Origin of the sequence: Vibrio stylophorae (assembly GCF_921293875.1) — a bacterium.
GTDB lineage: Bacteria > Pseudomonadota > Gammaproteobacteria > Enterobacterales > Vibrionaceae > Vibrio_A > Vibrio_A stylophorae.
The window spans coordinates 1,383,375-1,441,045 of record NZ_CAKLDI010000001.1; the positions used below are offsets into that span (position 1 = coordinate 1,383,375).

Genomic DNA, 57,671 nt, shown 5'->3' on the forward strand with positions numbered 1-57,671 from the left:
AATTTACATTGGTGGCGGCGCTGATACCGTGGTCAATGCTTGGTTCGATTGGAATCAAAATGGTCAGTTTGATGCGGGTGAAAATACCCTGTCAGATATGACGCTATCACCTGGCGCCAATACAGTGCTGATTCGTGTACCAGATGATGCCGTTGGTGGGCAAACTTGGGCACGTTTTCGAAGCTTTGACCAAGCGGGATTGCCATCTTACGGCGGGGCGAGCGTGGGTGAAGTTGAGGATCATGCCATTACTGTTGTGGCTTCAGATTTAGATTACAGCTATTACCCCGGTGAAAATAGCTGGGTCACATTGGCCTATGAAGATAATTGGCCCTTGGTTGGCGATTATGATTTTAACGATGTGGTTTTAAATTATCGTGTCGTCACTGTAATGGAAGCAGGCGAAGTGATTCGCGTCGATATTCATGGTCAGCTCACGGGTTATGGCGCCAGTTTTAGTAATGGCTTTGCCGTGCACTTTGAGGGCGTACCAGCAAATGCCGCAGACGTTGATTTAGCCGCTGTGCGCTATAACGGCGAGGTGCAAGTCAACCATTCCACCATTGAAGCGGGGCAAAGCGAGTTGGTGGTGATGATCAGCAATAATCTGCGCCAGCACCTGACTTCGCAAGGCTGCCTCTATGACTTTTTCCGCACATGGCAAAACTGTCAGTCCAATTCGCAATTTGAGTTTGTTGCCAGTATTCCATTTGAAGCCGGAATTGAGGCGCAAAATTTACCAGCGATGCCGCTAAATCCATTTATTTTTGCTACTGAAAATCGCTATCGCGGCAACTTCTTTGGCGTGAATTATCCCGGCCGCGGGTTGGAAATTCATTTAATGAATCAACCTTACACAGATTTAGCGGATGCCAGCTTATTTACGCAAGGCGATGATGCTTCCGTCATCGATGCTCAAAATAGTGCGGCTGCCAATAGCGAGGCGCCAAGTTATCAAAGTTATCTTACGGATACGGGATTACCTTGGGCATTAGAGATCACCCAATCGAATTGGGCGCACCCTGCAGAATATGTTGATTTGGTTTCGGCATATCCCAATTTGGTCGAATTTGTCGAGTCAAACGGCGATCTGAGTCAAAACTGGTTTACGCAGCCCATTAGCCGTCATCTATTTAACTATACGGGAGAAGAGTGATGCGATACCTCAGCTTATTGATAAGTTTACTGCTGTTAGTTGCCTGTGGTGGTGGAGGCGGAGGTGGCTCATCGAGTTCGACAAATCCACCAGCCGCCGCGATAGAAGAAGAGGATGATTCCGTTGAGCTTAGTGCCCTCGATGCGCCTTTAGGGGTTGAGTTAGTGCAATTGACGCCCAGTGAATCAAGCGCTGAGCCAGCACCCGCCAATAAAGACTTTAGTCAGTTGAGCGCGCCAGAAGGGTTTGATTTTAGCCGCAACTATATTTCAGAGCTGCGGGTGGTTGCCAACATCAGGTCGGGTCGAATTAATCTCTATCGTGATTATCAATTGGATGAATCAGGATTGCCCTTACCCAACCCAGATACAAAATTTTTATCGGTGCAGTTTGACGGTGATTGGCAAGGGTCATGGTTGGTTTTTAGTCATATGGAAGGTGTGCTGGTCGAGGTGCTTGACGATCTGAACCCGCTACAAGTAAAACGCCGCGTTTTTTCGCTGCCAGCAGCGCAATTGTACTGGCAGCTGAATGAGTGATGGGTTTAGCGCTCAACCACAATATCGGTCAGAGGAATACAGCAACAGGCCAATGCTTGGCCTTGCGCTATTTCCTCAGGGGTTAATGCCTGTGAATGGCCGTGGTTAACTTTGCCTTCTCGAATGGTGACTTTACACGCACCGCAAAAACCGCTGCGACAACTATGCGCCAACTGCAGGCCTTGTTGTTCAAGTTGAAGCAGCAAGCTGGCTTGGTTATTGCCCATAAATCGAAAGCCATCAAATTGAATGCTGCAATCTTGCTTTGCACCAGTTGGTGTGGATGTTTGGAAAAACTCTTGATGAATTTGGTTTTGCGCCACGCCTTGTCTGAGTAGTAATTGCTGTGCTTTTTCCATAAAGCCATTGGGTCCGCACAGATAAATTTGAAAAGACTTAAGATCGGGCAGGGCGCGAATATGGCCAAGATTGAGTCGTCCTGTTAATCCAGTCCACGGCTGCGTCGGTTTAGACAGCGCCAGTCGTAAATCAAATTGGGGGTGCTGGGCTGCAAGGCTGTGCAAGTGCGAAAGCACTGCAGCATCTGATTCCTGATGGCACAAATAATAGAAAATCACATCGCGATTGTGCATCTCAGCCAGGAGTTGGGTCAGCATTGCCAGCATTGGTGTGATACCACTACCCGCAGACATCAGCAGTACGGGTGATGGCTCGCGTTGTAAGCAAAACTCTCCCTGCGGCGCACTGGCTTGTAAGCGATCCTTAGGTTTCAGCTGGTCAATGAGCCAGTTAGAAACTAAGCCATGATCAACTCGTTTAATCATTAGCTGAAAGCGAATCTCTCCTGATACCTTATTCTGTTGCCACTGGCTCACGCTATAACTGCGCTGATGGGATTGCCCTTGAATGGGTACATTGAGAGATACAAATTGTCCCGCTTGAAACGCTAACGAATGATGTCGTTGACTGCCTTTTCGACTGCTTGTTTCCACCACAAATTCAAACTGATAAAAATGCGGCGCGATGCGTTTTTTATCCGTGCAGCGAATATTCATCGACGGTAGCTGCTTGGGTGTTTCTGGGGCGTCGCTGCGACTTGGGCTGACGGTGAGACTTGGGTTGACGGTACGGCTTGGGTTAATGATGCGATTGGCCGCGCTAAGCGAGATAGGCGTTTTTTTACTGAGCACTTGAATAGGATCGCCCATTGAGATAGTGCCTGTATTTTGCGCCACCAATTTTTGCCCAAAGTAAACTTCGCCTTTGCTATTAGCGCGAAAAGTCGCCAGTGTTTTCATCGGTTCATTGTCTGTTTGAACAAGGGCCGAAATAGGGTCAATTTGAGTCATTGCACAGCGCATAATCGGTGCACGAACATCAAAAATCACCTCACCAATTTGAATTTGTTGCCAGCTATCTTCAGCAAAGGCATCGCAACCTTCGACCACCAAATTGGGACGAAACTGCAACATTTGTTGTGGTAATGGGCTGTGTGTATTCAGTGCGTCGAGCGAAGCTTGGCTAATCAAAGAGATGGGACTTGAGTCGGCTAAATTGATGCTGCGCTTGAGCTTGTCACGATAACGTTGCGACTGCTCGCCGCAATAGAGCAGGCTGACGGGATGATTAAGCAGCTGTGAGAACCATTGATCCAAGCTGGCATGGCAGTGATAGGCAGTGAAGGTGTCATGCCAGATCTGCGCTGTTTTTGCGGTGAGTTGCCATTGTTCGCGCATCATCGAGATGGGCGCTTGGCTTGGCGCACTAATGGTGAGCGTCTGGCCATCGAATTGTACCTGTACACCAATTAAGACTGGAAATTGGCGCGCAGTGATCATCTCACCTTGCACACCCATGAGCATAAAGCGGCGATCATGACAAAGCCCCTCTAATGTAACCTGCGCGTGATTTTGTGAGGTAGCAGCCGCTGATTTTATGGGATAAATAAAGATATCGCTCAATTTTGGAATAAGCATGGCTCATCCTTTCTTTGTTTTTTCTTCGATGATAAACAACGCCTTGCTTTGCGCCAAGACGTTGAGAGCAATTGTTTTCATTGAAGCGGCTATGCGGCTGCGTCCCAACATCAATGTAGCTAACACCTACGTACCGAATATCATTTATGCACCAAGGCCTATGTACCTGGCACCTATGGACCTAGCACTTATACAGGAATGGGAAATAGGCGATCGTAAGCCAAGTTATAGAAATAGGCATATATAAGGTAGAAGACAACCAACCCAATATCCATCACAAAGGCTTGCCAAAGCGAGATATTTAGCCACCATGCCAGCGCTGGAATGGTGAGCCAGAGCAGGCCAAATTCAAAGCCTAGGGCGTGGCATAAACGCTGCTGTTGCGTTTTTTCCGTATGACCTTGGGATTTTTTCAACCATCGGTCAAAACCTAGGTTATATACATAGTTCCATGCGGTGGCGATGATGGCAAAAAATACCCCAAGTACCCCCACATGACCCACGGAAAATCCAAATTGACTGAGAATGCCGACAATAAGCACTAAACCCAATAGCTCAAAACCGACGGCGTGACGAATGCGATCCCAAGTTTGATGCATATAGAACCTCTTTACACATTGAATTGGGTGTAATATATGGCTTTTATTGATAATAAAAAGTTAGATACCATCTAATTTATAGATAGCTGTTTGGCTGTGGCATATTTGGTTCTGGATTGGTTATTGGTTGAGTGAGCGTATTGATGCGATTTTCATTAGAGCAGTTGAAGTCCTTTGTGGTAAGTGCTGAGCAGGGATCCTTTTCTGCTGCCGCTCGGGAGCTTGGCCGCGCGCAATCTGTGGTGAGTACCAATATTGCAAATCTTGAAATGGATTTAAATCTTCAGCTTTTTGATCGCCAAGGGCGTTATCCGAGGTTAACACCAGCTGGTGAATTACTGCTGGTGCGCGCAAGGCGGGTATTACTTGATAGCGATGAGCTGATGTCGCTAGCAGATGCGATTGAGCAAGGCATCGAATCCCACTTATCAATTTATGTCGAGCATATGGTGATGACGCCTTATGTGAGCCATGCACTTGCGCAGTTAAACGCGCAATTTCCACAGCTTTCAGTGACATTGAAATTTGCTGACGCGCAGCATATCTATCAGGCGCTTAATCAAGGCATAGGGCAGCTTGCGTTAGTGCGCCAGCAAGTATTACCGGGCCCAGAGTTTATGATGAGAAATGTCGGTTCAATTCAGTTAAAGATGGTGTGTGGCGTCGCTCATCCCTTAGCTGAACTGACGGATCTTAGTTTGAGCGATTTTGAATCCCACACCCAAATTCTGCTGAGTCAGGGAGATGCGCCAAGTTATGGCCAGTCGCCTTTAACCGAGCGTATTGCGGATCGCGTTTGGCAATGTGACAGCTTAGAGGCCGCAAAAATGCTGGCAGCTGCCAATATTGGTTGGACCATTTTACCGCAATATATGTTGGAAAAAGAGCCGCAGCATCCAAGTCTGATTGCGCTACAAATGGATCGAAGTGACGTGCCTTGGCAACAGCCTGTCGATCTCATTTGGTTACGTCGTCAGCCTTTAGGGCCAGCGGCGATGCAGCTACAGCAGATTTTTTTGCAAGGCGCAGCAATGGATGAATAGCGGTTGGCTTTGCTTGGTTTGCTTAAAGGTGTTTAGGTTAAGCAGTTTTGGAAACGCGCCTGGTCAATGAGTTTTAGGGATAGTCTCTTTTGTTCTATGTAGCTGGATGTTGCGCAGTGAGTCTTACATCGTTTTAAAATAAAGGTGAAAATTTTGACGAAAAAAACATCGTGAGCGCACAGGCCAGTGAAACTGGGCATTGTTTGTTTTTTTAGGCGTCTTTTTTATCTAACTCGGCTCGTTTGTCGCACTATCTGGACTGATGTTTTCAATCTCTATTCTATGATCTAGATCACATAAGCAATTTTGCTGTGGTCAAAACATCGATAAGGGGATGGGCATGTTGGGACTAAAAAAGTTAGTGCAAGCAGGGGTATTTGCGGCAACGGCGTTGGTTGCCAGTACAGGTTTCGCACAGGGTGTGACTGAATTTACCGATCAGCAATTGGTGAAAATTCTAAAAGAGGGTGGTCACGAGCAAACTATTTTGGTGCGAAAAGGGATTGTGGCGGTTCGTCTTCCCAATCGCAGTGCATTTTTAATTAAGAATCGCGGTGTCGCGGGGATTTCAGCTTATTACGCCATGGGCGTTGGCGCGGTACCACTTGATGAAATAAATTTGTGGAATAAAAAGAACCGATTTGCGCGTATCTATCTTGATGCTGATGGCGATCCGGTGATGGAAGCAGATTTGTATAGCTTTGATGGCGCCTTTGATGATGAAGAGGTCATCGATTTTGTGAAATTCTTCTTGATGTACATCAAGCCCTATCATGAGTTCGTCATTGCCAATATTACGCCAGTAGATCCGAAAGGGACGCTTTAGTCTAAAAACAGTGGTTTTTAGAAGGCACAAACAGCCGCACATTTCATTGAAAGAGCTTTTTAACAAAAGCTCTTTTTTTAGCCCGCTTTTCATATGCGTTTTTCACTTGCTTTTTTACCTGAGAAATGGAAATGGGTCGAAAAAGATTCAAACCACTTTGCATTAGAATTTGTCCTTGTTTAAAGAATCAGCACTCTCAAGTGTCTCCCCCCAATAAGTATTTGCTTTGCGCAGCGCATTCATTACTATGTCACGTTATGCCATTTGACTGTATCAACCCTTGATGCCACGCCTTATGGTATCGAGGAAACGAGGACATCATGCAACAACTAGAAGCAATCATTGCCAACGCGACACAAGCGCTAGCTGAGGTGGATAACCTAGCGGCACTTGATGAAATTCGCGTGCAATACTTAGGAAAAAAAGGCGATTTAACGCTGCAACTGCAAAGCTTGGGCAAATTGCCACCAGAAGAGCGCCGTGAAGCAGGTCAGCTTATCAACCAAGCCAAGCAAGAAGTTCAGCAAGCAATTAACGCGCGTCGTGATGCGCTGCAAAAAGCAGAGCTTGAAGCAAAACTTGCCGCAGAAACCATTGATGTGACCCTGCCAGGTCGTCGCATTGAGAATGGTGGTTTGCACCCAGTGACTCGCACCATTGAACGTATCGAAACTTTCTTTGGTGAGCTTGGTTTTGCAGTGAAAAAAGGCCCTGAAATCGAAGATGATTTTCATAACTTCGATGCCTTGAATATCGCGGCCGATCACCCTGCACGTACTGATCACGACACCTTCTTCTTTAATCCTAAGCTGATGTTGCGTACTCACACTTCAGGTGTACAAATTCGTACCATGGAGGCTGAGCAGCCACCACTTCGCTTTATTGCGCCTGGCCGTGTATACCGTAATGACTACGACCAAACACACACGCCAATGTTCCACCAAGTGGAAGGCATGATGGTGGATAAAAACATCAACTTTGCTCAGCTAAAAGGCATTTTGAACGATTTCCTTTGTAACTTCTTTGAAGAAGATTTGGAAATTCGCTTCCGTCCTTCTTACTTCCCATTCACTGAGCCTTCAGCGGAAGTGGACGTAAAAGGTAAAAATGGCAAATGGCTAGAAGTTCTGGGTTGCGGTATGGTGCACCCAAATGTACTTCGCGCAGTAAACATCGACCCTGAAGAGTATCAAGGCTTTGCTTTTGGTATGGGCGTTGAGCGTTTGACTATGCTTCGCTATGGCGTAAATGACTTGCGTGCGTTCTTTGAGAACGACCTACGTTTTCTTAAGCAATTCAAGTAACCATTAGGAGCTAGTAAAAATGAAATTTAGTGAATCCTGGCTTCGTGAGTGGGTTAACCCTGCGGTTACAACTGACGAGCTAACACATCAAATTACCATGGCTGGCTTGGAAGTGGACGATGTCCTTCCTGTTGCTGGTTCATTCACCGGTGTGAAAGTAGGGCATGTGGTTGAGTGTGGCCAACATCCAGACGCCGATAAACTTCGCGTAACTAAAGTTGATGTGGGCGAAGAAGAACTACTTGATATCGTGTGCGGCGCTGCAAACTGCCGTCAGGGCTTAAAAGTTGCGGTTGCAACCGTTGGCGCTGTATTGCCTGGCGATTTCAAAATTAAGAAAGCAAAACTTCGCGGTCAGCCATCTCATGGCATGCTGTGCTCTTTCTCTGAGCTTGGTATTGATGTTGAATCCAATGGCATCATGGAACTTGCTGAGAATGCGGTAGTTGGTACCGATTTCCGTGAATTCTTAGGTCTAAATGATGTCACTATTGACGTTGATTTGACTGCTAACCGTGCAGACTGCTTTAGCATTCGCGGCCTTGCGCGTGAAGTGGGTGTGTTAAACCGTGCTGATGTGACTGAGCCTGCGTCTTCTGCAGTTGCTGTGAGCTTGCAAGATACAGTTGCGATTGACGTGAAAGCACCAGCCGCATGTCCTCGTTATCTTGGCCGCGTGGTGAAAAATGTCAATGTTGCAGCGCAAACACCACTTTGGATGCAAGAAAAATTGCGTCGTTGTGGTATTCGCTCCATTGATCCTGTAGTTGATGTCACCAACTATGTGTTGCTTGAGCAAGGCCAACCAATGCACGCCTTCGATCTTGCGAAGATCAATGGTGGTATTGTAGTACGTATGGCAGAGCAAGGTGAAAAACTGACCCTGCTTGATGGCAGCGAAGCTGAGCTAAACAGTGATACTTTGGTCGTTGCGGACCACAATCAAGCTCTGGCCATCGCCGGTGTCTTCGGTGGTGAAGGCTCAGGCGTGACAGCTGAAACTAAAGATGTCCTACTTGAGTGTGCGTTCTTCGCGCCGGATCATATCCGAGGTCGTGCTCGCAGCTATGGTTTGCATACAGATTCATCGATGCGCTTTGAGCGTGGTGTTGATTTTGCATTGCAACCAAGTGCGATGGAGCGCGCAACTGAGCTATTGATTGCCATTTGCGGTGGTGAAGCAGGCCCTGTGGTTGCTGTTGAGTCAGATGCTGATCTACCAAAAGCAAAAACTGTCGCACTGCGCCGTAGCAAGCTAGACAATCTATTGGGCCATCATATTGCTGATAGCGATGTGGTTGAGATCCTAAACCGTCTTGGTATGCAAGTAGAGACAACCGATGCAGGTTGGACAGCTGTTGCACCATCTTGGCGTTTTGACATTGCCATTGAGCAAGACTTGATTGAAGAAGTGGGCCGTATTTATGGCTACGACAATATTCCAGTGCAAGCGCCTGTTGCTGCACTGACCATGAATCTTCATCAAGAAGCGAATTTACCACTAAAACGCGTTCGCGATCTTTTGGTTGATCGTGGTTTCCATGAAGCGATTACTTATAGCTTCGTTGAACCTGAGCAGCAAAAACTGATTGTGCCTGATGTTGAACCACTGATTTTACCAAACCCAATTTCAGCTGAAATGTCAGCGATGCGTTTGAGCTTGATTCAAGGCTTGTTGAATACTGTTGTTTATAACCAAAAACGCCAACAGCCACGTGTGCGTTTGTTTGAGCAAGGTTTACGCTTTATTCCTGACCAAGCCGCCGAGAACGGCATGCGCCAAGAAGTGATGCTAGCAGGTGTGATTGCGGGTAGTCGCAATGAAGAGCATTGGAATCTTGAAAGCAACAGCGTTGATTTCTTTGATTTGAAAGGTGACCTTGAAGCGATCTTTGAGCTGACTGGTAACGACAATGCTTATACGCTGCAAGCGGCCAGTCACCCAGCACTTCACCCGGGACAATCTGCTGTGATCATGCTTGATGGCGAAGCCGTCGGTGTGATTGGTACCGTTCATCCAGAGCTAGAGCGTAAGTTTGGCTTAAACGGTCGCACCATTGTGTTTGAAATTGAATGGTCAGCGATTGAAAAACGTATGGTGCCAGAAGCAGTACGTCTTTCTAAGTTCCCAGCGAACCGTCGTGATATCGCGATGATTGTGAAAGCTGACGTTGCGGCAGATGAAGTGGTCAAAGCTTGCCTTGATGTTGAGTCAGAACTACTTAAGGGCGCTCGTCTATTTGACGTGTACCAAGGTAAAGGTGTTGCAGAAGGTGATAAGAGTCTAGCGATTGCACTCAGCCTTCAATCTGATGAGCGTACACTGGAAGAAGCTGACATCAGTGCGGTAGTCGAGCTCGTTGTTCAGCACTTGGGCGCGCAATTTGATGCACAACTACGCGATTAATCGCTAGTTTTTGCCAATTAGTGAGTATGAAAAGAGACCGTTCGCGGTCTCTTTTTTTATACCTTCTGCAAACTGAAACAGTACGATGTTGCGAAAAAGAAAAAAACTATGAGTAGTGAAGATTTATTATTCTTATTTTTCATCAAAAAGTAATTTTTTCCATTACATTACAGTGGGTTGCGCAATGATTTTCGATAAGTATAATATTCTTATAAAATTTCATTTCACGATATTATTAACCAATTGTTGTCTATTGGTTGGATAAACCTACTTCTATTGGGTGAATTCTGTCTATATTTTTGATGCAAAAATGTCTATTTTTTCTGTCAAAACTCAATCTATTTCCAAGAAGATTTGTAAAATACCCTATAAAAAGTTGGCGTAAATCAGCAAGTTGGCATAAACTTGTCAGGTATTGGCGAGGGGCTGAGTCTCCCAGAAGACCGGACTTGTCAATCAAAGGCACAGTTTGCGACAGCTCTACAAAAATTTGGTGTAGCATTAACAATGTCGCAACATTATGTATCACATCAACAGCCTTGAGGAAAAAACCTATGGCGCTCACAAAAGCCGATTTGGCTGAGAACCTGTTTGAAAAATTAGGAATAAGCAAGCGGGACGCCAAGGAACTGGTGGAAGTTTTTTTCGAAGAGATTCGCAAAGCTCTTGAGAATGGTGAGCAGATCAAACTATCCGGTTTTGGTAACTTTGATTTGCGTGAGAAGAATGAGCGGCCGGGCCGCAACCCGAAAACGGGTGAAGATATTCCCATTACTGCGCGTCGTGTTGTCACTTTCCGTCCTGGACAGAAATTAAAAGCACGCGTAGAGCAGCTGAAAAGTCGCTAGTTCAGTTTCATCTCCTTTTTCTAGCGAAAAGCCGCAACAGTTAGCTGTTGCGGCTTTTTTATATTTCATTTTCACAGTTTGTGACGACTGGATTGCGCATGCATTTATTCAGGCAAGCTGATAAGCTTTCGCTATGATATTTCGATGATTTCAACGATGACTGTAGTTGAATTAAATAAACAATTTCATTGCCGTTGGCGTACCGCTTTTTATTTCAGCTCGGTTATTTTGCTATTGGTCAGTTGTTTGAGTTTGATGGCCGGAGAGGTTTGGCTCTGGCCTTGGCAACTTGACTCTTCATTTCATTGGCAAATATTAACTGAGCTTCGGTTACCGCGCGTGCTTGCTGCGGTCACTATTGGTGCTTCGCTTGCTGTTGCTGGCGCTGCATTGCAAGTGTTACTGCGTAACCCATTGGCTGAGCCAAGTGTTTTGGGGGTTTCTGGCGGTGCAAGCGTTGCGGTGATTGGTTTAATTTTATTTGCGCCGGTCACCTTGGGTCCGTGGAGCATGGCTTTTTCGGCAATGCTGGGTGCGCTGCTTTTGATGTTGCTGCTGGTGGGCTTATCCGTTTATTTCGCATTATCGACATCTCGTTTATTGCTGATTGGTGTCGCTCTGGGCATTTTGACTGGGGCAGTGATCACCTGGGCATTTTATTTCAGCTCTGATTTGAATTTACGGCAGATGATCTATTGGTTAATGGGGAGTTTAGCGGGAATGAGCTGGGATAAATTGATGCTGGTTTTTTTGTTATTGCCGGCATTGATTTGTCTTTCTATTCTTGGTCCAAAACTGGACTTGTTAATGTTGGGAGAGCAACAAGCTGCGCTGCTAGGATTGAACCACCTTCGCTTGCGCTGGCAGCTGATCCTTCTGGTTTCCGTGTTAGTTGCCGCCAGTGTGGCTATGGCTGGGGTGATCGGCTTTATTGGTTTGGTGATCCCGCATCTATTACGTCTCTGGCTTGGCAGTGAAAATCGCTATTTGTTACCGCTTTGCGCTGTGGTTGGCGGCTGTTTTTTAGTGCTTGCTGATACTTTGGCACGAACCCTGCTGAGTGCCGGTGAGCTGCCTGTGGGGGCGGTGACCACAGCCATCGGGGCGCCGATTTTTATTTGGATGCTGCTGAAAAATTATGCTTAAGCTTGAAAATATCGCGCATACGCAGCGTCTCTTACCTTTATCTTTAGCTATTGCAGCGGGCGAGTCTTGTCACTTGCTGGGCCCTAACGGTAGCGGTAAGTCGACTTTATTGATGTGCATCAGTGGCTTGCTCTCTGGCGAGGGTCGTGTCTATTGGCAAGCGCAAAACTTAGCAAAGTTGAGCTTGGCTTCGCAGGCGCAATACCGCAGTGTGTTATTACAACAGCAGCGGCCAAGCTTTCACCTTCGCGTCTTTCAATATTTGCTTGTGAGTTTAGCGCCGCTGCAACGAACGCTCAGTGCTGAAGTTGAGCAAGTGCTGATGGCCTTAGCAAAACGTCTGGGTATTGATGATAAGCTCTCAAGGCAGCTTGATACCTTATCAGGCGGGGAGTGGCAACGAGTAAGATTGCTTGCCTGTTTTTTGCAGGTTTGGCCAACGCTGAATCCTCAGGCGCGCTTTTTGTTGTTAGATGAACCCATGAACGCGTTGGATTTGACCCATCAGCGGGTTGTTTACCAGTTGATTGCAGAGTTGAAATCCAATGGGTTAGCCATTGTTATCGCCAGTCACGATTTAAGTCAGAGTTATCGTCATGCCGATCAGGTGCTGGTTCTACAGCATGGTGTGAAATGCGCTTATGGTCCGCCGCAGACGGTCTTAACGCCAGCACTGATTGAGCAGGTTTTTGCTATTCAAGCGCAAATCTTAGCGCAAGAGCCGAAACGACTGTTACTTGATGTTTAGAGCTTATTGTTAAATGATTGATGTGCTAGATATAAAAAAACGCGCTAAGGCGCGTTTTTTTATTTTCCAGTGATGATTGCAATACGCAAATTAGTCACGGAAATTTTCATATTGGAAGGCTTGGCCGAGCTCTTCACTATTGCTGCGAACGAAGGCGATCACCTCTTGTAGGTCATCGCGCTTTTTGCCCGTAATACGAAGTTTGTCACCTTGAATTGATGCTTGTACTTTGATCTTGCTGTCTTTGATCATTTTGACCATTTTCTTAGCAAGTTGGCTGTCGATACCTTGTTTAAAGTGCAGCTCTTGTGTCACGCTTTTACCAATATGGTCAAAGTCTTTGACATCTAGGCTGTTGGCGTCAAGTTGGCGGCGTGCCATATTGGCACGTAGCATCTCACGCATTTGGTTGAGCTGAAAATCACTTTCAGCTTTCATTGTGACGATGTTGTCTTTGAGTGCAAAGCTTGCTTCCACACCACGAAAATCAAAGCGCGTTGATAGTTCGCGAGTTGAGTTATCAACAGCGTTACGTGCTTCAACGAGATCGATTTCAGAAATAATGTCAAATGATGGCATTTCAATGTCCTTGTTAGGCAATAGTGCGAAGGCGCTGTTGATTGGCCTTTGCTAATTGATCAATAAGATAAGCTGTATCTTGCCAGTTGAGGCAAGGATCGGTGATCGATTGACCATAGGTCAAGGGCTTATCATCAATATTTTGCTGTCCCTCAATGAGGAAGCTTTCCGCCATGATGCCGGCGATTTGTGGGTTGCCTTGGCGAAGCTGCTTGCAGATGTTTTCGGCAACATCAAGCTGCTGCTTGTGCTGTTTTTGGCAGTTACCATGGCTAAAGTCGACAATGAGTCGCGGATGCAGACCAAAGCTTTGCAGCTGCTGGCATGCGTCATCAATATCTTTGGCAAAATAGTTCGGTGTTTTGCCGCCGCGTAAAATGACATGACCATAAGGGTTGCCACAGGAGCGATAGGCGGTCATTCGGCCATCTTTATCAGCGGAGCAAAATAGATGCGGCACGCGTGTCGCGCGAATCGCATCAATGGCAATTTGAATATTGCCATCGGTGCCATTTTTAAAACCAATTGGGCAGGATAGGGCCGATGCCATCTCGCGATGGACTTGCGATTCCGTGGTGCGCGCGCCAATGGCGCCCCAGCTGATCAGATCTGAAAGATACTGACCGGTTACGGTATCTAGAAATTCAGTAGCGGTTGCCAAGCCCATGGCGTTAATTTTCAGTAGTAGCTGACGCGCGGTATGTAAGCCAAGATTGATATCAAAGCTGCCATCTAGATTTGGATCACTGACCAAACCTTTCCAACCCACCACAGTTCGCGGTTTTTCAAAATAGCTGCGCATTACAATCACCAGTTCGTCCTGATAATTGCGCTGCAGCGCAGCAAGTTGCTCGGCATAGTCAAGCGCCGCTTGGGTGTCATGAATAGAGCAGGGGCCAATAATCACCAATAAGCGGTGATCTTCACCGGTTAAAATGGCTTCAATAGCTTGTCTGCGAGCAACGATGTGCGCCTGGATCGATTCGGTAATAGGCAGTTGCACACTAAGCTCTGCAGGGGTAATCAGCGTTGTAAGTTTTTCGGTGCGAAGCTCATCGGTCGCAAGTGACGACGGTCGCGGTGCGAAGACTGACATATATTGTACTAAGACAAGAAAACACGGGCTAACCATAACCAAAAAAGCGGTCAGAATAAATCGCAAATCACTTTCTTTCTTGGTTTTGGGGCGTTTTTGCAGCGAATTTGGCGTGAGTTGGCACAGCGCGTGCGAAGCGTGATCTTTTTTCGCTTACCTTTTGCACTCTTTTCTGTATGCTAGAACCATTGCAAGGATTAAGCGTAAGTCGCCCAATATGAGCGCAGAGAACAGGAAGTAATGGTGTGAACATGGCAATGATATCGTCACAAATCGGATTTGAATTTCAGCAAGCTAGCCTATTGGATGGCATAGACACATTGACAGATGCTGGTATCGGCTACCTGCCCATTGATCAGCTCGCGCCTTTGGCGCAGTTTCATCCAAGTCTTTGGTATGGCGTCGATAAGACGCTTGAGCCTGCTTTGAAAGAACAGGGGATTTCATGGTCTGCACGCCAATCGTTTTACGTGGCACAACTCACCGATAAATTAATTTCAGTGTCTAAAAAAGCGCAAGGCAAGCCGGTGCGTTTGCTGTTCTCTGGTGAGAGTTCTGCGCAGCTCGCTCAGCTGCAGGGCGCGCCAGTCACAGTTGAAGCCAATCCCGAGATGGGCGTGCGCGGTGTCTCGCGTTTGCAACAAGAAGCGGCGCGAAACTTATTTAATTGGCACTGTGAGGCATTAGTGGCTGCAATGCAGGCGGGCTGTCAGAATTTGGAAATCGTGGTTCCCTATTGTCGCACCTTAAGTGAAGCTGCAAAAATCAATGATATGCTAGCTGAGCAAGGGCTGTGCCGCGGGCGTCATGGACTACGCGTGTGGTTGATGGCCTGTGTCCCCGCCAATGCGATTTTGGCAGAAAAATTCCTTCAGTATTTTGATGGTCTCTATTTAGATCTTGATGCATTGACGCAGCATACCCTTGGTGTGGAGTGTGCTTATGCGTATCAAAATTATCTATTCAATGTGCAAAGCGATCCCATGCTGGTGATGTTGAGCGCCGCAATCAAGCAGGCGCAGATGATGCAAAAACCTGTACTCGCGCGTGGTGCCAGTATCAAAGATGACGGCGCCATGGCGGAGTGGCTCATTGAGCAAGGGGCATCTGCTGTGGTGGTTCCCCCTGAGCAAGTGCAAGCCTTGCTTTTGCAACCAGCGTGATATTTCTCATAGAAAAAAGCGGCATTGCCGCTTTTTTTTCGTATACTGACGACCAATTTTCTTAGTACTGGCAAGCTCCATGATTCACATTGGTCGTTTAAACCAACTCAAAGTCGTCAAATTTGTAGATTTTGGTCTTTACCTTGATGGTCAAGCCCATGGCGAAATTTTGCTTCCAAAACGTTATTGTCCAAACAATGCTCAAGTGGGCGATAAGTTGGAAGTGTTTATCTATTTTGACTCTGAAGATGAGCTGATCGCCACCACAGAGCGTCCGCAGGTGATGGTGGGTGAGTTTGCCAACCTCAAAGTTGTTGGCGTCAATGACGCTGGTGCATTCCTTAATTGGGGTTTGCCAAAGGATCTTTTGTTGCCATTTGGTGAGCAGCGTGGTCGCCCGACAACGGGTCAAAGTATTTTAGTTTACGTTTATACCGATAAAGCATCGGGTCGTATTGTCGCGACCATGAAATTTAACCGTTTCTTAGATAAAACGCCGGCGCACTATAAAGCGGGTGAGCAAGTGGAAGTGATGATTGCAGAGCGCACTGATATGGGCCTCAAAGCCATCATCAATGGCCAGCATTGGGGTTTGCTTCATAAGAGCGAAGAGTTTGGTAAGTTATTTATCGGTAAGACACTAAAAACTTATATCAAACAAGTTCGTCCGGATGGAAAAATTGATCTGTCTTTGCAAGCGCAAGGACAAAAAGCAGTGGACGATCTAGGCGCTAAAATTCTTAAAGAGCTTAAACACCGCGGCGGTTTTATTCCACTCAGTGATAAAAGTAGCCCAGAGGCGATTTTCAATATTTTCCGCACCAGCAAAGGCACCTTTAAGCGCACCATTGGTGGTTTATATAAATCAGGTGATATTGTCATTTTACCTGAAGGGATTCGTTTGAATTCAGAGAAAGACGCATAAGCGCTTTGACTCAACCAATATCGATGATTAAGGCGCTTTGGCGCCTTTTTTGTTGGCGCGCATTGCACAGAAATCCCACTAAATTTGTGAGTTGAGCGCAAAATCGCTGCACGGCTAATCAATCCATTAACTTTTTTGACCCTGACTTTTCATTTTTGAATCAAAGGGAGTATGATGACGCCCTGCATTGCCACGCTATTTAGATTGGTACCTAAATTGTGGACAACGCACTCACGAAAATCATGCCAAATAGTTTGGCCTTTTTTTGATTTATGACATGTGCCACTTGGTGTGTGGCACCACTGGAAAGGATGTATCATGCCTGTAATTACGCTTCCTGACGGCAGTCAACGCCAATTCGATAACCCAGTTTCAACTTATGATGTAGCAGCAAGCATTGGCCCAGGCCTTGCAAAAGCTTGTATTGCTGGTCGTGTTGATGGTCAACGTGTTGATGCCTGTGATCTGATTGAACACGATGCCGCTTTAGAGATCATCACGGCGAAAGATGCCGATGGTCTTGAAATTATTCGTCACTCTTGTGCGCACCTTCTTGGTCATGCGATTAAGCAAATTTTCCCTGAAACCAAGATGGCGATCGGTCCAACCATTGATAATGGTTTCTACTACGACATCGACCTTGATCGTTCTTTGAGCCAAGAAGATTTAGATGCGCTTGAAAAGCGTATGAACGAATTGGCAAAGACCAAATATGCCGTTGTGAAGAAAAATGTGAGCTGGCAAGAAGCGCGTGATACGTTTGAAGCTCGCGGTGAAACTTACAAGATTGAAATTCTTGACGAAAATGTGAGCCGTGATGACCGTCCAGGTCTGTATCACCATGAAGAATATGTCGACATGTGCCGTGGCCCACACGTACCGCACATGGGCTTTTGCCAGAACTTCAAGATTCTAAACGTTGCTGGTGCATACTGGCGTGGTAACAGCGATAACAAGATGTTGCAACGTATCTATGGTACTGCGTTTGGTGATAAAAAAGAGCTGAAAGCGCACTTACAACGTCTTGAAGAAGCTGCAAAACGTGACCATCGCCGTCTTGGTAAGCAACTTGATCTGTACCATATGCAGCAAGAAGCGCCGGGTATGGTGTTCTGGCATCATAATGGTTGGACTATTTTCCGTGAGCTTGAAGTGTTTGTTCGCGACAAGCTACGTCAATTTGACTACCAAGAAGTGAAAGGTCCATTGATGATGGATCGCGTTCTTTGGGAGCGTTCTGGTCACTGGGATAAATATGCTGATTACATGTTTACTACCCAATCAGAAAACCGTGACTACGCGATTAAGCCAATGAACTGCCCAGGTCACGTACAAATCTTTAACCAAGGTTTGAAATCATACCGTGACTTGCCACTTCGTATGGCAGAGTTTGGTAGCTGCCACCGCAACGAACCATCAGGTGCATTGCATGGCTTGATGCGTGTGCGTGGCTTTACACAAGATGATGCACATATCTTCTGTACTGAAGAGCAAATTCTTGAGGAAGTAACCAACTGTATTAAGATGGTTTACGATACCTACAGCACCTTTGGCTTTACAGAAATTGAAGTCAAACTATCGACTCGTCCAGAGCAGCGCGTAGGTAGCGACGAAATGTGGGACAAAGCGGAAGCAGGTCTTGCCCAAGCACTTGAAGCGAATAACTTGAGCTACGAGTTGCAAGAAGGCGAGGGTGCATTCTACGGTCCTAAGATTGAATTTACTTTGCATGATTGCCTCGACCGCGCATGGCAGTGTGGCACCATTCAGCTAGACTTTGCATTGCCTGGCCGTTTGGGTGCGACCTATGTTGGTGAAGATAACGAACGTCACACCCCAGTGATGATTCACCGTGCGATTTTGGGTTCACTTGAGCGTTTCATCGGTATTTTGATTGAAGAGTATGCTGGTCACTTCCCAACCTGGCTTGCGCCAGAACAGGCAGTGGTGATGAATATTACTGATAATCAGGCCGATTATGTTCGTGAAGTTGCAGAAAAATTGCAAAATGCAGGATTTAGAGCAAAAGCGGACTTGAGAAACGAGAAGATTGGCTTTAAAATCCGCGAACATACTTTGAAGCGTGTCCCATACATGTTGGTCTGTGGTGATCAAGAAGCTGCAGCAGGCGAAATCGCCGTACGCACACGCAAAGGTAAAGATTTGGGTAAAATTAAGCTAGATGACTTTATTGCACAGATGCAAAAAGAAGTTAGCAGTCGAATGCTCAATATTTTGGAGGAATAAGGTATTAAAGGCGCAAGAAGAGCCCCAGCGGCAAAACAAAATCAGCACCGTCTAAATGAAGAAATTCGCGGTCTACGCGAAGTCCGTTTGACTGGTCTAGATGGTGAGCAACTTGGTATTGTCTCACTTGAAGAAGCGCTACACGCTGCCGCTGAAGCTGGCGTTGATTTGGTTGAAATTAGTCCAAACGCAGAGCCGCCAGTGTGCCGTGTCATGGATTATGGCAAATTCATCTACGAAAAGAGCAAGGCTGCTAAAGAGCAGAAGAAAAATCAAAAACAGATTCAGGTCAAGGAAATCAAATTCCGTCCTGGCACAGATGTAGGCGACTACCAGGTAAAACTGCGCAACCTGGTTCGCTTCATTGAAGAGGGTAACAAGGTCAAAGTAACGATCCGCTTCCGCGGCCGTGAAATGGCTCACCAGAACATTGGTGTTGACGTTCTAAATCGTCTGAAGGAAGACACTGCCGAAATCGCTTTGGTAGAAAGCTTCCCGACGCGAATTGAAGGTCGCCAAATGATCATGGTACTTGCCCCTAAGAAGAAGTAATTAAGGCATACAAGTAGTAAAAGGCTCGGCCTTTTGGCCGAGCCTTTTATTCGCCCTAATTACATTGGTATATTAACGCAACAATGCGGAGTTATTCATCATGCCTAAGATGAAATCAAACAAAGGTGCTGCTAAGCGTTTCAAGAAAACTGCTGGTGGTATTAAATATAAGCACGCAACCAAACGTCACATCCTGACTAAGCGTACTTCTAAGAATAAACGTCAACTACGTCCGAACTCTGTTCTTCCACAATGTGAAGTAGCATCAGTAGAACGTATGTTGCCATACTTATAATTTATTCTTAGTTATCAACGATTTAGTTTAGGAGACAAACTATGCCTCGCGTAAAACGTGGTGTACAGGCTCGTGCCCGTCATAAAAAAGTTCTGAAACAAGCTAAAGGTTACTACGGTGCACGTTCACGTGTTTATCGTGTTGCCTTCCAAGCAGTTACTAAAGCTGGTCAATACGCATACCGTGACCGTCGTCAGAAGAAACGTCAATTCCGTCAACTATGGATTGCTCGTATCAACGCTGCGGCTCGTCAAAACGGCATGTCTTACAGCCGCTTCATCAACGGTCTTAAGAAAGCATCTATCGAGATCGATCGTAAGATCCTTGCTGATATCGCTGTATTCGACAAAGCAACTTTCACAGTGCTAGTTGAAAAAGCAAAAGCTGCGCTTTAATTCAGAGTCTAGGCTTTTAAAGGAGAGCATTATGCTCTCCTTTTTTGTATCTAAAATTTGGCGGTTTATCACGCCAATTCAATTAAATGAAAGATAGTGTGTTGCACCTATCAAGTTTTTGGGATGGATATCTTGAGTTGGTGAAAATTCTTGTTACATTCTGATCTACGGCGTTATTTCGAATGTAGTACAGGGTTATGACTGAGATTAAACACTCGCTGAAAGGCGTGGTGGCTCAAGGACGAAAATACCGCAATCTACGCGGCAACTGGATGCTAAATCAACATTCGGGTTTGCAAGCGTATCACCGTGCTAGAAGCGATGAATCATTGGCTGCAGCACATCTCGCGCAAGATCTTTATTTTAATCAGGGAAAGAGTATTAATGAGATCGCCAAAGTATTAGGGCGTAGTCGTACTATGACGCGAAACTATATCTTTGAGTATGAGCGAGAAAAAAAATAGCTCGAAACCAGTCCTGTTTCGAGCCTAGGGGAATGGCTCATTGCTGAGCCTTGCGCTAATTTATCCATGTTACAATGAATACCAATACTAAGGATAAAGTTAGCGCAAAGCGCCATAATTGCCAGTCGAATTTGGCGGCTTGTTGCAATTAGCAATCAGAAAATAGATTACCATCGCGCACTAAATCGCGGGGCAAACCATTTTTAATGCGATTCCCCACCCATTTACCTAGCCCAATCACTTGCGATTGATAACACAGAATCACTTCACCTTGTCTTTGTGACAATTCACCCTCAGGGCGAATATCTCGGCCCATATACCAAGATTGTGCATCTTCGGTACTGAGTGCAACGCAGCACGCTTCATTGCCCTTAGCGATGGCAATAATGGCTTCATGTTGCCAGCGATAGCCTTTTTTATGTTGCTCGGCCAATTTGATGCCAATGCGATCAAATCGAATTTCACCAATTAGCGGGGTTAAGGCGCGTGGGAAGAGCCATACTTCGTTGTCGCGCAGCCAAATTTCGCTTTGTGCTGGGATCTCGATATTCAGAGATTGATGAAGCGCTTGGGCGATGGCTTGTTGATCTTTGGTTTTAGCGGCCATAAATGGAAATTTACCCAAGCGTTTTTTAACTTTCGGTGCATCCACGGCATCAAGTTTGCGAATACGCGCAACAAAGAAACCTTCGCTGTCGTAAATCTGCGGCCATACATGAAGGAAGCCTTCTTCTGTTGCACTAGCATCAGCATTGGTAAACAGGTGGTTTAGCGGTTCAAAAGCGACGGCATCGCCAAATGTTTCTTTTAGATGGTGGCAAACGGATTGGTTTTCGGTTTGATTTAAGGTGCAAGTGGAATAGATCATCACACCGCCAGGTTTGAGTGCGTGAAATGCACTTTCAATTAAACCGCGTTGCACTTGTGCGATAGCATCGATACTTTCAGGACTCCAATTTTTCATCGCATCGGGATCTTTACGAATCGTCCCTTCGCCAGAGCAAGGCGCATCAAGCAAAATCGCATCAAAGCTTTCTGGTAGCCAACCACCAAAGACATGGCCATCAAAGTGGGTGAGTGCCACGTTATGGATGCCGCAGCGCTGAATATTTGAAAATAGGCCTTTGATTCGGCTGGCTGAAAACTCATTGGCAACCAGTGCGCCTTGATTGTTCATCGCTGCTGCGAGTTGGGTTGTTTTCGAGCCAGGCGCAGCCGCGACATCGAGCGCCAGATGTGGTACCTCATTGTCCGCAAGCAAGGCTGTAACAGGCAACATGGAGCTGGCTTCTTGAATATAGAATAGGCCAGCAAGGTGCTCTGCGGTATTGCCCAGCGGTGTGGTTTCAGTTTCTGGTCGGGTTAGCCAAAAACCAGTCTCACACCATGGCACAGCTTCAAAATGCCAGCCTTTGGCTTGCATTTGCTGACAGAAATCATTGACGCTGATTTTCAGTGTATTGACGCGAATGCTACGTCGCAAAGGTCGCTGACAAGCATCAACAAATGCATCCATAGATAGATGCGCGGGCATGGAGGATTGGATTTGCGCCAGAAACTCGGCTGGCAATTCAATATTTGCGTGCAAAACAGCGCCTTTTTTGGTGTTCTCAAATTAGCGCGGATTCTAGCACATTCAATAAAAAAGCGGGGCATTGCCCCGCGCTTTTGCTTAAAAACAAAGCTGATATGCTTGATTTAGTGTTTGGGGATCGCCAAATGCCATTTTTGCCAATCCACTGGCGCTTTATCTTCTAGTGCAAAGTGCTGGCCACGCGTGGCTTTATTTTGCAATGGTTGGTTTTCTGGGGTGGCAATGGCAATGCCGCCACGAACCAAGCTATCGAGGCTGCCGGTTTTAATATTGGCGCCTGAAAGACCAAGCTCGACATCAATGCCTGATTGATTCCAAAAACGGCTGTTGCGACGAATTAAATAGGTGTATTGCGGTTCAATCTCCAAGTCAAAGAGCACGCGATCTGCAAGCGCGCCAAGGCGAACGTCGCGCACTTGGCCAATTTCCATGTCACGATAAAGGACTGGCGTGCCCGCGCTGACAGAGCCGCGCTGATTGGCTTCAAGCACGATACGTAGTGCCCCTGGTAAGCTAGGTGGTGTGCTGAGATGAAACTGAGTTACGGTTTTACCATTGCCGGGGATGGCGTCGATATAGCTTGCCAGTAGGGCATCGAGGTTTTCAGTTTTGGTGAGGCCAATTTTGGGCGTCACACTCCAAAAGCGGCTGCCGCTTTGACTAAATTTTTGACTAAATTCAGGATAAAGCATGGCCTCAACGAATACGTTTTGTTTCCCTAGATTTGGATTGATTGCCATGACTTCGCCAATTTGAATCCCTTTATAGCGAATGGCTGTACCAACGCTGAGGTAACTGGCGCTATCTGTCAGTAGGGTGATCATTTTACCTGCGTGCTGCGCAGCTTTTTGCGATGCGAATAGGCGATAATGCTGGCCATCACGATTATTGACATTGCTAAACTGATCAAAGCTAATGCCGCCGGCAACAAGGCTACTTAGAGGCCCTGATTCAATGGATACACCTTGTAAGTTTGCTTCGATATTGATGCCAGATTGACGCCAGAAAACGCTATTGGCTTTGAGCAGATGGCGATAACCATTTTCAATGGCAAGGGTGATGGTGACGCCAGACGCTGAAAGGTCAATATGACGGACATAGCCCACTTCAATATTGCGGTAGAACACAGCGTTATTGATCGCCACGCCAGCCGCGTTATCTGCCGCGAGGATGACGTTTTGATAGCCAGGTTTACCTTGGCTGGCTAATTGCGCCGCTTGTGCGCTTGGGTAAAGGGTGTAACGAGCGCTTTGGCCTTTGGGCGCCGTTTCATTGTAAAAGCTAACTGCAGAGCGAAAAAGTTGATCAGCACTTGGCACATCAATTTGCGCGCCATGCCAACTGATATCAGCTTGAATCCCGCCCTCAATGTAAAAGCGTGTGTTTTTACCAATAAGATGCGCATACTCAGGATCAATCAGGAGATGCGTTTCAATGACGCGATCTTGTCCTTTTTTCAACTGTACTTGGCTGATATGGCCAACGGTGAGACCACGATAAACAACGGTGCTGCTGTCACTGAGCCCATGGGTTTGATGACTCGTTAGCACAATGGCGCGAGTGCCGGGGCGCTGCGCAAGTAGTTCGGCGTGGGAAATCGCCACAAAGGCATCGCTAGGCTCGCCAGCCTGTGGGTGCAAAGAGAGGTAGTTGCCTGACACCACGTTTTTCAAATTGCTGATCTGCTGAAATGAAATTTCGGGGCGCTCAACCACAAACTGACTGTGGTTGGTGAGAAAGTCCTCATAGGTCGGCGCAATGGCGACGCTTGCGACAATTTTTTGCGTCTTTTTGTCCAAGCGAATACGGGTGATTTGGCCCACTTCTAAGCCTTTATAGATCACCGGCGCACCATGTGGGTTGATATTATGGTTGTCTGGTAAGGTGACGGATACGAGAACGCCGCGACCGGCAGTATCTAGGTCTGGGTAGAGGGTAAAGGATTGGCCTTTGTTAACGGGATCACCATCTTTGGGGGAATCAAAGGCAATCGCGCCATGAATAGTGGCGGCAAGACTGTCCATCTGCACATCAATGCCATCAAAGCCTACTTGCGCGCGAATACCGCTGACATTCCAAAAGCGACTATTACTATTTACCAATTTGGCATATTCAGGTTTGATGACTGCGCTAATCAGCACTTTTTTATTGTTTTCACTGAGGGTGTAGTTGGTGACTTCCCCCACCGGAATGCGTTTATAAACAATAGGCGCACCGATGGAAACCGATCCTAAATTGGATGAAATCAAAGTGAAGTTCAGACCGGCTTGCTGGATTAAATCTCGTGGCGGCGCATCTAATGCAGTGAATTGCGTTTTCGGGGTGTCTGTAGGTTTACCTGGATGCATGGCAATATAATTCCCGGAAACTAAGGCATCCAGCCCAGAGATCCCAGCGAGGCTTGCCGAAGGACTGACAATCCAAAACTCCGTCGCCTCACTGAGGTATTTGCTTGCCTGAGGATAAATATCAGCCACCACATAGATGCTGGTTAGGCTATCATCGAGATGGATTTCTCGCACCATACCCACTTCTAAACCTTGAAAGCGAATTGGCGTTCGCCCTGCAACCAAACCATGTGCAGATTTGAAGTGAATTTCAATTTGCTGTCCGGAGTTCATCATTGCTTTATAAACCAGCCAGCCACCGAGAATGAGCGCGACAATGGGCAGAATCCAAAGTGGACTTAATCCGCGTTTTTCGACGCTGGGCTGGTAAATTTCGGGTTGCTGCGCGGGGGTATTATCCATGGTGCAATTCTCCTTGCGCGTGGGATGTGTTGATGATGCGGTTATGCCAGATAAGACGCGGATCAAGAGACTCCGTTGCGAGCATGGTCAAAACCACGACAAAAGCAAAGGCGACAGCCCCTAAACCCGGGGTGAAATCAAGAAGTTGACCACGATCAATTAGTGTCATCATCAGTGAAATAACAAATAAGTCCATCATTGACCATTTACCAATGAGTTGAATAAATCGAAGACATTTAGCCTGGAACAGTGGTGAGGCCAAGGGGTACCAGCGAATACAGATAAGAATAAAGCCAAGACCCAGTATTTTGGCCACAGGAACTACAATACTGGCGATAAAAATAATCAGTCCGATACCAACCATACCTTTACTCATCAGCGTTGAAACCCCTGAAAAAATGGTGTCTTCAAGGCGCTTACCATTGGTGAGTAAAATAGAAATGGGATAGAGATTGGCTGGAAAGATAGCGATGGTCGCGGTTAATAAATAGGCCCAGCAATTTTGTACAGAGCGCTCTGAAGGCAAGTAAAGCTTGCTATGACAGCGTCTACATTCAGCACCTGCAGGTTGCGATAAGCCGCATAGGGTGCAGCTGTGGCTGGTGTGGCAATCGTATTGGGCAGGTTGCCATGCATGCCAGTAGCGACGTAGTTTTAATCGCGCGAGTAGCATCAGTGTGGCGAGCTGTAACAAAATAAAGCAAAGCAGGCCAATGCCGGTAAAAATATCGGCGTAGTCTCTAATTTTAAAGCAGGCGATGGCAAGGCTAATCAAAAAGACATCCAGCATGCACCAGCCGCGAAGGTGTTTGACGAGCCAGCTGCCATAACGCAGCATTTGAAACTGTCGCTTTTTCAGTCCCCAATGCATCATTAAGACGGCAATATAAAGAAGAAGTGGTGCAATGGAGCCACAAAATAAAATTAAACCAGCGACAAAGAAAAATCCGGCATCAAAAAGGGTGAGGGTGCCAGAGATCATGGGCGCCGGGATCATCACGCCAAAGAGTTGAATGGTGATAATCGGTGCAATATGTGCCGGAATAAAGAGGAGTAGGCAGAAAATAGCTAATGGCAGGGCGCTGCCCGGTGGACAGAGTCTCATCTCTAATTTTGCTTCGCAGCGGGGGCAGCGGGCGCGAAATCCTTTACTGACGGGAATTGCGGCAACGGCTAAATCACATTCAGGACAGCGCTGGTACTGATAGCAATTCAATTGACTCAAGTCGACCTCATTATCATCTTGTTTTTATTATTCTAGTCATCTTTTTACTCCTGTTGAACGCTGCCATAAAGGGTTTGGTAGAGCCCATCTTGATTGACCAATTCGTGGTGTGTACCACGCTGTACAATGTGGCCATCTTCAAGTACATAAATATGATCCGCTTGTTTTACTGCAGATAAGCGGTGGGCAACGATCAGGGTGGTTCGATGCTGTAAAAAATCTTGCATAGCACGGTGAAGTGCCGCTTCCGTTGCGGTATCTAATGCCGATGTCGCCTCATCTAAGATGACAAAACCCGGATCAGCAAGTACCAATCTGGCAATGGCAAGGCGCTGACGTTGGCCGCCAGACAGTCGCACCCCTTGTCGGCCGATAGGGGTTTCTAATCCGGCCGTAAGCTGCACTATTACATCATCAAGCTGCGCTATTTTTAGCGCTTGCCAAAGTGCATCTTCAGGATAATCGGCGCCGAGTGTCAGGTTTTGTCTGAGGCTGTCATTAAATAGCACGGGTTGCTGAAGTACTACGGCAACTTTGGAACGCAATAGATCATAACCGATGCGTTCAAAAGGCTCACCGTTATACAAAATTTTCCCAGATTGTGGGTGATAAAGACCTAATAAAAGCTGAATCAATGTTGATTTTCCGCCGCCAGAGGCGCCAACAAGCGCCACTTTTTGACCCGCAGGAATAGTCAAAGAGAGATTATCAATTACCGCGCGCTGCTCAGGGAAATAGCGAAATTGCAGATTTTCAATTCGAACATCAATAGGCTCATTGGGTGAAAACGGGTTGATTTCGCTTTTAGGGCGCGCTTCTTCTTTTAGTTGCATCACATGGTCCAGCCGCTGCAGTGCCGCTTTGGCGCCATACCAAGAAAATTGGATGCCAAGGAGCTCTTGCATGGGACCCAGCATAAACCAGAGATAACCAAAGACAGCAAAGATTTGACCAATGGTGAGATCGCTAAAAATCACCATAAGCATGGAGACTGCGCGAAAAAGTTCAAAGCCGATTAAAAAGCAAAGAAAGCTGATGCGTCCTGCGGCTTCACTTTGCCAAGCATATTGATCGGCGCTGAGGCGAATTTGGTTGGCATCTTGAATCAGTTGATTTAAGTAATCTCGTTCTCGATTGGCTGCGCGTAGTTGGTAGAGACCATCGAGCGTTTCGACAAGGCGCTGCTGGAAAGCCTCAAAGGCTTTGTTTTCAGCTTGTTTGAGGTGTTTGACTCGGCTTCCCATCCATTTAGAGAGGTATACCACAATTGGATTAATGGCCAAGATAAAAAGCCCTAAGCGCCAATCAAGCCAAAGTAGAATCACTGCGGTTCCTAAGATGGTGAGTAGACCAATCACAAAGCGACTTAATGTTTCACCAATGAATTTATCAACGGTTTCAACATCGGTGATTAGATGAGAGCTAATTCCGCCGCTGCCCTCAGTTTCATATTGTTGCAGACTAATGCGACCAAGTTTTTCCAAAAGGTGACGACGTAACTTAAAGGTGATGGTTTTACTGACAAGGGTAAACTGCCTACTTTGAACAATACTTAGAATTTGCCCGATGACTCGCATCAGAACAACGGCGATAAAAGCAAGGGCAATGTATCCTGTGGCAGATTGCCATTCTGAGGGCAAGATTTGATTGAAAAAATGGATCGCTTGGCCAGGCTGTTTGAGTAAGACCTCATCAACCATAATCGGCAAAATTAAAGGAATAGGGACGGTGACCAGGGTGGCTGCAATCGCAATCAAATTAGCAATCATCAATCGATGTTTATATTGCTTGAGGCGCATCCACAGCCAGCGTGGATCAATTGAATAGTTCGCATGGTGGCTTTTCACGGTGTAAATGATTCCTATTCCTGAGGATGCTCTAGTGTATATTGAAAACGTTTGCCTATAGAAGCGTATACGAGATTCAATCTGTGATTGCATGAAGAATCTGGGTGAATTTTACGTGGCATGTGAGTGATGCAGTTTTGCGACAACCTAGCATCATAGTGAATTTATTGATTCAGTTTTGCCTATTTATAAGAGAGTTAACTACAATCAATGGGTTGGTGAATTTTGCGGAAAAATTCCCAAATTGCAGCGCGAAGGTTTGATATGCGCTATAAAAATGAAACGTGCTGGATTCTAAAATGAATCCCCATAAGGAATGAAAGGGGATTTGCTGCCAATAAATGCGGTGGAATCTCGAATTTCGCCCCGATGCTGGTGGTTTTTCATTGAGATACCTCTATAATAGCCGCCACATTCTATTATGTTGTTAAATTGGTACTGCGTGACATTGTCACGTCAAGTCAGGAAGATACATGGAAAACACTGAAAAGCTGAGCAACAGTAAAGCTGTTATCGCTTATATCGCCGAACTTTTTCCCAACTGCTTTAGCCTTGAGGGTGAAGCAAAACCACTTAAAATTGGCATTTTTCAAGATCTAGCAGAACGCCTTGAAAATGATGAGAAGGTCAGCAAGACCCAGTTGCGTGCAGCGCTTCGCCAATATACTTCATCATGGCGTTATCTGCATGGCGTGAAGCTCGGCGCAGTTCGTGTTGACCTTGACGGCAACCCATGTGGTGAACTAGAACAAGAACATATCGATCATGCACAACAAGCACTTGCAGAGAGCAAAGCGAAAGTGCGTGAGCGCCGTAAAGAGCAAGTGGTGAAGCAGAAAGCTGCAACGAAGAAACCACGCGCTGAGCGCCCTGCGAATGCAGAGAAAAAAGCACCAGCAGCTAAGGTGAAAAAAGCGAAAGCTGCACCAAAAGTTGTTGAGACTTCTCGTCCATTGAATGCTGATGAAATTACTGAAGGCCGCGATGTGAAAGTCAATATGGGTAACGGTAACGTTGCAGCCACCATCGTGGAAATTAACAAAGATGGTGTTCGAGTGCGTCTAGCAAATGGATTGGTGATGCTAGTCAAAGCGGAGCACCTCTGCCTATAACGGAGTATACACGACGGATGAAATTTCCATTTCGCGCGTCTTTGATCGCTGCCGGCCTTGCGCTGGCAGCATCAGCCCAGGCGGTTACGCCTTCCTTCTCAGTGTCGGATATTCCAGCACTTTCCCCCGATGACCGTCAGATGACCGCAAGCCAGCGGGCGACTGAGCGTTTTACCCAAAGTCATTACAAACGCTTCCAATTTGATGATGCGTTTTCTGCTCATACCTTTGATCGCTATCTCGAAGTTTTAGATTACAACCGCAATGTGCTAACGCAGGCGGATGTTGATCGTTATAGCAAATATCGTTTTGAGATGGACGATATGCTGGCTGATGGTGAAGTGAAGCCTGCATTTGATATTTTTAATGAGGTGATGCGCAAGCGTTATCAACGTTATCAATATGCATTGTCTTTATTGGATACTCCTATGACGTTTACGAACGATGATGAAATGGTCATCGATCGTTCAAAGATGGCATGGCCAAAAGACGAAGTTGAATTGAATGCTATTTGGTATAACCGCGTTAAATTTGACGCATTGAATCTTGCTATGGCGGGTAAGAAGTGGCCTGAAATCAAAGAAATTTTGACTAAGCGCTATAACAATGCCATTCGCATGTTGACGCAAACCAATAGCGATGACGCATTCCAACTTTTGATGAACGCTTTTGCGCGTGAAATCGATCCCCATACCAGTTATTTGTCACCAATTTCAGCAGAGCAATTCCAAACGGAAATGAGTCTTGAGCTTGAAGGGATTGGTGCTGTGCTGCAAATGAAAGATGACTATACCGTCATTGTTTCATTAGTGGCTGGTGGTCCAGCGGCAAAATCTAAAAAGCTGAAAAAGGGCGATCGTATCGTTGCGGTTGCACAGGAAGGTGAAGCCCCAGTTGATGTGATTGGTTGGCGATTAGATGAGATTGTTTCCTTAATTAAAGGGCCAAAGGGCACCAAGGTTACATTGAACATTCAACCTGAAGATGCCAGCGCTGAAGGGTATAAGTTGACGCTTGTGCGTGACAAGATTCGTCTTGAAGATAAGGCAGTGAAAACTGAATATTTGGAGATGGATCAAGGCACTGTTGCTGTTTTGGTGATCCCAAGTTTCTATGACGGCCTCACCAAAGATGTGAAAAAGCAGCTACGCGCGATTGAAGCCAAAGGGGTGAAAGGTGTCGTCGTTGATTTGCGCAATAATGGTGGTGGTTTATTAACCGAAGCAGTGTCACTGAGTGGCCTCTTTATTAGCTATGGTCCTGTTGTTCAAGTTCGCGATAGTTATGGCCGTATTCGCGCAAAAGCTGATATTGATAAGCGAATTCAATATGCGGGTCCTCTGACTGTCTTGATTAACCGCTATAGTGCATCCGCATCAGAAATTTTTGCAGCGGCGATGCAAGACTATGGTCGCGGTTTAATTGTTGGTGAGCAGTCCTTTGGTAAAGGCACGGTTCAGCAGCACGCAGCGCTTGATGAAAAATTTGATCGCTTTGAAAAGTCAGTGGGTTATATCCAGATGACCATTCAAAAGTTTTATCGCGTGAATGGTGGCAGTACGCAGCATTTGGGTGTGGTTCCTGATATTTCATTCCCAGCCGCGATGGATCCGAATGAAACAGGCGAGAGCATGGAAGATAATGCGTTGCCTTGGGATAGCATTAAGAAAGCGCGTTACACCGCAGGGCCTGGTTTTGAAGCCTTATTACCTCAGTTAAAAGCCAAGCATCAAGCACGGATGAAAGATGATCGTGAATGGGGCTTTATCTTTGATGATATTGAAACCTATCAAAAAGAGAAAGACATCAACACCATTTCACTGAATCAGTCGAAGCGTGAAGCGGAGCAAAGTGCCAATAAGGTTGAGCGATTGGCTCGCATCAATGAGCGTCAAAAAGCGGAACATAAAAAGCCGTTCAAGACTTTGGATGATGTGCCAGATGATTACGATGTGCCTGATCCATATTTGGATGAAGCAGCAGAAATCACCCTTGATCTTGCAGCGAAAGATGCCGCTTCAACAAATTAAGCAATTAAACTTTGTCTTGATAAACGCTCCTTTCGGAGCGTTTTTTTATGGGCAAAAATCAGTGTCTGTACTGTATGTGATACAGCGTTCATTTGACCTCGGCTATGCTTTGCACATCGAAGTTTTGCCATATCGATATTTTTCGACAATGATGGCAGAGAGATTGGTAAAATATTGCGGTACTGTCGATCGCAAAAGGAGTTGGAATGTCACCACTAATATCGGTTACAGCATTATCACAAATGCTGGACCAGCATGATTTGGTGCTCTTAGATGCCAGTGTAGTCAATGTTGTTGGGACTGAGCCCAAGGTATATGAAACACCGCAACGCTTACCTAAAGCACGATGGATGAATTTAGATCAGGATTTTATTGATCCAACAAGCGCACTCGCAAACACAGTGCCAACAGCTGCGCAATTTGCACAATGTGCGCGACGTTTAGGGGTGAACCAAGACAGTCATGTTGTGGTTTATGACAATCAAGGGATCTATTCAGCCGCACGTGCTTGGTGGTTGTTTCATGTGATGGGACATACCAAGGTGCAGGTTTTGGATGGTGGTTTACCTGCTTGGCTTGATGCGCAATATTCGACTGTGGTCGTTGATGAGCCTTGGCAACAAGCCGCAATGCATGGCGCTTATGGTGTTGGCGATCTGCCTATTTCCTTAAATCCAAGCCTGCAAGTGGATAGTCAAATGGTGCTAAAAGCACTGAATGATCCGCAGCAAACCGTGATCGATGTGCGTGCAAAAGCGCGATTTGACGGCCATGCACCTGAGCCGCGTCCAGGCATGCGCAGTGGCCATATGCCTGGAGCCATTAATTTACCTTTTACTGAGCTATTAAATGCCAACGGCTTTTTACCGCTTCCGATGCTGAATCAAAAATTCGCCTCTTTTGAGTTGGCCGCCCAGCAGCCGCTGATTTTTTCTTGTGGCTCCGGGATCACGGCTTGTATTGGTATTTTAGCGGCAACACTTTGTGGATTTGAGCAGTGCCGTTTATATGACGGCTCTTGGAGTGAATGGGGCGGCAGTGCTGATTTACCCGTGGCAGTGACGCCTCAATTATAATGCCTTCTTATTGATTCAACTGATTGAGGCATGGGTGCGAATTTGTGACATTGTCACCAATTCGCATCTCTCACCGTTTGTATCTCAATCTAGATGATAAAAATTAGCGCAAAATTGGTTGAATTATAAGCTAACCTAATGGCAGCACTCATGTTTTCGAAACACTGATGCTAGCATCTTAGAAAAAACTGGGATAACGTAATCCATACTTTCTGTTCTATTTCGGTGCACTCGCACCACGATAAGGAAATATCATGTCTGCTTCTGCGAAGGTTGAACAACCGCAAGCAAAATTCCGTCTGGATTATCAAGCGCCAGACTTCACCATTACCGACGTTGATTTAGAGTTTGATTTGGATGACCAACATACTTTGGTTCAAGCCACATCAAAGGTAAAACGAGTTTCAAGCCAGCAAGATGCCGCTTTGTGCCTGGCTGGTGAGTCACTTAAACTCTTGAGTGTGTCGGTCAATGGTGAACTCTGGTCTGACTATCAGCATGATGAGCATGAATTGAGATTGTTCCATCTGCCTGATGAATTTGAGCTTTGCATTCAAACTGAAATTAATCCAAGTGCCAATACTGCACTTGAAGGCTTGTATAAATCAGGAGATGCTTTTTGTACGCAATGTGAAGCGGAAGGTTTCCGTCGCATTACCTATTTTCTTGACCGTCCAGATGTATTAGCACGTTATCAAACTCGCGTGATTGCAGATGCCAAGCAATACCCATTTTTGCTGAGCAACGGCAATAAAATTGATGAGGGTGTGTTAACGGATGGTCGTCATTGGGTGCAATGGCAAGATCCACATCCAAAGCCAAGCTATCTTTTTGCCTTGGTTGCAGGTGACTTTGATGTGCTTCGCGATCAATTTACCACCATGAATGGTCGCCAAGTGGCTTTGGAGATCTTTGTTGATAAAGGCAATTTAGATCGCGCGCCGCATGCCATGGCATCACTGCAAAATGCCATGAAGTGGGATGAAGAACGTTTTGGCCTTGAATATGATCTTGATATCTACATGATTGTCGCTGTCGATTTCTTCAATATGGGCGCCATGGAGAATAAAGGCTTGAATGTCTTTAACTCAAAATTTGTTCTCGCAAATCCACAAACGGCAACCGATGATGATTACCTCGGTGTTGAAGCAGTCATTGGCCATGAATATTTTCATAACTGGACGGGGAATCGCATTACCTGCCGTGATTGGTTCCAGTTAAGTTTAAAAGAGGGGCTCACTGTTTTCCGCGATCAAGAGTTCTCATCCGATCTAGGCGATCGCACAGTTAATCGTATTAACAATGTACGGATTATTCGTGGCCCTCAGTTTGCTGAAGATGCCAGCCCAATGTCGCATCCAATTCGTCCTGATCAAGTGATTGAGATGAATAATTTCTACACCTTGACGGTTTATGAGAAAGGCAGCGAAGTCATTCGCATGATGCATACTTTGTTGGGTGAAGAAAAATTCCAAGCGGGGATGCGACTTTACGTCGAGCGTCATGATGGCACTGCAGCAACCTGTGATGATTTTGTCGCAGCGATGAGCGATGCATCAGGTGTTGACCTGACACAATTTAAGCTGTGGTATAGTCAGTCGGGGACGCCGAACTTGATGGTTACCAGCAGCTATGATGCGCAGCAACAACAATTTAATCTGACGGTGACTCAGCAAACCAAACCAACGGCCGATCAAAGTGAAAAAGTTGCGCTGCATATTCCACTTCGCATCGCGCTTTACGATCAAAAAACGGGTGCGCCTGTAGCGTTGATGAGTCAGGGTCAATCGGTTGATCCTGTGCTGAATGTAACTCAGGAAACACAGTCGTTCCAATTTGATTGCACATCACCTGTGATTGTTTCACTGCTTGATGATTTTTCTGCGCCAGTCACCTTAAGCTATGACTATAGCGATGATGATTTGGCGATGTTGATGCGTCATGCAACCAGCCCTTATGCGCGATGGGATGCAAGCCAGCAGCTTTTAGCCAAACATGTGCGCCGTTTGGTGGCAGATTATCAAGCGGGTGTTGAGCTCTCTTTGCCATACACTGTGGGTCAAAGCTTCCTTCATATTATTGAAGATGAAAGTTTAGCGCCGGCACTCATCGCAGAAGTGATGACATTGCCTTCAGAAAATGAGATCGCGGGTTGGTTTGATGTCATTGATGTGGATGCCATTGCGCATGTGCGTCGATTTATTCGCGCATGCTTTGCTCAGCATTGGGAAACGACGCTACAAGCGCTTTACCATGATTTGCAACCGGCTGCGGATGATTTTAGCCATCAAGCGATTGGCGAGCGGTGTTTGAAAAATAACGCCTTAGCTTATCTGGCGCTATTACCTGCTAATTCCAAATGGGTGGAAGTTCATTTTGAGCAAGCCGGCAATATGACAGATACCATGGCCGCAATGACCGCCGCCAATTCAGCGATGTTGTCGTGCCGAGAGCAATTGATGCAAAGTTTTAGCGATCGCTGGCAGCAAGATGGCTTGGTCATGGATAAATGGTTCATGTTGCAGGGTACGAACCCAGCGCAAAACTGTTTAGCTAATGTGGAAGCGGTGAAATCACATCCTGCATTTGATATGAAAAACCCAAACCGTGTTCGCAGCTTGATAGGCTCATTTGTAAATAATAATCCGGTTTATTTCCATGCGTTAGATGGCTCAGGTTACCAGTTCTTAGTAGAAGCTTTGATTCAGCTAAATACTGCAAACCCACAGGTGGCATCACGCCTGATTGATCCACTTTTGAAATATCGCCGTTATGATGAGCCTCGCCAAGTACTGATGCGCCAAGCATTAGAGCAGTTGGCAGGGCTCGATAATCTAGCGAAAGACCTGTTTGAGAAAATCAATAAAGCACTGGATGTATAAACAGTGTTTTGTGGTTCAAAATAAAAAGAGGCAGCAATGCCTCTTTTTTTGTTTGTTTTATCAGCAAAATGCTGTGTTTGAGTCACGCTGAGGTTAGTACTGCGATGTCAAATGCTTAATGTCGTGCTTTCTAGTTAAAAACCATAACTGTATGTATGTACAGTTATGGTTTTTATCGACTGACTTGATTGACCAGTCAATAAAGTCAGTCGTTTGCTACTTTTGCTTGCGACTTTACAATTTTCACTTTCACGGCAGAATAGGGACTTGTCGAATAGATTTTTTATCATGATGCAGATACACCAGTTTTCAATTTCCATCTCTTATCATGCTTATTTGCAGCACTACAATGGCATGGCTGTGAATGTGATGGTCTTGACCGAAGCGGGCTTGCGCCTGCAATTGCCAGCTGCAAAGCTACGCCAGTTTGTGACGCATCAAGGGATCCAAGGTCGTTTTCGCGTGTGTGTCGATGGTCAGCGATTGGTGGAAATCTCACGTATTTGATTGGCGAACTTGATGGATAAACCGTATCAAGATCCAGCAACTGACTCATTGAAGCCGCCCTCAAATTGAACGAATGTCTTTGCGCTCAAATATACAAAACATATAAATGACTGGATTTTGCGCATAACGTTCATATCCCTCATACACTAGAAGTAATCGTGTAAGCAAAGAGGGCGCTGGCGTGAAGCAATCTGTAACTCATCATTCAGTCACCATCAATAAATTACACTCACTGATCGACACGCATCTATCTTTAACCGAAGCAAAGTTACTGCATCAATTTTGCGGCCCTTTGCTCGCATCCGCATCAGAAAATGACCTGTTACAACGTCACGAGTTAAGCCTCTATGGCGCGCTGTTAAACCTGTGGCATCGACTCAATCAAACCGCGCCGAATCAAAGTCAGATTCAAGTCTATCACCCCAGTCTGAAAGTAGATGGTTGGCAGTCAGCATTGACTGTGATTCAGCTGATTGTGCCTGATCGTCCATTTTTGGTGGACTCTATTTTTATGGCATTGGCAGAGCAAGATCTCAGCATCGAGATGGTGCTTTATGGGCCGCAAAAAGTGCAGCAATCTGAAAAGGGGAAAGTAACAGCAATTGGCAAAGGCGTACAACGAAGCTTTTTCCATATTGAGATTGAGCCACTGAATGCGAAAGCACGCCATGCATTAGCAGAAAAGCTAGCGCAAGTGTTAAGGGAAGTCGCATTGGTGGTTGATGATTGGCAGCCTATGCAACAAAAATTGAAAGATGTCATTGATTTACAAGGTGAGCGTTTGGATAGCCGCAGTCAAAAATTTCTTGCATGGCTTGTGGCACATAATTTTACTTTTTTGGGTTATCGCTACTTTGAGCTCAAACCTATTGCTGGCGATCATCAAATCGTGCCTAATCTTGATAGCGCTTTGGGGATTTTTAGGTTGCATCAAAGTGAGCAACATCCTTTGTCTGAATTACCCATGGCGGCGCAATATTTGGCAAAAAATGAGACCCAATTAATTTTGACCAAAAGTAGCCAGCGAGCGAGTGTTCATCGGCCCGCCTACATGGATTACATCGGACTCAAGGTATTTAGCCCTAAAGGAAAAGTGATTGGTGAGCATCGATTTTTAGGTCTTTATGCACAATCGCTTTATAACCAAAGTGTGTTGCGGGTGCCGCTTTTAGGCGAGAAGGTGCGCGCACTTTTATTGCAAAGTGGTTTTGCTAAAAATAGCCACGACTGGAAATCACTACTGAATTTTTTTGAAACTTATCCACGTGATGAACTGTTTCAAGCCAATGATGAAGAGCTGCTTAGCACGGGGCTTGGGGTCATTCGAATGCGCGATCGCGAAATGCTTCGGCTTTTTGTTCGTCGTGATCCTTTTGCTCGTTTTCTGTCGTGTATGGTGTATGTCAGTCGTGACCGCTATAGCACAGCGCTGCGAAGAAAAACCCAAGCCTTGTTACAGCAAACTTTTGCTAGTCCGCAAGAGGTGGAGTTTCAAACCTTTTTCTCAGAAAGTCGATTTGCCCGCACGCAATATATTGTTCATCTTGATCAGGGTTTGGGGCCCATTGATATCCATCTCTTAGAGCAAAATATGCGGGCATTGGCGACAAGCTGGCAAGACAGACTCAATGGCGTGCTCATTGAGCAGTTTGGTTTACGCCAAGGTAAAGCCCTGGCAAAACGTTATCAAGACAGTTGGCATGAAGGTTACAGGCAAACACATTTGGCCAGTGCTGCGGTCACTGATATTGAATATCTTGAGCGTTTAACGCCCGATCAACCTCTAGCGATGTTGTTATACCGGCCTCCAGAGGATGCGGGAGACAGCTCGGCGATTCGTTTGAAGTTATATCAATATGCCAATGCTATCGCTTTATCGGAAGTGGTACCCATGCTTGAAAATATGGGGCTGCAAATTCTGAGTGAATCTCCATCGCCTGTCCATGTGGATGGGCAAATCCATTGGATCCTCGATTTTAAAATGTGGCATCGCCATGGCGCGATCAATTTAGCGGAGGTCAGAGAACGATTTGAATCAGCGTTCACTGGGGTATGGTTTGGGCAATATGAGAATGACGGATTTAATCAGCTAATTTTGCAATCGGGATTTGATGCCAAGCAGGTCTCTTTGCTGCGTGCGTTGGCAAAATATTTAAAACAAATTGGTTTTCCACTGAGTCAGCAGGCGATTGAGCAATGCTTGATTCAATATAGTGAAACCACACAGCAGCTGGTGGCATTTTTTGAAGCACGTTTTTCTTTGCAGCTCACCGCCACAAAAAGAGAGAAGCAACAAAATCAGATTCGCCAACAAATTGAACGCGCGCTTAAGGCGGTGATTAGTCTGGATGATGATCGCATTCTGCGTCAGTACCTGAGCGTGATGCAATCCATGTTACGCTGTAACTACTATCAGTCAATTGAACAGCAAAGTGGTCGGAAAAGAGAGATGCAGGAGAAAGCATGGCTGAGTTTTAAATTGAACAGTCATGCTATTGAAGGCATTCCAAAACCAATACCAGCCTTTGAGATTTTTGTTTATGCGCCATGGGTCGAAGGGATTCATTTACGCGGCGGTGCGATTGCAAGGGGCGGTTTGCGATGGTCCGATCGTCTTGAAGATTTTCGCACAGAAATATTGGGCCTTGTAAAAGCGCAGCAAGTTAAAAATAGCGTGATTGTTCCTGTGGGTGCCAAGGGCGGTTTTGTCTGCAAACAACTGGCGCAACTTGAACGTAGTCAGTGGGCCGGCGAAGGTCAGCGATGTTACCAAACCTTTATTCGAGGTTTGCTCGATTTGACGGATAACATCGTGGATCAAGTCATTGTGCCACCACCACAAGTTTATTGTTATGACGCGCCTGATCCATATTTGGTTGTTGCTGCAGATAAGGGGACGGCGACTTTTTCTGATTTAGCTAATCAGACCGCAGCTGAATATAGTTTTTGGTTAAAAGATGCCTTTGCCTCGGGCGGCTCGCAGGGTTATGACCATAAAGTGATGGGTATTACCGCGCGCGGTGCCTGGGAGTCGGTCAAACGTCATTTTCGAGAAATGGGTATTGATAGCCAGCAAGATTATTTTGAATGTATTGGTATTGGCGATATGGCGGGTGATGTTTTTGGTAATGGCATGTTGCTTTCACCATCCATGGGTTTGGTCGCCGCCTTTAACCATCAACATATTTTTATCGATCCCACACCGAATGTAAAAGCGGCTTACCAAGAGCGCTGCCGGCTCTTTCAATTGCCGCGATCATCTTGGCTAGATTATGACGCCAAGTTAATTTCACCAGGCGGCGGTATATTTGAGCGAAGTGCTAAGTCCATTGCTTTATCCGCACAAATGAAAGCGCGGTTTGGCATTGACCGTGAACGGTTAACACCCAATGAGCTGATTCAATTTTTATTGCGTTCACCTGTTGATTTACTCTGGAATGGTGGGATTGGTACATATGTCAAAGCAAAGGAACAATCGCATCTTGAGGTTGGCGATCGCGCTAATGATACTTTGCGCATTAATGGACATGAGCTTGGTGCAAAAGTTGTCGGTGAAGGCGGAAATCTTGGGTTTACGCAAGCGGGGCGTATTGAATATGCCTTGGCTGGGGGACGAATTAATACTGATTTTGTTGATAATGTGGGCGGTGTTGATTGCTCAGACCATGAAGTGAATATCAAAATATTGCTGGAGATGTTATTAGCACAGGGGGACCTCACGCAAAAGCAGCGTAATGCACAATTAAAATCCATGACAGATGATGTGACAAAAGCAGTCTTAGCGAATGCCTACGAGCAAAGTGAGTCTATTTCTGTCACTCAATGTTTACCTCAATTACTCAAAGAGCAGCTGCGCTTTTTAGACCATCTTGAAAAACATCATCAATTCGATCGCCATCTTGAATCCATGCCCAGTGATGAGCTATTGATAGAGCGGGCCGCGAATGGTCAAGGACTGACTCGGCCAGAGCTGGCGATTTTGACGGCACAAGCAAAAATGGTATTAAAGGCAGCGCTGCTTGCATTGGATGTTCATTGGCAGGGTAAGGTATTTGATGATTTGTTGATTCAATATTTTCCGCCATTACTGCAAGAAAATAACAACCCGCAGTTATCGCAGCATCGGCTTTGCCAAGAGATCATTGCGACAGCACTGGCCAATCAAATCGTCAATGATATGGGACCCAGTTTTGTTAGCCGACTGCAAGATGAAACGGGCGCGAGTCTCATGGATATATTAAGTGCTTATCAAATCGCACGTCATGTATTGAACTTAGATCAGTGGCAGCAGCAGGTTCGTGAGCTAGACAATCAGATAGAGGCGAGGGCGCAATATGATATTTTGCTTCAGCTGCGCCGTTGGTTGCGCCGAGCAACACGCTGGTTACTACGTCATCCACACAATATGTCCTTGGATGAGGGCTCTGTATTTTATGCCGATTATGGTCAGCAGTTATTTGTGTATTTAAACAGTGACAGTGTCACTATATGTGGCGATCTGTTTTCACCAGCTAAGATGGCAGATAACAAAATAGAGATGAAAAAAGAGGTGGTTGATAAATATCATGCGTTAGTGAGTGGGTTATCATTATTACCGATGCGACTGCGAGTATTTGATATGGCGCAGATCAGTCAACACAGCAATACACCATTAACGCAAGTAGCGGCGTTATATCACCAACTGGATGAGCGATTGGAACTGACTTGGTTTGAGCAGCTCATCGATTTACAGGTGGTAGAAAACCATTGGCAAGCTTTGGCAAGAGCCACGCTTAGAGAAGATTTAGCGATGCAGCAGCGGATCATGGTGGAGCGGGTTATTGAACAAGGCTGTAGCACGCAAGTTGAGCGGTGGTTGGCTGCTCAGCCACAAGCGATGCAACGTTGGTTGCATATGGTCAGCGAGTTTAAAGTGGGCCAGCGTCATGAATTTGCGAAATTTTCTGTCGCATTACGAGAATTAGCGTTGTTTAATTTGAATTGTTTATCAAACCAGTGAATAATGATGCCCCGTTTAACGGGGCTTTTTAATGGAGGTACCATGCTTTACCGCCTCGCCAGAACGGCGCTTTTTCAGTTAGATCCAGAGCGAGCACATGATCTAACTATGAAGGGATTTGCTCGCGTCACCGGCACTCCTCTTGATATCTTCTATCGACAACACGTTCCTCATGCTCCCGTTGAAGTCATGGGGCTTACCTTTAAAAATCCTGTTGGTTTGGCAGCTGGCCTTGATAAAGATGGCGAATGTATTGATGCATTTGGCGCCATGGGATTTGGTTCGATTGAAGTGGGAACCGTGACTCCACGTCCACAACCAGGGAATGATAAGCCTCGTTTATTTCGTGTCTTAGAAGCCGAAGGTTTAATCAACCGTATGGGCTTTAATAACCATGGTGTCGATAATTTAGTCGAAAATATTAAACGCGCTAAATACGATGGCATCATTGGCGTTAACATCGGTAAAAATAAAGATACGGCGATTGAAAAGGGTAAAGATGATTATTTAATCTGTATGGATAAAGTTTATCAATATGCAGGTTATATTGCCGCCAATATCTCTTCTCCAAATACACCTGGATTGCGTACATTGCAATATGGTGAAGCATTAGACGATCTTCTTTCTGGTCTAAAAGAGAAACAATTAGCACTGGCAGAGAAGCATAATAAATATGTTCCTTTAGCGCTAAAAATTGCTCCCGATTTAACTGAAGAAGAGCTGGTTCAGGTAGCCGATGCTTTGGTTCGTCACCAAATAGATGGTGTGATTGCCACTAATACCACACTAGATCGTCAATTGATTCAAGGTATGAATCATGCTCATGAAGCGGGTGGCCTAAGTGGAAAGCCGCTCCAATCAAGAAGTACAGCGGTTATTAGTCGCATTCATGGTGAGCTAAACGGTAAATTGCCGATTATTGGTGTCGGTGGTATTGATAGTGCTGTCGCTGCCAATGAAAAATTTGATGCCGGCGCAGAGATTGTTCAACTTTATTCTGGATTTATTTACCAAGGCCCACCATTGGTAAAACGTATTGTAAAAAGTTATTTGGCGAGAAAAGCAGCACAGGCTTAATCGTAAATTAAATCGAATAATTTTTACGCAAAAATAGAAAAGGGGAAGTCTGACTTCCCCTTTTTTTTATGCCGTAAAATTGTAAAATCCTTCCCCATTCACTATTACTTTCTATACCTCTTTCAACCGCGTTTATTTGGGGAAAATGATGTTAAAACCGAATAATAACTGGCAGTGGTATTTTAACCCGCAGGAAAATAGCTTATTGCTCGATTTGGGTAATGGCTATGAGTTCTGTGTTGGGTTAGCGATCAAAAGCCTGGTTGAAAGTGCCAAAGGACGCGCACCTTTTAGTGTTGAGGATGCGGCGATTTATCAGCGTTACTGCGAAACTTTAGAATCGATTTATATTGATGATGGCCGAGCAGCTGAAGTGGCACTCAATGCTATTGCTGCGGCGCGCTTTCACAAGCCTGTGATGCCGAAAAGTTGGTTTTTCCATGCTCAGGCTCAAGATTATAGTCCTCAGCAAGGTGAGGTCGTTGTTCTGGCCAATACGCATGGTGAAGGCCGTTACTTAGTCATTGAAAACTGCGGCCGTGCCAGTTTGTGTATGTGTTTAGAGCCTGAAATGAAGCTTTCTGAAGGCAAATCATTAGGTTTTTGTGGCACCATCAAAGTGATGAATGATCGCATTATGGCGCACTACGAACAAACGAACTCTCTCTCATTGGTGGGGTAATTTATCTCATCATCCCCTTAAGCGCTCTTAGAGCGCTTTTTTTTTGTGCCAAATCTAAGGGGCTTCATGTCCATGAACGGCACATAAGCCTCAATCTCCAGTATCGGAAATCTATTTTAATTGCCCTGTTGTGTACGCAAGTGGCATGACGACACAAGCATCCTTGTAGATCGTGCTTCATTCCAGGGCAAATCGTGCCTATGAGCGATTTGGAAATGGCTTTTTGGGTGGGGCGTTATCAAAAACTGCGGTCAATTCAGGCCAAACTTGTTCTATTTCCAATCAAATAAGCGGCGGTATTTTCGCCAGCTATCTCACAAAACTGCATCTTTCTTATCCGATTTTTATTTTGTCTCAAAAGGGGAAATAGAGCGATCCCTGTTTATTTAAACATGTGTTCTTATTGCTGATTATACGATTTCCAAAAAAGAAACCAGAGGATCGTTGCTATGTTTTGGGTTGTGGATAAGTGGGCACTCACCAATAGCTGGCGGTTTTGGTGTTTCCATGCACCACAACTACAGCCCTTGTTTTATATGGCGTTAAGCATGAATTGTGCGGTTTGTGTGAATTTGTTTCGTGCTCAATTGAATTGATTTTAGCTGTGAGTAAGTGGTTGCTTTCACGAAGGGAGGGTTAATGGCTGGTGGAGTGATTAAAATTGAGTCATCTAGGCGAAAAAGGTCAGATTAGGCCTAAGCCTTATCGTGCATTTGCGCTATAATCGCGCCAATTTTTGATGAATGAAGCTTGCTATGAATCGATATTTAGCTGTGTGTGCTCGTGGCCTTGAAGGGTTGTTGGAGCAAGAACTGGATAGTTTTGGCGCGACCCAATTAAAAAACGCGGGTGCGGGCGTCTATTTTACCGCTGATGAAGCGGTACTTTACCGAGCCTGTCTGTGGAGTCGTGTGGCATCTCGTATTGTGCTGGTTCTTTCTGAATTTGCGCTGCGTGATGATTTAGATCTCTACCTGTCCGCCAGCTTGATCGATTGGCCATCGCTTTTTTCTGCACAAAAGAAAATTGTGGTTGATTTTAATGGGACCAACCGCGCGATCCGCAATAGCCAGTACGGCGCATTAAAGATCAAGGATGCGATCGTTGACCGTTTTACGAAAGCGAACTTGGATCGTCCATCGATCGATAAAGATCAACCTGATCTTCGTATTCATGCTCGTCTACAAGGTGAAAAAGCGTTAATTGGTATTGATCTTGTGGGGAGCGGGATGCACCAGCGTCGTTACCGCACCGAGAAAGGTCGTGCGCCACTACGTGAAAACCTTGCCGCAGCTTTGGTGATGCGCAGTGGCTGGCAGCCAGGCGAAGCCATGCTTGATCCTATGTGTGGTTCGGGAACGTTATTGATTGAAGCGGCTTTGATGGCAGCAAAAGTAGCGCCAGGCTTAAAACGCGAGCGTTGGGGTTTTGAATCACTCAATGGCTTTGACCTTGATAGCTGGCGAGAAATTCACGCAGAAGCGAAGGTTCTGGCTCGCCGTGGTTTGAATAAAGAGAAAAAACTCTTCATTGGTTACGATTTAGATAGCCGAGTTTTAACGCAAGCCATGAGTAACGCTAAACGTGCCGGTGTTGATCACCTGATTCACTTTGAGCGTAAAGATGCAGCTGATTTGGCAATGCCAAACGCTTTTGCGGAATATGAAACGGGCGTTGTGCTTTCAAACCCGCCATACGGTGAGCGTCTGAGCAGTGAGCCTGCGTTACTTGCGCTTTATGGTGAGCTAGGAGCGCGTTTAAAAGCCAATTTCCCATGCTGGCGTGCGGCGCTTTATTCAAGCTCTGATGAGCTACTTAGCTGCATTGGTATGCGCGCTGAAAAACAATTTAAGATCAATAACGGTGCATTGGCTTGTGTCTTAAAGCTGTACCATATCTCTGCGCATCATGCTGAAAAACAAGCGGAATCTGGTAAAGCGCAGGCTGCTGAAGTATTGGTCGCGCCTGATTTTGCCAACCGTTTGAAAAAGAACCTAGCCAAGCTTGAGAAATGGGCGGCGAAAGAGGGTATTGAATGCTATCGCATTTATGATGCTGATTTGCCGAACTACAATGCCGCCATCGATCGCTACCGCGATAAGATTGTGATTCAAGAATATGCTGCGCCAAAAGAGATCGCACCTGAAAAAGCGCGTCGCCGTTTGCTTGATATGGTTCGTGCTTGTATTCAAGTGACGGGCGTACAAGCCAGTGATGTGGTCTTAAAAGTACGCGAGAAGCAAAAAGGTAGCAGTCAGTATAATAAAGTGGCACAGAGCGGAGAGCGCTTTAGTGTGACTGAATACGGCGTTAAGTTGTGGGTGAATCTCAACGATTATCTCGATACAGGCCTATTTTTGGATCACCGTAATACGCGCCGTGTGCTTGGCCAAATGGCTGCAGGCAAAGACTTCCTAAACCTATTCGCTTATACGGGCTCTGCAACAGTACATGCGGCATGTGGCGGCGCCAAATCAACGACCACTGTGGATATGTCTAAAACCTATCTGGCTTGGGCGAAAGATAATATGGCGCTCAATGGTAAGACGGGTCGTCAGCATCGTTTTGAACAAGCAGACTGTTTGCAATGGCTGGCGCAAGAGAAGGGCACCTATGACTTGATCTTTATTGATCCGCCAACGTTCTCAAACTCTAAGCGTATGGATCAAACCTTTGATGTGCAGCGTGATCATTTGGATCTTATGACCCATTTGAAACGCTTACTTCGTCCTGATGGGATCTTGATTTTCTCAAATAACAAGCGTCACTTTAAAATGGATCTCGAGGGATTGAGCGCGCTTGGGCTGGCGGCGAAGAATCTATCAAAACAAAGCTTGCCAATGGATTTTGCGCGTAATGAGCAGATCCATAACTGCTGGCAGATCACCCATCAAAAGTGATCCTGTCACTGATGTATTTTATTATCTAATTCAATAAATTCAGCCTGCATCCATATTGATGGTGTGCAGGCTTTTTATCATAAGAGTATTGTCATGGCGTTAATCACCATTTCTCAGGGACAGTTGGCATTTGGCGATAATCCGTTGCTATCAAATGCTGAATTTGTATTGCAGCCACAAGAGCGCGTCTGCTTGGTCGGCCGTAATGGGGCCGGTAAATCAACTTTGATGAAGGTGCTGGCTAAACAAGTCATTATGGATGACGGCACCCTTTGGTTTGCACAAGATCTGAAAGTCTCTCGCTTAGAGCAAGATCCACCACGCGATGTGGAAGGTACTGTCTTTGATTTCGTTTCTGAAGGCTTGGCGGATGTCGGTCAAGCACTCGCTAAATATCACCAGTTATTAGAGCTGGTGGCACAAAACGCGCAGCAAAGTGATATCGACAAGCTGGCTAAACAGCAAGAATTGCTGGAAACCCTCAATGCTTGGCACTTCGATAATCAGATTAATATGGTGCTGGCAGAGCTTGGTTTAAGTGGCAATACCAAACTCACCGATTTGTCTGGTGGTTGGCAGCGTAAAGCGGCACTCGCTCGCGCCTTGGTATGTGAACCTGATGTACTGTTGCTCGATGAGCCAACCAACCACTTAGACGTTGATGCTATTGAGTGGCTTGAGAACTACCTGAAACAGTTCCGTGGCGCAATTATCTTTGTCTCGCATGACCGTGCATTTATTCAAAGTATGGCGACTCGTATTGTCGATTTAGATCGTGGCAATCTCACATCTTGGCCGGGTGACTATCAAACTTATCTTGATGGCAAAGAAGAGGTGCTTCGTGTTGAAGCCGAGCAAAATGCGCTCTTTGATAAGAAATTAGCGCAGGAAGAGGTGTGGATTCGCCAAGGGATTAAAGCCCGTCGAACTCGTAATGAAGGCCGCGTACGTGCGTTAAAAGCGCTACGTGTTGAGCGTAGTCAGCGTATTGAAAGCCAAGGTAAGGCAAAATTGCAGCTTGATGATGCCGTGCGCTCTGGAAAAATCGTTTTTGAAATTGAAGATTTGAATTATCAAATTGAAGATAAACATTTGATTTCTGATTTTAGCGTCAATGTGCAACGCGGCGATAAAATTGCCCTCATTGGTCCAAACGGCTGCGGTAAAAGTACCCTGATTAAATTGTTGTTGGGTGAGCTGAAAACTCAGCAGGGGCGCTTACATTGCGGCACCAAACTTGAAGTGGCGTATTTTGACCAGTATCGAGAAGAGCTCGATCCAGAAAAAACTGTGATGGATAACCTAGCTGATGGCAAGCAAGAGGTGATGGTCGCGGGGCGCTCACGTCATGCTTTAGGTTATTTGCAGGACTTTTTGTTCCATCCACGCCGCGCTCGTACACCGGTTAAAGCGCTGTCAGGTGGTGAGCGTAACCGATTGCTTCTTGCTAAGCTATTTTTGAAACCCTGTAACTTATTGGTGCTCGATGAGCCAACCAATGATTTGGATATTGAAACACTTGAATTATTGGAAGATTTGCTCGCTCAGTACGAGGGGACATTGATTCTGGTGAGCCATGATCGTCAATTTGTCGACAATACTGTGACTCATAGCTGGATTTTTGAAGGCAATGGGGTGATTCAAAGTTATGTCGGAGGGTATCATGATGCCCGCCAACAGCAGCTACAATCAAAGCAAGCTGTAGTGGCGAAACCTGTGGCAAAAGTTGAAGAAAAAACAGAAGAGAAGAAAGAGAAACGCAACTCTTCTTCGAAAAAGCTGTCTTACAAGCTTCAACGTGAACTAGAAGCGTTGCCAGAAAAATTAGAGCAGCTTGAGTCGCAACTTGAGTCGCTACAATCACAAGTCAACGATCCGGCATTTTTCCAGCAGGATCAAACCACAACGCAAGCGGTGCTCACTGAGCTTGCGACAGTGGAGACGGAACTCGAAGCCGCATTTGAGCGTTGGGAAACGCTTGAAGCGATGCAACAAGAAAGTGAATCTTAAATGAAGTTAAAAAGAACCACATTAGCTCTGACCATCGCCGCTGCGCTGCCTGCCCAGGCAGCTCTTTATAATGTTGTTGAAGTTGCAGGTGACCCTAACGGTATTGTTGATTATGAAGCTCAAGCTGTAGTGCATACGCTAGGTAAAGATTGTTTTGCAGAAAATGCGAATTGTCTATCTGATAATTATTCGATTGGTCTTGATAAGCGTCAGGGGACTGATGGTTTTTCATTACGTGATTTAGCGCCACTTAACTATGATTTCGGTTTTCGACTTGGGGATCTTGAGAACTATAATGCTGATATTGAAGGTGGTTTCGAGTTCTATTGTGAAGAAATATTAGGCTATAGCACTTGTGAATCTTGGGCGATTGCAAGATTTTATGGTCAAAATTATGTATTTGGTGGTTTCCTACGAGATATGGATGGGGATAAAGATGGCTATACACCAGTAACCCATGCCTTCATTAACTCGAAAGAAATTGAGCCAAGAAACTCGGTTCTTAATGGAATGCTGAGTGATGGTTCTGTGGTCGGAACTCGCTCAGGAGATGAGAAAACTGTTAATAGACGCAGTACCATTCGTGAGGGGTTTTACGTCGATAGTTCATCGAATTTGACTGCATTGACAATTGATCCTAGTCACATTGATCTTAATAGTAAGGATGTTATTGCTGAAATGGGGCAAACGACAGCTGAAGATGCAATTAAAATTGGAAGTAGTGTGTATATTGTTGGTTCTGCCAGTACCCGTTTTTTGGGGCAAGGGTACGGAGAGAAATCCGGCAGTGGCTCATGTATTGATGATGTAAACCGTTTGACGAAGCCAGAGTGTCAATATTTAAGCTTTGCGACTCAGGCATGGGTATGGAAGATTGACGACGGCGCAAATGGACCATTAGCGTCTCAGTGGGTGGATGGTGGCGCTGCAATTACCCACCAAACAGCCGCGCAAGCGCAAGCCCGTGCGATAGCTTCAGTAAAAAAAGTAGGCTCCTCTACTGAGACGCTTACTGCTGTTGGATTTTCTTCGGCATATGATGATGTTTCTAGCTCCATCGCGGATGCGCAGGATCAGCTTCTTAAAGCTGTTGTTTTCGAATCTGTTGATCCCAAATCACCAAGTGAACCTATCGAACTGAATATTTCTTATGGTAGTGGAAATGATAGACGTTATAATTGGGCTATGGCCAATGATATTAACTCAAGCGGACAGATTATCGGCAGTGCCAAATTACGTCAATCGCAAGACAGTGTATATCCTCAGCGTTCATTTTATGTCGACGCATCAAATTCGCCTTATGATTCGGCTGAAGTGAAGTTTCTGAATGATATTGACAGCAATGTTTTTTTCCGTTCATCCAATAGTCAAGCCAATGCAATCAATGATCAAGGCGTCATGGTGGGTTGGGTTGATGTGGAGCGTAAGATTGAAATTGATGGTACCCCGCGTCGTCACAGAGCGTTTGTGATGAATATGGGTACAGCAGTAGCATCTCCGTTGGCCGAGAGCAAGGCCTATGTGCTTGATAATCTTACAGCAGGTGATAACGCAGATGCATTGAACAATCAATATCGCATTTTTGAAGCTGCAGACATCAACAACGATGGTGTGATTGCAGCAACTGCATTTAAATGTGACGGTGGCTATGCTTCTGAAGCTAGTAACGCGAGTTGTAATGGTACGGAAACGAAAGTTGCTGTGAAGTTGGTTCCTATCAATGGCGCAACTGCTGCTGATATTGTTTATCGTGCACAAGATGGCCAAAAGGTAGAGCGTCAAGGCGCGAGTTTTGGTGCATTTGGACTCGCTTTGTTGGGGCTTTTCGCATGGCGACGAAAACGTATTTAAAAATGTAAATTCAAAGAAGGCGTCACACTTTCGTGGCGCCTTTTTTTATTTGCGTTGATCTTCACGCAAGAATGCACAATGCTTAAATGGTCTTTCCTTGTGATTCATGGGAAGCCAAATCAATCTAGTTTTGTGCTGATTGGCACATCGACCAAGAGGGATACAGTATGAAGAGACAAAAGCGGGATCGTTTGGAGCGAGCGCATAATAAAGGCTACAACGCTGGACTTCACGGACGCTCAAGCGAAGATTGCCCGTATCAGGCGACTGACGCCAAAACATATTGGTTAGGTGGCTGGCGTGAGGCAAGAAGTGATAAATTGTCTGGTCTCTATAAATAAACCTCGAACAATGCAGCCCTACGGGGCTGTTTTTTTACCAGCCTAATGCACTATAACTAATTAGTTATTGACTTAAATAATATAAAATTCACTGTATTTGAAATATGTACCATGCTTAGTAGTGAGCAATGCCCGCTGAGATATAATACGGTTAATAATGATAGGGATGTATTGCGCTAGCGCTAGATGGGTACGGTTATAGGTGAATAAGTGGTGATAGTGAGAGGCTCAAAAGAAAAGCCCGTGACAGTGTCACGGGCTTGATGATATGTGGATACAGTACCTTAGAAGCTTGATGTATCTTGGAAAAGACCCACTTTGAGGTCTTTAGCAACATAAATTTCTTTGCCATCAACCAAGACACGGCCATCAGCCACACCCATGATCAATTTACGATTGATCACACGTTTAAAATCAATTTCGTAGGTTACTAATTTGGCTGTTGGTAGCACTTGGCCCGTGAATTTCACTTCGCCAACACCCAGTGCACGGCCTTTACCTTCGCCACCTTGCCAGCCAAGGAAGAAACCAACCAATTGCCACATGGCATCAAGACCCAAACAGCCTGGCATCACAGGATCGCCAGGGAAGTGGCAGTCGAAGAACCAAAGGTCAGGGTTGATATCAAGCTCAGCACGAATACAGCCTTTACCAAAGGCGCCACCTTCATCTGTAATTAGCGTGATGCGATCCATCATCAACATATTTGGCGCTGGTAGTTGTGGTCGTCCAGGACCAAATAGCTCGCCTTGGCTTGATGCCAATAGGTCATCGCGGTCGTAAGATTGGCGTTTCATTAACATTGAATAGGGCTCCTTGTTCAGTTGCCCTCACGTTAGCGAACACATGTACGCCGAACAAGTCCGATCAGCTGTGGACAAACCAGTTTTTGAGGCGCGACCAGCAAGATTGATGGGAATCGGTTTGATTTAACATATCAATGCGCAGGGCAATTTTTTCAAGTAAACAGTCGTCGCCCTCAGCAAAATGACATCCAGTCAATTGCAACAAAGCTTGTTCTACATACTCGACCGACCAAAGATGGAATTGCTCATTTTGGATGGCTTCGATGAGCTCTTGCGAAAGAACTAAGTTCTCAAGGTTAGAGCGTGGCAATATCACGCCCTGAGAGCCTGTTAGACCACGGTGCTGACAGATTGCGAAGAAGGACTCAATCTTTTCATTCACGCCGCCTACGGCTTGTACACGGCCAAATTGGTCCATAGCACCGGTCACAGCAATTTGCTGTGTGAGCGGTGTTTGCGACAGTGCACTGACCAAGGCGCAGAACTCAGCCAACGAAGCGCTATCGCCATCGACTTCACAATAGGACTGCTCAAATACAATCGAAGCACTAAAAGGCAGCGGTTGATCAAGGTTTAATGCCGCGCTGACAAAGGCCTCCATGATCATCATCCCTTTGGCATGAATGTTACCGCCAAGCTCAACCTTACGCTCGACATCGGAAATATCGCCATCGCCGCAATGAACGACACAGGAGATGCGAGAAGGCTCGCCGTAAGCGCGAGGGTGACCTGCAATATCAATCACGGTCAAGCCATTGATTTGGCCAATCGCCTCATTTTCGCAGTCAATGTGAACATGGCCAGATTTAATATCTTGCTGAGCACGAAGTGGGAGATAGGATTCTTGATTGATTTTCTGCGCCAGTGCTTTTGTCACATGTTTTGCTTCAATTAATAAACCTTCACTTTGAATGGCGCAGCGGCTTAGCCACGCTTGATGCCAAAGCGGTGACAAGGGTTGATAGCCTTGATTTTCGCACTGACGCGCACCTAAACGAAGATAGGCTTCTAAGGCTGTATGATCGGCAAAATAGGGCAGATTAGCGCTCTGAGCTAGGGTGCGAAGATATTGGTGAAAGCAAGGTAGAGATTGCGCGGAAATCGCAATATCGGCTTCGACCTCGCCATAATTAAACTCAGCGCTATTGCTGTCGGGTTCGAGTTGTTCAAATTCAGCCAATTGATAACGATCGCCGGTCAAGATTAAGCGAAGGTTGATCAACTCCGGCTGAATCATTTCACCAAAATGAGCACCAGAGACCATGGGTAAAAGTTGTTTGCTGCTAAGCAATGCTTTCATTCGATCCCATGCTTGTGGTTGGTGAATAAAGTAGCTTGCCGGCATGATGGCAATACCATCATGAAGTTGGGCCAGTAATCCAGGCTCTGACAGCACTTGTCCTCGGTCGTAGCGATGATGACCAAAAAGTGACTCTGGACTTGCTTGTTCAATCACCGCCGCGTGTACATCACGCTCTTGCAATAGCTGGGCGATTTGCTGGCGATAGAAATGATGGTCTTGGCAGCAGATCAGCATCAAGCTTGATTGACTAAACTCATGGGTATAGCTTTTCAGCGCTTGCTTTAACCTCGGCTGCATTTGCCAAAAATCACACATCGTTGGATGGGCGTCAAAGGCAAATGGATCGGGCAGGGTAAAGGTGAGTTGTTGCCAAGATGTCTTCATATAGCGTCAGCGTACATTGGGAAAAAGAAAAGCAGTATAAAAGATTGTGTAGGTTGGCACACACAGTTTTATTGATAGCACCGACAATTCCGCGGTGAAATTCTTGTTTTCCTGCAATCATGCGGTTACGCTGTCACTTGATATGATTTTTTCAACTTTATCTTTGGTCTTGCACATATGAAATATCAGCAACTCGACAATTTAGAATCGGGCTGGAAATGGCAGTATTTGGTCAAAAAACATAAAGAAGGTGATGCCATCACGCATTACATTGATCGCAGTGAAGCCAAAATAAATATCGATGCTTTGATGGCCATGGAGCATGAGCCGGTGAAAGTGCTCGAGTGGATTGAGCATCATATGAATCCTGCACTTGAAGTGAAGCTTAAACAAGCCATTCGAGCCAAGCGCAAGCGTCATTACAACCGCGCGCAAACCCATACACGCAAAAAAAGTATCGATTTGGACTATCGCGTATGGGAAAAACTGTCGCAAAAAGCAAAATTACTGGATGCCACTTTATCGGATACCATTGAATTTTTGCTTTCAGAAGCGGGCAAAAAAGAACACGCAAACCAAAAAGTTGAAGATATTCGCAAGGATTTACATCAGTTATTAGCTATGGACGAAGGAGTTTAATGCCATGATTTGGTATGTGCTAATTGCCACATTGGTCATTTTTGGATATTTGCTATATGACCGTCCGGTACTCAAACTGACTTATCGAGATGGTCAGCGTGTGGGCATTAAGGGCAGCGATTATGCTGGTTTTGTAAAAGATTGCGATGCAATTGCAGAGAAAAAACCATTTTCAGGTGTTGTACGAGTCTACCGTACACGCGTGAATATTAAATTAGCCTTTAGCAAAGGGATCAGTAGCCAAATGCGTCAACGCATTCATAATGTATTTCCATTTCCAAGTAGCAATAACAAGCAGAAAAAACGTCGCGCTTAATTTTTTGAATTTATGAAATGGTTCGCCAGAAGCCCAACATTGTTTGGGCTTTTATGTGAGGTTGAATATGGCTCGAAGAAATCCTTACTCTAGACGAGCAATGAATAAAGCAATTAGAGAGAATGAAGCTGAGGATTGGCGTAAATATCCTGAGCTGATGTGGGGTATCTATATTGTTGGATTTATAGTCTTAATTATTGTTTTTGCCGTAACACATTGCAGTTCGCATAATGTATATTATGTTAAATACGGTATTGTATGAATAAAGGGAAACCTAGTTGTTCTCCCTTTTCTCTTGGTTTTTCAGCACATTATCACTTTTTCTATTTAACCGGTTATTTACCATAAAATAGATAATTTGCTATTTATCTTATCCAAGATAATCCCTCAATCATTCATTTGCTTAGAGGCTTTGCGTTCTAATCATGAATTAATGAAGGATTTTCTTGGTCGATTTACATATGTTGGGCGCCGGTTTCACTTTGGTTTTGACGGATCTGCGCTTGGTTTTCTTGCCACCAATCTGAAATTTTACGCACTTTGGTTGCTGCATCTTGCCAGGTTTGGCTATTTTGCAGCGCTTTAAGCGAGCCTTTTTTCTCATTGCGCATAGCAAAAGTTGCTGCTGGTGCCTGCAGACCAACCGGCAATCGATCCAGCGCGGCCTCAACCCCCTTACGATTATTGCAAAGCAGCACTAAGTCACAGCCTGCGCTTAGTGCGTGTTGGCAACGCTCTGCGTGATTACCGAGAATCGCGGCACCTTCCATATTCAAATCGTCTGAGAAAATAATCCCGTCAAAGCCTAATTTCTCGCGCAGAATTTGTTTCAACCAGTAAGGTGACCCGCTTGCCGGCTCATTGGCAAAGTGTTGATAAATCACATGGGCTGGCATCATGGCATCGAGCTGCCCTGCATCGATAAAATGGCGGAAAATTTGAATATCCAGGTCAATGTTGCTTCTGGCATCTACAGGCGTTTCAAGGTGTGAATCTGCCGTCACGGCGCCATGACCAGGGAAATGCTTACCTGTGGTTGCCATGCCCACATCTTTCATCCCTTGCATGAAAGCACCGGCATGGCGAATAATCGTCTGCACATCATGCCCAAAGGCGCGATCGCCAATGGCTTGGCTTTGATGGCCTAAATCAAGCACGGGTGCAAAACTCAGGTCTATATCATGGCTGTTAAGCTCTGCCGCCATCATCCAGCCACAGGTTTTCGCATACTCATGCCCTTTTTCGCCAAATGCGGCAAAAGCTTGAGCTGCGGGTAAACGGGTAAAGCCATCTCTAAATCGTTGTACACGACCACCTTCTTGATCGACGCCGATGAGAATTGGCTTTTTAGCCGCCTTGCGCATTGCGGTTGTGAGCGCATCGAGCTGTTCGCTATCGTGATAATTACGACTAAAGAGGATCACGCCGCCAACATTTGGATGCGCTAAAATCTCTTTATCGATCGCATCAAGCTCATAACCGTCAACATCTAGCCAAAGTGGACCCATTTATTTTTCCTTGTTCCGAGTGCGAAGCTCACACAAATCAAAAAGATAATCGACATCCAAGGTTATAGTAAGCAGAATATGCTGCAACAAAAATTTGGGATCCTGAACCAATGAAGAAATATATCGGAATAATGTCGGGCACGAGTCTAGATGGTGTCGATGTGGCACTGGTTGAAACGGATGGCCGCACTATTTCTCTGCTTGCAAGCATCGAGAGCGAGATGCCTGAGTCGATTAAATCTGATGTGTTATCAATCTGTTTGGGGCAAACCACTAATTTAAAGCAAGTTGGCGAGCTTGATCATCGCTTAGGCCATCTTTATGCCGATGCGGTATTACAGCTATTAGAAGCAAACCAGATTGCAGCTTCAGACGTTGAAGCTATTGGTTGTCACGGACAAACAGTTTTTCATCAACCGCAAGGTCCCTATCCTTTTACCATGCAATTGGGTGATGCCAATATCATTGCTGCGCGAACCGGCATTCAAGTGGTCGCAGATTTTCGTCGAAAAGATATGGCATTTGGCGGCCAAGGCGCCCCTTTGGTGCCTGCGTTTCACGATGCACTATTTAGTGACACTGTCACTGCTAAAATAATTGTTAATATTGGCGGTATTGCTAACGTTTCTGTACTGCTACCGCAGCAATCGCCTTTTGGTTATGACACAGGGCCTGGCAATATGCTGATGGATGCTTGGTGTATGCGTCATTTAAATCAGCCATTTGATCGGCAAGGTCAATGGGCTGCTTCTGGCACAGTGGACCAAGATTTACTTGCTACGCTTTTAGCCGACCCTTATTTGGCACAACTTCCACCGAAAAGTACTGGCCGTGAGCATTACCACCTTGACTGGTTAGATACACAATTGGCAAAACATGCCTCCATTGCAGCACAAGATGTGCAAGCCACCTTGCTTTGGTTTACCGCGCGCTCAATCGCAGATGCGGTATTGCAGCATCGCGCAACGGCTCTCTATGTCTGTGGCGGCGGCGCTAATAACCCGTTGTTAATGCAGGCGCTACAACAATTGCTACCCGACTGCGATGTGGCAACCACCTCAAGTAAAGGTGTTGATAGCGATTTTATGGAAGCGATGGCCTTTGCTTGGCTTGCGCATCAAAGACTTCATTATTTGCCAGGCAATATGGCGAAAGTGACAGGTGCTTCTCAGAATTGCGTCTTAGGTTGTGTGTACGCTTCACATTAGTAGTAACAATCCCCTATAGATAGTTATAGTGCATTAGAAATACAAGGATTGCTGTTCTTTATGCAAACATTATTGATTCATCATGGCACTAGCCCATTGGGACAAGCTCTGGCAATCTATTTTAGCCAGCTCGGTTTTCAAGTGATTGTCCTCGATTGTCATGATGAACAAGGTTATGCCATGGTGGCCAAAACACCTCAAATTCGCTATTGGTCCTATCATCCCAACCATGCACAAGCTTTTTCTCAAGTCGCACAGGATTTAACCTTTCAATTTGGCAAGCTAGATGGACTCCTTTTATTGCCGCCACAAGAGAAGCATGCAAGACCGCTGAATCAAGCGGAAGATACCGATCTCCTTCAGCAATTGAACCGCTATGTTCTAAAACCTTTTCAGCTCATTCAATCGCTACGGCCATTACTGCAACAAACTCAAGGCAATACAGTACTACTTCTACCGCAAGCCAGTTATGCGCATGAGCAAGCATTGATCCAACCCTGCCTTGGTGCATTAGCAAGTTTCAGCCATTGTTTTCAATGTGATACAACGCCACTTGCCGTCAATAGTATCTCTTTATCAGCAGAAGATTTTGTGACACCGTCACCCTCAGCGATTGCAAATCTTCAGGCCATGCTACAGACCATGCTGTCCAATCAGCACCAACTACAAGGTCAGCATTTTACTCTGCGCCGCGAACCTGCACTTATGAATGGTTAATCAATCAACAAAAGACAAGCAAGCCTTGGTGCAATCCATTGCATTGAGGCTTGGCTTTTTGTGATCTGCAATCGACAAACCAATTAAATCAATCGATTAATTAACACCCTGACTACAGTTTGCTTACACTTTTCATGATCGCTTTGTGCGATTTTGCGCAATAGCACATGGAAAGGAAGCAAACATGGCAATTGAGAAGCAGGCGCAATCAATACCCTATAATTATCGCGTCGTTCGTTACTTCACCCTCATGACAGTGGTCTGGGGACTATTTGGTATGCTGGTTGGCGTTTATATTGCAGCGCAGCTAGTTTGGCCCGAACTTAATTTTGATACACCTTGGCTGACCTACAGTCGTCTTCGTCCGCTTCATACCAATGCAGTTATTTTCGCATTTGGGACCTGCGCTTTAATGGGCACCTCTTTCTATGTGGCTCAACGTACCTGCCAAACTACCTTATTTGGCGGCCCTTTAGCCGAGATTGTATTTTGGGGCTGGCAAGCGATCATTCTTTCAGCGGCAATTACATTGCCCATGGGTTGGACATCCAGTAAGGAATACGCAGAGCTCGAATGGCCCATTGATATTGCCATTGCCATCGTCTGGGTCGCTTATGCCGTGGTCTTTTTTGGCACACTGGCCAAACGGAAAACCTCTCATATTTATGTCGCTAACTGGTTCTATGGCGCCTTTATCATCACGTTAGCGGTGCTACATATCGTCAACAGTCTGGCAATTCCTGTTTCATTTTCAAAGTCTTACTCCATTTATGCTGGCGCCGTAGATGCCATGGTGCAATGGTGGTACGGTCATAATGCGGTTGGTTTTCTGCTCACAGCAGGCTTTCTCGGCATGATGTATTACTTTGTGCCCAAACAAGCAGAGCGGCCTATCTACTCTTACCGTTTATCGATCATTCACTTTTGGGCCTTAATCTCGCTCTATATTTGGGCTGGTCCGCATCATCTACACTACACCGCACTCCCTGATTGGACGCAATCTTTGGGCATGGTGATGTCTTTAATTCTTTTTGTCCCTTCTTGGGGCGGGATGATTAACGGCATCATGACGCTTTCTGGTGCATGGCATAAACTCAAAACCGACCCTATTCTTCGCTTCTTGGTTGTCGCGCTTTCCTTCTACGGCATGTCCACTTTTGAAGGCCCGATGATGTCGATTAAAACCGTCAATGCGCTATCGCATTACACCGATTGGACCATTGGCCATGTTCACTCAGGCGCTTTAGGTTGGGTAGCGATGATCACCATTGGCGCGACTTATCATTTAATTCCAAAGCTCTTTGGTCAATCACGCATGTATTCAGTGGCTTGGGTTAACGCGCATTTTTGGCTCGCCACCATAGGCACAGTGATCTATATCGTCGCGATGTGGTTCTCGGGAGTGATGCAAGGTCTGATGTGGAATGAAGTCAATGACGATGGCACCTTAACCTATAGCTTTGTCGACTCACTGCAAGCCTCTTATCCCTACTATTTTGCTCGCTTTATTGGCGGTGTGGTGATTGTCGCAGGCATGGTGCTCATGCTGATTAACACCTACAAAACCATCACAGCGCCGCGCGGCAGTCTCACTCAACTCACACCGGAGGCGGCATGAGCAATCGACATGAATTTGTA

The 57,671-nt window shown here is 45.7% G+C and carries 45 protein-coding genes (2 of these 45 cut by a window edge); 34 read left to right on the plus strand and 11 right to left on the minus strand.

The window, feature by feature from the left end; translation table 11 throughout:
* Both L9P36_RS06410 and L9P36_RS06415 read left to right on the plus strand, forming a co-directional pair.
* Window positions 1-1,156, plus strand: the 3' portion of a protein-coding gene (locus tag L9P36_RS06410; RefSeq protein ID WP_237465891.1) for an LruC domain-containing protein. 1,013 nt of this gene lie to the left of the window's left edge; the window shows 1,156 of its 2,169 coding nt (coding positions 1,014-2,169); the start codon falls outside the window, past its left edge; its stop codon occupies window positions 1,154-1,156.
* On the plus strand, window positions 1,156-1,695 hold the full coding sequence (locus tag L9P36_RS06415; RefSeq protein WP_237465892.1) for a hypothetical protein: 540 nt from the start codon (window positions 1,156-1,158) through the stop codon (window positions 1,693-1,695). The genes L9P36_RS06410 and L9P36_RS06415 overlap by 1 nt, the downstream gene beginning before the upstream one ends.
* A gap of 5 nt (window positions 1,696-1,700) precedes the next feature.
* On the opposite strand, the gene L9P36_RS06420 is transcribed toward L9P36_RS06415, so the two are convergent.
* Window positions 1,701-3,632 carry an MOSC N-terminal beta barrel domain-containing protein gene (locus L9P36_RS06420; RefSeq protein WP_237465893.1) on the minus strand — a complete coding sequence of 644 codons (1,932 nt, stop codon included), beginning with the start codon at window positions 3,630-3,632 and terminating at the stop codon, window positions 1,701-1,703.
* A gap of 188 nt (window positions 3,633-3,820) precedes the next feature.
* Entirely contained in the window at window positions 3,821-4,231 is a 411-nt protein-coding gene (locus L9P36_RS06425; RefSeq protein ID WP_237465894.1) for a PACE efflux transporter, read from the minus strand.
* A gap of 143 nt (window positions 4,232-4,374) precedes the next feature.
* Between L9P36_RS06425 and L9P36_RS06430 the strand changes: the two genes are divergently transcribed.
* The 7 genes from L9P36_RS06430 (at window position 4,375) to btuD (ending at window position 12,553) form a co-directional block, all read left to right on the plus strand.
* A complete protein-coding gene (locus L9P36_RS06430) occupies window positions 4,375-5,274 on the plus strand; it encodes a LysR family transcriptional regulator (protein WP_237465895.1) in 900 nt (299 codons plus the stop codon).
* Window positions 5,275-5,614: 340 nt separating this feature from the next.
* Complete coding sequence (locus tag L9P36_RS06435; RefSeq protein WP_237465896.1) at window positions 5,615-6,100, plus strand: YbjN domain-containing protein; 486 nt, start codon at window positions 5,615-5,617, stop codon at window positions 6,098-6,100.
* 320 nt (window positions 6,101-6,420) lie between these two features.
* Window positions 6,421-7,404 carry a phenylalanine--tRNA ligase subunit alpha gene (gene pheS, locus L9P36_RS06440; protein ID WP_237465897.1) on the plus strand — a complete coding sequence of 328 codons (984 nt, stop codon included), beginning with the start codon at window positions 6,421-6,423 and terminating at the stop codon, window positions 7,402-7,404.
* A gap of 19 nt (window positions 7,405-7,423) precedes the next feature.
* Complete coding sequence (pheT, locus tag L9P36_RS06445; protein WP_237465898.1) at window positions 7,424-9,811, plus strand: phenylalanine--tRNA ligase subunit beta; 2,388 nt, start codon at window positions 7,424-7,426, stop codon at window positions 9,809-9,811.
* A 554-nt stretch (window positions 9,812-10,365) separates the two neighbouring features.
* Entirely contained in the window at window positions 10,366-10,659 is a 294-nt protein-coding gene (gene ihfA, locus L9P36_RS06450; RefSeq protein WP_237465899.1) for an integration host factor subunit alpha, read from the plus strand.
* A gap of 156 nt (window positions 10,660-10,815) precedes the next feature.
* Window positions 10,816-11,805 carry a vitamin B12 ABC transporter permease BtuC gene (gene btuC / locus L9P36_RS06455; RefSeq protein WP_237465900.1) on the plus strand — a complete coding sequence of 330 codons (990 nt, stop codon included), beginning with the start codon at window positions 10,816-10,818 and terminating at the stop codon, window positions 11,803-11,805.
* Window positions 11,798-12,553 (plus strand): vitamin B12 ABC transporter ATP-binding protein BtuD, encoded by a 756-nt coding sequence (gene btuD / locus L9P36_RS06460; RefSeq protein ID WP_237465901.1) that lies wholly within the window; start codon window positions 11,798-11,800, stop codon window positions 12,551-12,553. Before btuC ends, btuD begins: the two co-directional genes overlap by 8 nt.
* 90 nt (window positions 12,554-12,643) lie before the next feature.
* Here the strand turns inward: btuD and L9P36_RS06465 are convergent, their stop codons facing one another.
* Window positions 12,644-13,132: a YajQ family cyclic di-GMP-binding protein gene (locus tag L9P36_RS06465; RefSeq protein WP_237465902.1), complete on the minus strand. Its 489-nt coding sequence runs from the start codon at window positions 13,130-13,132 to the stop codon at window positions 12,644-12,646.
* A 13-nt stretch (window positions 13,133-13,145) separates the two neighbouring features.
* Entirely contained in the window at window positions 13,146-14,228 is a 1,083-nt protein-coding gene (locus L9P36_RS06470; protein ID WP_237465903.1) for a 3-deoxy-7-phosphoheptulonate synthase, read from the minus strand.
* A 251-nt stretch (window positions 14,229-14,479) separates the two neighbouring features.
* Here L9P36_RS06470 and L9P36_RS06475 point away from each other — a divergent pair, with 251 nt between their 5' ends.
* From L9P36_RS06475 to L9P36_RS06505, 7 genes are all read left to right on the plus strand, one after another.
* Window positions 14,480-15,391 carry a putative PEP-binding protein gene (locus tag L9P36_RS06475; protein WP_237465904.1) on the plus strand — a complete coding sequence of 304 codons (912 nt, stop codon included), beginning with the start codon at window positions 14,480-14,482 and terminating at the stop codon, window positions 15,389-15,391.
* A gap of 79 nt (window positions 15,392-15,470) precedes the next feature.
* Window positions 15,471-16,316, plus strand: coding sequence for a CvfB family protein (locus L9P36_RS06480; protein ID WP_237465905.1), 846 nt, complete (start codon window positions 15,471-15,473; stop codon window positions 16,314-16,316).
* Window positions 16,317-16,634: 318 nt separating this feature from the next.
* Window positions 16,635-18,563: a threonine--tRNA ligase gene (thrS, locus tag L9P36_RS06485; RefSeq protein ID WP_237465906.1), complete on the plus strand. Its 1,929-nt coding sequence runs from the start codon at window positions 16,635-16,637 to the stop codon at window positions 18,561-18,563.
* A 3-nt stretch (window positions 18,564-18,566) separates the two neighbouring features.
* Window positions 18,567-19,115 (plus strand): translation initiation factor IF-3, encoded by a 549-nt coding sequence (gene infC / locus L9P36_RS06490; RefSeq protein WP_237467872.1) that lies wholly within the window; start codon window positions 18,567-18,569, stop codon window positions 19,113-19,115.
* 100 nt (window positions 19,116-19,215) lie between these two features.
* A complete protein-coding gene (rpmI, locus tag L9P36_RS06495; RefSeq protein WP_237465907.1) occupies window positions 19,216-19,410 on the plus strand; it encodes a 50S ribosomal protein L35 in 195 nt (64 codons plus the stop codon).
* A gap of 41 nt (window positions 19,411-19,451) precedes the next feature.
* A complete protein-coding gene (rplT, locus tag L9P36_RS06500) occupies window positions 19,452-19,805 on the plus strand; it encodes a 50S ribosomal protein L20 (RefSeq protein ID WP_237465908.1) in 354 nt (117 codons plus the stop codon).
* 197 nt (window positions 19,806-20,002) lie between these two features.
* Window positions 20,003-20,269 (plus strand): hypothetical protein, encoded by a 267-nt coding sequence (locus tag L9P36_RS06505; protein WP_237465909.1) that lies wholly within the window; start codon window positions 20,003-20,005, stop codon window positions 20,267-20,269.
* Between the two features lie 148 nt (window positions 20,270-20,417).
* Here the strand turns inward: L9P36_RS06505 and rsmF are convergent, their stop codons facing one another.
* From rsmF to L9P36_RS06525, 4 genes are all read right to left on the minus strand, one after another.
* Window positions 20,418-21,857, minus strand: coding sequence for a 16S rRNA (cytosine(1407)-C(5))-methyltransferase RsmF (rsmF, locus tag L9P36_RS06510; RefSeq protein WP_237465910.1), 1,440 nt, complete (start codon window positions 21,855-21,857; stop codon window positions 20,418-20,420).
* A gap of 110 nt (window positions 21,858-21,967) precedes the next feature.
* Window positions 21,968-24,613 carry an MlaD family protein gene (locus L9P36_RS06515; RefSeq protein WP_237465911.1) on the minus strand — a complete coding sequence of 882 codons (2,646 nt, stop codon included), beginning with the start codon at window positions 24,611-24,613 and terminating at the stop codon, window positions 21,968-21,970.
* On the minus strand, window positions 24,606-25,838 hold the full coding sequence (locus L9P36_RS06520; RefSeq protein WP_237465912.1) for a paraquat-inducible protein A: 1,233 nt from the start codon (window positions 25,836-25,838) through the stop codon (window positions 24,606-24,608). Before L9P36_RS06520 ends, L9P36_RS06515 begins: the two co-directional genes overlap by 8 nt.
* Window positions 25,839-25,882: 44 nt before the next feature.
* Entirely contained in the window at window positions 25,883-27,637 is a 1,755-nt protein-coding gene (locus tag L9P36_RS06525) for an ABC transporter ATP-binding protein (protein WP_237467873.1), read from the minus strand.
* A gap of 521 nt (window positions 27,638-28,158) precedes the next feature.
* Between L9P36_RS06525 and proQ the strand changes: the two genes are divergently transcribed.
* The 12 genes from proQ to rmf all read left to right on the plus strand — a co-directional run bounded on the left by proQ (window position 28,159) and on the right by rmf (window position 49,152).
* Entirely contained in the window at window positions 28,159-28,797 is a 639-nt protein-coding gene (gene proQ / locus L9P36_RS06530) for an RNA chaperone ProQ (protein ID WP_237465913.1), read from the plus strand.
* Between the two features lie 17 nt (window positions 28,798-28,814).
* Window positions 28,815-30,827 (plus strand): carboxy terminal-processing peptidase, encoded by a 2,013-nt coding sequence (prc, locus tag L9P36_RS06535; protein ID WP_237465914.1) that lies wholly within the window; start codon window positions 28,815-28,817, stop codon window positions 30,825-30,827.
* Window positions 30,828-31,033: 206 nt separating this feature from the next.
* Window positions 31,034-31,903 (plus strand): sulfurtransferase, encoded by an 870-nt coding sequence (locus L9P36_RS06540; protein ID WP_237465915.1) that lies wholly within the window; start codon window positions 31,034-31,036, stop codon window positions 31,901-31,903.
* A 254-nt stretch (window positions 31,904-32,157) separates the two neighbouring features.
* The gene (pepN, locus tag L9P36_RS06545; protein ID WP_237465916.1) at window positions 32,158-34,785 is read left to right on the plus strand and encodes an aminopeptidase N; all 2,628 of its coding nucleotides are present in this window, start codon (window positions 32,158-32,160) and stop codon (window positions 34,783-34,785) included.
* A 288-nt stretch (window positions 34,786-35,073) separates the two neighbouring features.
* Entirely contained in the window at window positions 35,074-35,292 is a 219-nt protein-coding gene (locus L9P36_RS06550; RefSeq protein WP_435532731.1) for a DUF2835 family protein, read from the plus strand.
* Window positions 35,293-35,473: 181 nt separating this feature from the next.
* A complete protein-coding gene (locus tag L9P36_RS06555) occupies window positions 35,474-40,291 on the plus strand; it encodes an NAD-glutamate dehydrogenase (RefSeq protein WP_237465917.1) in 4,818 nt (1,605 codons plus the stop codon).
* A 42-nt stretch (window positions 40,292-40,333) separates the two neighbouring features.
* Window positions 40,334-41,368, plus strand: a complete 1,035-nt coding sequence (gene pyrD, locus L9P36_RS06560) for a quinone-dependent dihydroorotate dehydrogenase (RefSeq protein ID WP_237465918.1) — start codon at window positions 40,334-40,336, stop codon at window positions 41,366-41,368.
* A 148-nt stretch (window positions 41,369-41,516) separates the two neighbouring features.
* Entirely contained in the window at window positions 41,517-42,050 is a 534-nt protein-coding gene (locus L9P36_RS06565) for a cell division protein ZapC (RefSeq protein ID WP_237465919.1), read from the plus strand.
* 755 nt (window positions 42,051-42,805) lie between these two features.
* Window positions 42,806-44,950 carry a bifunctional 23S rRNA (guanine(2069)-N(7))-methyltransferase RlmK/23S rRNA (guanine(2445)-N(2))-methyltransferase RlmL gene (gene rlmKL, locus L9P36_RS06570; RefSeq protein WP_237465920.1) on the plus strand — a complete coding sequence of 715 codons (2,145 nt, stop codon included), beginning with the start codon at window positions 42,806-42,808 and terminating at the stop codon, window positions 44,948-44,950.
* Window positions 44,951-45,043: 93 nt separating this feature from the next.
* Window positions 45,044-46,960, plus strand: a complete 1,917-nt coding sequence (locus L9P36_RS06575; protein WP_237465921.1) for an ABC transporter ATP-binding protein — start codon at window positions 45,044-45,046, stop codon at window positions 46,958-46,960.
* Entirely contained in the window at window positions 46,961-48,811 is a 1,851-nt protein-coding gene (locus L9P36_RS06580) for a DUF3466 family protein (RefSeq protein WP_237465922.1), read from the plus strand.
* A gap of 167 nt (window positions 48,812-48,978) precedes the next feature.
* The gene (gene rmf, locus L9P36_RS06585) at window positions 48,979-49,152 is read left to right on the plus strand and encodes a ribosome modulation factor (protein WP_237465923.1); all 174 of its coding nucleotides are present in this window, start codon (window positions 48,979-48,981) and stop codon (window positions 49,150-49,152) included.
* Between the two features lie 284 nt (window positions 49,153-49,436).
* Here the strand turns inward: rmf and fabA are convergent, their stop codons facing one another.
* Together fabA and L9P36_RS06595 are read right to left on the minus strand one after the other, a co-directional pair.
* A complete protein-coding gene (gene fabA / locus L9P36_RS06590) occupies window positions 49,437-49,955 on the minus strand; it encodes a 3-hydroxyacyl-[acyl-carrier-protein] dehydratase FabA (protein ID WP_237465924.1) in 519 nt (172 codons plus the stop codon).
* 64 nt (window positions 49,956-50,019) lie between these two features.
* Window positions 50,020-51,645, minus strand: coding sequence for a S16 family serine protease (locus tag L9P36_RS06595; RefSeq protein WP_237465925.1), 1,626 nt, complete (start codon window positions 51,643-51,645; stop codon window positions 50,020-50,022).
* A gap of 177 nt (window positions 51,646-51,822) precedes the next feature.
* Between L9P36_RS06595 and matP the strand changes: the two genes are divergently transcribed.
* The gene (gene matP / locus L9P36_RS06600; RefSeq protein ID WP_237465926.1) at window positions 51,823-52,284 is read left to right on the plus strand and encodes a macrodomain Ter protein MatP; all 462 of its coding nucleotides are present in this window, start codon (window positions 51,823-51,825) and stop codon (window positions 52,282-52,284) included.
* A gap of 4 nt (window positions 52,285-52,288) precedes the next feature.
* Window positions 52,289-52,600 (plus strand): DUF3634 family protein, encoded by a 312-nt coding sequence (locus L9P36_RS06605; protein WP_237465927.1) that lies wholly within the window; start codon window positions 52,289-52,291, stop codon window positions 52,598-52,600.
* A gap of 455 nt (window positions 52,601-53,055) precedes the next feature.
* On the opposite strand, the gene nagZ is transcribed toward L9P36_RS06605, so the two are convergent.
* Window positions 53,056-54,108 (minus strand): beta-N-acetylhexosaminidase, encoded by a 1,053-nt coding sequence (gene nagZ, locus L9P36_RS06610; RefSeq protein ID WP_237465928.1) that lies wholly within the window; start codon window positions 54,106-54,108, stop codon window positions 53,056-53,058.
* A gap of 110 nt (window positions 54,109-54,218) precedes the next feature.
* Between nagZ and L9P36_RS06615 the strand changes: the two genes are divergently transcribed.
* From L9P36_RS06615 to ccoO, 4 genes are all read left to right on the plus strand, one after another.
* Window positions 54,219-55,316, plus strand: coding sequence for an anhydro-N-acetylmuramic acid kinase (locus L9P36_RS06615; RefSeq protein WP_290368678.1), 1,098 nt, complete (start codon window positions 54,219-54,221; stop codon window positions 55,314-55,316).
* Window positions 55,317-55,376: 60 nt separating this feature from the next.
* Complete coding sequence (locus tag L9P36_RS06620; RefSeq protein ID WP_237465930.1) at window positions 55,377-56,033, plus strand: Rossmann-fold NAD(P)-binding domain-containing protein; 657 nt, start codon at window positions 55,377-55,379, stop codon at window positions 56,031-56,033.
* A 184-nt stretch (window positions 56,034-56,217) separates the two neighbouring features.
* Window positions 56,218-57,651, plus strand: a complete 1,434-nt coding sequence (gene ccoN / locus L9P36_RS06625; RefSeq protein WP_237465931.1) for a cytochrome-c oxidase, cbb3-type subunit I — start codon at window positions 56,218-56,220, stop codon at window positions 57,649-57,651.
* A protein-coding gene (ccoO, locus tag L9P36_RS06630; protein ID WP_237465932.1) for a cytochrome-c oxidase, cbb3-type subunit II crosses the window boundary here: on the plus strand, window positions 57,648-57,671 show its 5' end (the start). It continues 618 nt past the right edge of the window; only the first 24 of its 642 coding nucleotides appear in the window; the start codon lies at window positions 57,648-57,650; its stop codon lies beyond the right edge, outside the window. Before ccoN ends, ccoO begins: the two co-directional genes overlap by 4 nt.

Bases quoted from the DNA above. Each gene is read 5' to 3' on its own strand.
- L9P36_RS06415 (WP_237465892.1), top strand. From the start codon at position 1,156: ATGCGATACCTCAGCTTATTGATAAGTTTACTGCTGTTAGTTGCCTGT.
- L9P36_RS06420 (WP_237465893.1), bottom strand. From the start codon at position 3,632: ATGCTTATTCCAAAATTGAGCGATATCTTTATTTATCCCATAAAATCA.
- L9P36_RS06425 (WP_237465894.1), bottom strand. From the start codon at position 4,231: ATGCATCAAACTTGGGATCGCATTCGTCACGCCGTCGGTTTTGAGCTA.
- L9P36_RS06430 (WP_237465895.1), top strand. From the start codon at position 4,375: ATGCGATTTTCATTAGAGCAGTTGAAGTCCTTTGTGGTAAGTGCTGAG.
- L9P36_RS06435 (WP_237465896.1), top strand. From the start codon at position 5,615: ATGTTGGGACTAAAAAAGTTAGTGCAAGCAGGGGTATTTGCGGCAACG.
- pheS (WP_237465897.1), top strand. From the start codon at position 6,421: ATGCAACAACTAGAAGCAATCATTGCCAACGCGACACAAGCGCTAGCT.
- pheT (WP_237465898.1), top strand. From the start codon at position 7,424: ATGAAATTTAGTGAATCCTGGCTTCGTGAGTGGGTTAACCCTGCGGTT.
- ihfA (WP_237465899.1), top strand. From the start codon at position 10,366: ATGGCGCTCACAAAAGCCGATTTGGCTGAGAACCTGTTTGAAAAATTA.
- btuC (WP_237465900.1), top strand. From the start codon at position 10,816: ATGACTGTAGTTGAATTAAATAAACAATTTCATTGCCGTTGGCGTACC.
- btuD (WP_237465901.1), top strand. From the start codon at position 11,798: ATGCTTAAGCTTGAAAATATCGCGCATACGCAGCGTCTCTTACCTTTA.
- L9P36_RS06465 (WP_237465902.1), bottom strand. From the start codon at position 13,132: ATGCCATCATTTGACATTATTTCTGAAATCGATCTCGTTGAAGCACGT.
- L9P36_RS06470 (WP_237465903.1), bottom strand. From the start codon at position 14,228: ATGTCAGTCTTCGCACCGCGACCGTCGTCACTTGCGACCGATGAGCTT.
- L9P36_RS06475 (WP_237465904.1), top strand. From the start codon at position 14,480: ATGGCAATGATATCGTCACAAATCGGATTTGAATTTCAGCAAGCTAGC.
- L9P36_RS06480 (WP_237465905.1), top strand. From the start codon at position 15,471: ATGATTCACATTGGTCGTTTAAACCAACTCAAAGTCGTCAAATTTGTA.
- thrS (WP_237465906.1), top strand. From the start codon at position 16,635: ATGCCTGTAATTACGCTTCCTGACGGCAGTCAACGCCAATTCGATAAC.
- rpmI (WP_237465907.1), top strand. From the start codon at position 19,216: ATGCCTAAGATGAAATCAAACAAAGGTGCTGCTAAGCGTTTCAAGAAA.
- rplT (WP_237465908.1), top strand. From the start codon at position 19,452: ATGCCTCGCGTAAAACGTGGTGTACAGGCTCGTGCCCGTCATAAAAAA.
- L9P36_RS06505 (WP_237465909.1), top strand. From the start codon at position 20,003: ATGACTGAGATTAAACACTCGCTGAAAGGCGTGGTGGCTCAAGGACGA.
- L9P36_RS06515 (WP_237465911.1), bottom strand. From the start codon at position 24,613: ATGGATAATACCCCCGCGCAGCAACCCGAAATTTACCAGCCCAGCGTC.
- L9P36_RS06525 (WP_237467873.1), bottom strand. From the start codon at position 27,637: ATGCGCCTCAAGCAATATAAACATCGATTGATGATTGCTAATTTGATT.
- proQ (WP_237465913.1), top strand. From the start codon at position 28,159: ATGGAAAACACTGAAAAGCTGAGCAACAGTAAAGCTGTTATCGCTTAT.
- prc (WP_237465914.1), top strand. From the start codon at position 28,815: ATGAAATTTCCATTTCGCGCGTCTTTGATCGCTGCCGGCCTTGCGCTG.
- L9P36_RS06540 (WP_237465915.1), top strand. From the start codon at position 31,034: ATGTCACCACTAATATCGGTTACAGCATTATCACAAATGCTGGACCAG.
- pepN (WP_237465916.1), top strand. From the start codon at position 32,158: ATGTCTGCTTCTGCGAAGGTTGAACAACCGCAAGCAAAATTCCGTCTG.
- L9P36_RS06550 (WP_435532731.1), top strand. From the start codon at position 35,074: ATGATGCAGATACACCAGTTTTCAATTTCCATCTCTTATCATGCTTAT.
- pyrD (WP_237465918.1), top strand. From the start codon at position 40,334: ATGCTTTACCGCCTCGCCAGAACGGCGCTTTTTCAGTTAGATCCAGAG.
- L9P36_RS06565 (WP_237465919.1), top strand. From the start codon at position 41,517: ATGTTAAAACCGAATAATAACTGGCAGTGGTATTTTAACCCGCAGGAA.
- rlmKL (WP_237465920.1), top strand. From the start codon at position 42,806: ATGAATCGATATTTAGCTGTGTGTGCTCGTGGCCTTGAAGGGTTGTTG.
- L9P36_RS06575 (WP_237465921.1), top strand. From the start codon at position 45,044: ATGGCGTTAATCACCATTTCTCAGGGACAGTTGGCATTTGGCGATAAT.
- L9P36_RS06580 (WP_237465922.1), top strand. From the start codon at position 46,961: ATGAAGTTAAAAAGAACCACATTAGCTCTGACCATCGCCGCTGCGCTG.
- rmf (WP_237465923.1), top strand. From the start codon at position 48,979: ATGAAGAGACAAAAGCGGGATCGTTTGGAGCGAGCGCATAATAAAGGC.
- fabA (WP_237465924.1), bottom strand. From the start codon at position 49,955: ATGTTAATGAAACGCCAATCTTACGACCGCGATGACCTATTGGCATCA.
- L9P36_RS06595 (WP_237465925.1), bottom strand. From the start codon at position 51,645: ATGAAGACATCTTGGCAACAACTCACCTTTACCCTGCCCGATCCATTT.
- matP (WP_237465926.1), top strand. From the start codon at position 51,823: ATGAAATATCAGCAACTCGACAATTTAGAATCGGGCTGGAAATGGCAG.
- L9P36_RS06605 (WP_237465927.1), top strand. From the start codon at position 52,289: ATGATTTGGTATGTGCTAATTGCCACATTGGTCATTTTTGGATATTTG.
- nagZ (WP_237465928.1), bottom strand. From the start codon at position 54,108: ATGGGTCCACTTTGGCTAGATGTTGACGGTTATGAGCTTGATGCGATC.
- L9P36_RS06615 (WP_290368678.1), top strand. From the start codon at position 54,219: ATGAAGAAATATATCGGAATAATGTCGGGCACGAGTCTAGATGGTGTC.
- L9P36_RS06620 (WP_237465930.1), top strand. From the start codon at position 55,377: ATGCAAACATTATTGATTCATCATGGCACTAGCCCATTGGGACAAGCT.
- ccoN (WP_237465931.1), top strand. From the start codon at position 56,218: ATGGCAATTGAGAAGCAGGCGCAATCAATACCCTATAATTATCGCGTC.